The organism is Candidatus Centipeda massiliensis, from assembly GCF_900290285.1.
GTDB classification, from domain to species: Bacteria; Bacillota; Negativicutes; order Selenomonadales; family Selenomonadaceae; genus Centipeda; species Centipeda massiliensis.
Window position 1 is genome coordinate 1 of record NZ_LT985757.1, and the last position, 57,671, is coordinate 57,671.

Below are 57,671 nucleotides of genomic sequence, written 5' to 3' on the forward strand. Positions count from 1 at the left end.
TTGATTGCCTGCACCTTAAATTCGTCATCGTATTGCCTGTTTGCTGCCATTTTGACCTCTCCTTCTCCTCTTTGACCTTATCTAAAATCCTTGCGAAGAAGTTGTCAACTTTATTTATACAACATCAATATTACTGTTGAAGGAGCGGCTCCATGGGTGGCGTCCAAAAAGACAGGAGAGCATCTAAATGGATCACAACGTGTTATATTATCCAATGGTGCGGTGGCATTGAGTGGCACACCGTGGAAGACGACTGATGGTGGGAATATCGAATATGGGTTGAGTGCGAATGGAACAACAAGCGCAAGTCAGCTTTATTTTGATGTAAATCAGTTTAAGAATGCAAATATAACGTTAACCACAATACCGTCCGCAACGCAGGTCTATGCAGGAACATCAACACTCGGTAATGATGTAACGAAGAACAAGCTGAGTGTGACTGGAATCAACGTGACCGGCAAAACCCTTTATGGTGGGTATAATCAATCATCGACAGGCAATGCCACAAATAATGAGTTGGTGGTGAGTGGAGCACCTGCTACTTCAGGTTATAACTATCTATATGGTGGATATGCAGCTAATGGCAATGCTACAAATAATACTGTCACATTAAATGGATATACGGATCCCGGAGGATGGGGGTCATCTGTATATGGTGGCAGAAGTGCCAATGCCAGTGCAGACGTAAAGACAGGGAACACGTTGAAAGTAACGGCAAGTGGTAATTTTGTCAATTATGGAGTTTATAATTTTGAAAAGATGAAGTTTGTCCTGAGTTCGGCAATTAACTCAGGAGATGTAATGTTGAGCACATCATTTGGGGATGCTTATGACTGGGGCAATATTACTGTTGAAGGTCTAGATAAATGGGTGGAGAATCTAACAGCACATGGTGTCAACAAACCAACGCTTACGCTTTCATCAGGTTCGATAGCGCTCCAAAACTATGTCCCTAGTCTCATTGGTAATGTCGACGATTATGAATTCGGTAAATTCGCCAATACAACTGGAACGGGAACAGTTTCTGTATCTCAAATCTCCCTTGACGGCGACCGATTCCAAAACGCAACGGAAACACCGACGGTGAGCGGAACGGACATCCATGCGGGGTATTCCAAGTATGGCAACACAACAAATCACAACACGCTGAATATCGAGGAGACATCTGCGCATGTGCCCGTCAGCTACACGAACGCGCGCGCGGGCTACACCAAGGCACTCAATGGCGGTTCGGATTTCAACACGCTGAACCTCAACACAGGCGGTACGGTGACGAACGGCTATGCAGGCTACACGGAGGGCGTGCATCTGCTTGTGGATCCGACGAGCAAGACAAATCCTACGTTGGTCGACACCACCAAGAACGCCGATGCGAAGAAAAATACCGTCAACATCAAGGGCGGCACGCTGAATGCGGGCGGCAAGCTCTACGGCGGGTACATCGCACCGAACGCGTCCCTTACGCCGCCGAACAACGTTTCGGCGGGCAATGCCTCGGACAACACGATCAACATTGAGGAAGGCACATTTGGCGGCGGTACCGAAATCTACGGCGGCTATACGAACGGCTCGGGCAAGGTGACGGGGAACACCGTCAACCTCGGCAAGAGTGACGGTACGTTTAGTGCGCCCACACTCAGCAACACCTTTATCTACGGCGGTGCATCGAGCGGCTCTGCAACCGATGTCATGACGGACAACACACTGAACGTCAACACGCAGAACATCACGGCACGCGGCGTTCAGAACTTCGGCAAGACCGTATTTAACCTCAACAGCACGACCACCGTGAGCTATCCGACGGCGAACACCCTCCTCACCATCGGCGGCGGTGCGACCTCAGGTCTTGACTGGGCGGGTGTCGAGGTGAATCCCGGCAGCTTTACCTTTACGCCGAGCACGTACAACACACGCCTCTTTACGGCGATGCACAACGGATCGGGCATCACCTTCAGCAACTATACGCCGCATGGAGCCAAGGAAAAGATCGTCGGCGATCTGGAATACATGATCGACACGGATAGCCACACGGGCAGTGCCGCACAGGATGTCTACATCGACGGGCATCAGTTCCGCAATCACACGGCGACGTACAACGAAACACCTTCCCACACAGAGGCATGGGCGGGACGTACGGCAAGCGGGCAGGCGGTCACGGACAACAAGCTCACCGTCTCGGGCGGCATGCTCACGACAGCAGCATACGGCGGACTGGTCGAGAACAAGAAGCACAACAGCGACGGCACGTTCCAGACCACGGCGGGCAAAGCGGAGCGTAACGCGCTCGAAGTCTCAAACGGCAATATTGTCAATGCCTACGGCGTAAAAGTAAATGCTGCGGGCGGCAGTGCGGACGCAAACAGCGTCAAGATCACGGGCGGCAATATCAGCGGCTCTGCTTATGGTGCGGATCTTTCGGATGCGGCGAGCACGGGCACAGGAGCAAAGAACAAAGCCGAAATGACGAACGGCATCGTCAACGGCTCTCTTTATGGTGCGCATACAGCGGGCAGCGGCACGCTCACGGAAAGTGAAGTCAGCGTCTCGGGCGGAAATATCGGCGGCTCCGTGTACGGCAGTGACGTTGCGACGGGTGCGGGGGATGCGACCGGGAGCAAAATCACCATATCGGGCGGCTCTGTCACCGGCTCCGTCTACGGCGGCAAAACCGCAGGAACAGGGGCGGCGACCGGACACACCATCACACTGAGCGGTGGGGCGACCGTCGGCGCCAACCTATATGGCGGGTATAGCACGGGTGGTGCGACCACGGGCAACACTGTGAACCTTGGCGATGGAACAGTAGCGGGTGTCCTCACGGCGACAACCACTGTTACGGGTACCATCTACGGCGGCAATCATGCGACGACGAACAACATTCTCAATGTCAACAGCAAGGTGACGGCGGGCAACGTCTCCAATTTTGGCATGGTGAACTTCAACTTCAACAATACGATTCACGCCGGTGACACTATGCTCACACTGAATAATGGCATGGCGACGGCTTTCGATTGGACGAAATTCACGGCAAGTAGCGGCGCACCAGATGGGGAAACAACACTCATCAGCAATGCGGCGGGCATTACACTGAGCAACTACGACCGCACGAAGGAAGTTTCGTCGACAGGCAACCGCGAGTACACCATCTACACAAACACAGGGACGGATACAGGCGTCACAAGTATTCTCTACGGCGGCTATACATTCAAGGACGCGAACAGAACCCCGAGTACGAGCGACCTGACAAAGGACATCTGGGCGGGACGTTCCACAATCGGCAACACCACGACGAACAACAAACTCACCTTGAACGGCACGGACCACCGTGATGCCTACGGCGGCTGGACGGTTGGCACGGGCACGAGCGCTACGGCACAGAACGACAGCACGGGCAATACCGTGAACCTCCAAGCGGGCAACGTGCGCACAATCTACGGCGGCTTTACCTCCGTGCAAAGTGGCAACGCAACAGACAACAAAGTGAATATCTCGGGCGGAGAAGTCGGCAATAGCGTACACTATGGCCCAGGCTATGGCAACGTCTACGGCGGCTATCTTTCCCATGCCGCGGCAGCAGGAAATGCCACGGGTAATACCGTTACCGTCACGGGCGGCAGGATGAAAGACATCTACGGCGGCTGGACGGCGGGAACGGGTGCAACCACGGGCAACACCGTCAATCTTGGCACAGAGGCAAACGGCGTAGCAGTCGGCACCACCATCGGAAAGATCTACGGCGGCAGCAAGGCAGACGCGGCAAACAATACGCTCAACGTTTACGACACTGTGTCGGCGGGCAACATTGCGAACTTCGACACCGTTCACTTCAAGGTAGTCAACCCGTCTCGCGTTGCGGTCGGCGGCAGCTTCCTGACGCTGAATGACAGCAACGCCACAAATCTTGACTGGAACAAGCTTTCCGTCGACGGACTCGACAGCGTCACAGCGAGCGCGACAAGCGACCACATCTTCACGCTTTTGCACAACGCAAATAACATCAACCTCAGCAACTACACGACGACAGGAACGCGCGGACGCATCCAGTCCGACGACTACGAGGCGGACATCACGACCGACGGCAACAATGCCACGAGTCAGAACGTCTACCTCAAGGGCTACCGCTTCCAGAACAACACAGGGGCGAACTATGCGGGCGGCACAGCCACGGACGCATGGGGCGGACGCTCCATCATCGGCAAGACCGTCACGAACAACAAGCTGACGCTTACGGGCGGCAGTGCGACACTTACGGCGCGCGGCGGCATGGTCGAAAACACGGAGCGGGATTCGGGCGGCAACTACAAGACCAATGGAGATGCGACGAAGAACACGCTCGTTCTGAACACGGGGGCACAGACCGGAAATGCCTACGGTGCCGAGGTCAAGACCAAGGCGGGCAGTGCCACGGAAAATACCGCTGAGATCACGGGCGGCACGACTGCCAATCTCTACGGCGCATCACTGACTGCTGCGGGTGCAACGGGGAGTGCCACGGAGAACAAGGTTAACATCAAGGGCGGCTCCGTCACGGGGAGCGTCTACGGTGGTCACATTGTCGATGGTGCTGCAATAGGCGACGCAAAGAAGAATACCATCACTGTCACGGGAGGCTCTGTCGCGGGTGATGTCTACGGCGGCTTTACGAACGGCTCAGGCGCAACGACGGGTAATACCGTAAACCTCGGTGACGGAGATCATAGCCTTCCCACGGGTACAAACATTGCAGGCACCATCTACGGCGGCAACAAGGCGGATGTTACGGACAACACACTGAACGTCAACACGAATGCCACGGCGGGGAACATCGGGAACTTCGACAAGCTGAAATTCACGTTGAAGGACAACACCCTGAATCCCGCAAACTCCGTCCTGCGCCTAACAACAGGAGCAACGAACAATCTCGACTGGACGAAGCTCGAAGTTGACGCAACAGGTCTTACCGTTACACCAAAGAGCTACGAAGCGTACCGCGTCAACCTTATGGACAATGCAAATGGCGTCAGCTTTACGAAGGGCGCGACGAACACGTATGCCTCCTCCGGTGCAAAACAACGAACGCATGGCGATCTCGAATACGTCATTGACACAGACAACCATACGGCGAATGCGGCGCAGTACGTGTATTTTGAAGCGCTCCAATTCCAAAACAAGCAGAACGCGGCGTTTGCTGCGGCGGACGGCACGAAGAATGAAGCGTGGGGCGGACGCACAAAGGTCGGCAACGAGGTAAAGAACAACACGCTGACCGTCACGGGCGGCATGCTCACACAGGCGGCATACGGTGGACTTGCGGAGAACTTTACGCGTGACTCTGCAGGGAACCTCAATCCTGCGGGCAACGCCACAGAGAACAAGCTCGTCCTGAACGCGGGTGCAAATACGCTGAACGCCTACGGTGCGCAGGTGCGTACAAAGGGCGGCAGTGCTGCGGAGAACACGGCACTGCTCTCAGGCGGCACCGTAAACGGCAGCCTCTACGGCGGTGCACTTACGGCGGTAGGTGCAGGGGGCAGCGCGACAAAGAACAAGATTGAACTTACGAGCGGCTCTGTCACGGGGAGCGTCTACGGTGGTCACATTGCCGATGGTGCTGCAATAGGCGACGCAAAGAAGAATACCATTACCGTCACGGGTGGCTCTGTCACGGGTGATGTCTACGGTGGCTTTACGAACGGCTCTGGTGCAACGACGGACAACACCGTCAATCTTGGCGACGGCGATCATAACCTTCCCATGGGTACAAACATTGCAGGCACCATCTACGGCGGCAACAAGGCGGATGTTACGGGCAACACGCTGAACGTCAACACGAATGCTATGGCGGGGAACATCCAGAACTTTGGGAAACTGCAGTTCAACCTCAACAGCAATGCACTCACACAGAGTGCGCCCATGCTGCAGCTCAGTGCCGTCGGCGGAACGAACAACCTCGACTGGCGCACACTGGACGTCAACGCCGAGAAATTCAACGCCCCGATCAAAACCTATGAGGCGTACAACCTCGTTCTCATGGAGAATACAAACGGCATCAGCTTCCAGCAGGGAGCGACGAACACCTATACGGCGGACGGTGGTGTCAAGAGTACGACGAGCGGGGACTTTGAGTTCACCATCGACACGGCAAACAGCAGCGTGTCCTCAACACAGGTCACAGCGGCGGGCTACAAATTCAAGAACCACAACGCGACGTACAGCGAGGCGACACCGCACACAGAAGCATGGGCAGGGCGCACAAACATCGGCAATACGGTGAAAGATAACACGCTCACCGTCACGGGCGGCAACATCACAACGGCGGCATACGGCGGACTTGTCATCAACAACAAGCCGGGTGCTACCACGGGTGACGCCGAAAAGAATACGATCTCCATCTCCAGTGGCACAGTTGCCAATGCCTACGGCGCCGACGTGCGCACCAAGGACGGCAATACCACGGAGAATACCGCTGAGATCACGGGAGGCACCGTCACGAATGTCTACGGTGCAGCCCTTACCGCTGCGGGAGCAACGGGCAAAATTGAAAAGAGCAAGGTCAATATCTCGGGTGGCAATATCAGCGGCTCTATTTACGGCGGTCAAATTACAGACAACGGCGCAACGGGAAGCATCACCGAAAGTACACTTACGCTCACGGGCGGCAATGTTACAGGTTTCGTCTACGGCGGCGACAATGCCGGTACGGGCGCGGCGAAAGATAACATCCTCAACCTCTACGGCGGCTCTGTCACAGGCAACGTCTACGGTGGACGTACGGCATCGGGCGCGGCGACGGGCAACACCGTGAACCTTGGCGACGGCACGACAAATGCCGTTACCTCGGTTACGGGTGTGATCTACGGCGGCAACCAGAATACCGTAACGGGTAACGTTCTGAACGTTAAGACCAACGCAACGGCGGGGAACATTGCGCACTTTGACAAAGTCAAGTTCGACCTCAACAGTACCATCAATCCTGCGAACTCGTTGCTGACGCTCAATAACGGCGCGCAGACCACAGATCTTAACTGGAACAAGCTCGAAGTAGATACATCGAGTCTTACGGGTGCGGGCATCAAGACCTACGAGCCGTACAAGCTGAACCTGATCGACAACGCGGCGGGCATTGCGACAACGGGCTATACGGGTGCAAAGGACAGCGTAACGGACAAATTCGAGTATGTCATCGACACCGACAGTCATGGGGCGAATGCGACGCAGTACATCACGCTCGAAGGCTACCAGTTTAAGGACAATAATGCGGCGACCTATACCGCAGCCGACGGCACGAAGACCGAGGCATGGGCGGGACGCACCAAGGTCGGCAACAAGGTCGAGAACAATAAGCTGACCGTCACGGGCGGCACGATTGGCACGGCCGCGTACGCCGGAGTTGTCGAGAACCAGAAAATCCCCGGCACAACTGGCGATGCGACAAACAATAAACTCCTTCTGGAAGGCGGAAGCATCCAAAACGGCTTCGGTGCAGATGTACGCGCACAGGCAGGGAATGTCTCGGGCAACGTCATTGACCTCAAGGGTGCGACCATTAGTGGCAGCCTCTACGGCGGCGCACTCACGAATACTGCTGCAAGTGGAAACGCCACGGGCAACACCGTCAACATTCTGAGCGGTTCTGTGGGTGATGTCTACGGCGGCTTTGCAAACGGCAATGGCACGACCACGGGCAACACCGTCAACCTTGGCACGGAGACGGATGCCGTTGCTGCGGGCACGACGGTCGGCACCATCTGGGGCGGCAACAAGAATGTCACAGGCAACACGCTGAACGTCAACAGCCGTAATGCAGGTGCTACGGATGTTAAGAACTTCGAGAACGTCAACTTCGATGTGGCGCACAACGTCAGCCACGGGGATACCATGCTGACGCTCACAAACGGAGCAAATACCAGCATTGACTGGTCGAAGATGAAGCTGAAGAACCTGGATACCATCACGGCAAGCCCGACGAGCGACCATATCCTGACACTCCTTGACAGCGCAAACGANCAATGTTGGCGGCACGATCTACGGCAACCATGCGAATGCGGGCAACGCCACGGATGCAACCATTAACATCACGGGCGGCACGATGGGCGATGTCTACGGCGGCTTTGCAAACGGCTCGGGCAAGACCACGGGCAACACTGTCAACCTCGGCACGGAGACCACGGCATTCACAGCGACTTCCGTCGGCACCATTTACGGTGGAAACAAGGCAGAGGCAACAGATAATACCCTGAACGTCAACAGCCGTAATGCAGGTGCTACGGATGTTAAGAACTTCGAGAACGTCAACTTCGATGTGGCGCACAACGTCAGCCACGGGGATACCATGCTGACGCTCACAAACGGAGCAAATACCAGCATTGACTGGTCGAAGATGAAGCTGAAGAACCTGGATACCATCACGGCAAGCCCGACGAGCGACCATATCCTGACACTCCTTGACAGCGCAAACGATATTACCTTTACGAACTACGATGCGGCGCGTGCGCGTGAGACGAAGAAGGACGGTGACTACGAATACGTCCTCAACACCGACAGTGAAACAGCGACCGCGAAGAAAGTCGACGTCACGGGCTACCGCTTTGCCAACAACCATACAGCCATCGCAGCCAATGCGAACGAAGCGTGGGGCGGACGCTCTAAGGTCGGTAATACGGTCACAAAGAACTCGCTCGACGTTACGGGCGGCACGATCACCAAGGCAGCCGGCGGTATCGCACAGAATCTTGAGGCGGGCGACGGTGTCGGCGGCTACAAGAAAACGGGCGACGCGGCAGAGAACACGCTGACCCTGAACAGCGGCGCAATCATTACCGACGGCTATGGTGCCGATGTCCGCACCGAGGCAGGAAATGCCACGGGCAATATCATCGACCTTAAAGGCGCAAATGTCACAGGAAACCTCTACGGAGGCGCACTTACACACGCCTCAGCCAGCGGCAGTGCCACGGGCAACACCGTCAACCTCTACAGCGGAAGTGTCACGGGTGATGTCTATGGCGGCTTTGCAAACGGCAATGGCACGACCACGGGCAACAAGATCACCATCGGTGACGGCACGAATGATGCTAACGTCACCGTCACGGGCAAACTCAGCGGCGGCAACAAATCTGCCGAGGGCAACGTCCTCAACCTCAAGAGCAAGGGCGCTCAGGTCGGCAGCCTCGAAAACTTCGGCAAGATCACATGGAGCCTTGGCTCGAATCTTGCCGATGGGGATACCGTCCTCACGCTGAACGATGACACCGCTCTTACCTACAGCACCATCGAAAAGCCGGCGGGCGCAGACGTTTCCAACTGGCTTGGCAGCGTCATGGAAAAGAACGTCCACCTCTTCCAGATGGCAGCGGGCAAGAAACTCACCCTCAGCGGTTACAGCAGTACGGGCAGTGAGCGCACAGGCGATGTCGAGTACAGCCTTGTCACGGACAACAACCAAGATGTTACCACGGCAGGCGGCAGCCTCAATCTCTCTGCCTATAAGTGGCAGAATGCAAACGTCGACGTTAACAGCAACGCACGCAGCGACGTATTCGGCGGCAAGACCGTTTACGGCACGGATGGCGCGACCAAGAACAACAAGCTCACCCTCAAGACAGGTGCAGCCGTCACCAACGCCATTGCGGGTGACACACAGACCGCAAACGGTGCGGCAGAGGAGAATATCCTCACCGTCGAAGACGGCACGGCAACGAATGCCTACGGCGCAAAGACCGTGGGTGGCAAAGCACTGAAGAACAATGCCATCCTCACGGGCGGCAGCGTCACAGACAAACTCGTCGGAGCACAGAGCCAGAGCGGCACAGCCGAAGAGAACACCACAGAAATTAAGGGCGGCAGTGTCACCACCGCCATCGGTGCAGAAACCCTGACCGCAGGAGACGCAGCAAATAACAAAGCGATCATCTCCTCCGGCACAGTCACGGGCAGCCTCAAGGGTGCACAGAGCGCCGGCAAGGCGACAAAGAACACAGCAGAGATCAAAGGCGGCACTATCAGCGGCGCAAGCGTTATGGGCGCAGAGGCGAAGAACGACGCCGAAGAGAATACTGTAACGATCTCCGCAGCACCGACCTCGAACACGTCGACCACGATCACCGGCGGACACTCCACACACGGCAGTGCCGTTAAGAACGTGGTCAACGTCAACGCAGCCGTCACCGGCAACATCGTCGGCGGCTCCACGGACAGCACGAATGGCTTGGATGCCATTGAAAACACCGTCAACGTGCACGCAAATGTCACAGGGAATATCTACGGCGGACACGCACATAACGCATCTCTGCGCAACACCGTGAACATCGCGGACGGCATCACCGTCACGGGCAGCGTCTTTGGCGGCAGCTGCATCACCGCCGAGGGGAACATTGTGAACATCGGCAAGGGATCCACCGTCACCGGCGATGTCGCTGCGGGCAACGCCACCGGCAGCAACCGCGACAACATCATCAACCTCACGGGATCGCGCGTTAATGGCACCATCAAGGGCGGCAACGGCGGCGCAAACGACAGCAACAACACCCTTGCCGTTCACCATGACCTGACGCAGCAGTCCTACGCCGGCGACTTCACGGGCATCAAGAACCTCCAGTTCTACCTGAATGAAGGCATCACCAACGAGAACCCGACCATCCTGAACCTCGGTACCACGAACAAAGACATCCGCGGCATCGACGTCGGTGTCGGTGTCAACGGGACGGCACGCAATGTTAACCTTCGTGTCAATGACGTGATCAGCTTGATGAAGGTAAACGGCGGCACATTGACCACCGATGTGGACAGCATCGCGCCGCCCGCACCGCAGACCCTCGTCAACCACGTAGAGACCATGCAGGGCGTCTCCCTCCTCTACGGCTTTGACATCATGAAGCGGAGCAGCAACGAGCTGATCGCAACCGTCACCAAGGCGGCGATCAACGAGCAGGCAAAATCCTTCGTCGAAACCCGCGCGGCAGCGACCAGCTTCATCAACGGCGGCGCAGACCTTCTTGCAGGTGCAGGCATGACCTCTGCCAAGAAAGAGGGAAGCGGCGACAAAGACAAGGATGCACGCGGCTACCATCTCTGGGCAGCGATGGAGCAGAGCGGCATGACAGCAAAGACCGGCTCCTATGCAGATACGCAGGGCTACGGACTTGCCGTTGGCTGGACGCGGGAACTCGGGCAGACGGGCAGCACCCTCCTCTTTAGCCCCTTCGTCGAATACGGCAAGGGCAAATACGACTCCTATCTGGATGACGGCACGCACGGCAGCGGCAACATCAGCTACCTTGGTCTTGGCATCATGGGACGTGTAGAGAATGCACAGGGACTTTGGGCAGAGGTGGCACTGCACGGCGGCAAGACGCGCAGCGACTACAGCGGTTCGATCTATGCAGATACGAACTCGCGCTATGACAGCTCGAATGCGTACTATGCGGCGCATCTGGGCATTGGCAAGGAGATGAAGACGAGCGAGAAGGATAAAGTAAACACCTACCTGCGCTACTTCTGGTCGTATCAGTCGGGTATGCAGGCGAAAATCTCCACAAGCGGACGGAGTGCAAGCGTTGATGAATATAGCTTCGGCGCAGTAAACTCGAACCGCGTGCGTCTGGGTTTCCGCTATACGCATAAGGACAGCGAAAAGAGTGAGATCTTCGCAGGACTTGCGTGGGAGTATGAGCTGAGCGGGAAGGCGACGGCAAGCTACATGGGGTATGAGACCCCGAGTCCGTCGCTGCGCGGCGGGAGCGGAATGCTCGAAGTGGGCTATCGGTTTGCACCGAAGGACAGCCGCTTCTCGTATGACCTGCGGTTTGCGGGCTGGCAGGGCAAGCGTCAGGGCTACTCCGGCGGCGCTCATGTAAACTGGGCGTTCTAAAAAAATAGAACATGGAAAAAGGCGCTTCTTAATGAAGCGTCTTTTCTTTTTTCTCGTTTTGTGGTAATATCAACCATGTAATTTGCTCATGATAATCTATGTCTGCGGAGGGATTCATGAAACGAGGCGCAATCTTTGATATGGATGGCCTTCTCTTTGATACAGAAACGTTGTATCAGAGGGGCTGGACGATCATTGCCGATGAATTTGGCGTCGCACGGAAGCCGGAGCTGGGAAAAGCTTGCTGCGGAACGTGTGGGGATCTGACCGTGCAGATCGTGCATCAGTTCCATCCGACTGTGGATGCAAAAGCCTATATTCGCCGCGTGATCGAATACGTCCACGATGAGGCAGAGAAGAACCTGCCTCTGATGGCGGGTGTGCGTGAAATCCTCACGTATTTTCATGAGCAGGGGATACGTATTGCGACGGCAAGCAGCTCAAGTGTCGCACAGATTGAAAAGAATCTTACCCAAAGTGGTCTGCGCAATTATTTTGACGCTATTGTCGGCGGAGATCTTGTGACACATGGCAAGCCCGCGCCGGATATCTTTCTGATGGCGGCAGCGCGCATTGGCATTCCCGCAGAGGAATGTTATGTCTTTGAGGATGGTTATAATGGTCTGCGCGGTGCCGCAGCAGCGGGCTGCGCGCCCATCATGATCCCTGACACGATGCCGCCGACGGATGAGATGCGCGAACTCTGCGCAGGCATCTATCCCTCCCTTTTGGCTGCGATGGATGCCATACAGAAGGACAAATAGGTATGTCCTCAGTGAGGTGAATCAAATGGATGAACAGAAAACAATGATGTTCTCCTTTGGCGAAGACAAGCCGAAGGCGGATGTCGTCATACGGGCGGTCGCTGCGGCTATGCGTGAGAAGGGCTATAACCCGATCAATCAGCTGGTTGGCTACCTGCTCTCCGGTGATCCGGCGTATGTGACGAGTCATCAGGATGCGCGGAGCAAGATCCGCAGTCTTGAGCGCGATGAGCTGCTCGATGAACTCGTGCGCTTCTATTTGGAGCATGAGAAATGAAGCGCTATATGGCGCTTGATATCGGTGATGCGACGATCGGAATCGCGGTCAGTGATCTCCTAGGTCTTACGGCGCAGGGCGTTGAGACGATCCGACGGACGGAGTTGTCTGCCGATCTCGACCGTCTTGCTGTCCTGGTGCAGGAGTATGATGCAGCGGCGCTCGTAGCGGGGCTGCCGAAGCACATGAACGGCGATGAGGGGACGCGCTGCACGATTGTCCGTTCCTTTATGGCAGAGGCGGCAGAGCGTTTTCCGACGATGGAGATATACTACTGGGATGAGCGCCTTTCGACGGTTGCCGCTTCACGTGCACTGCTTGAGGGAGATGTTTCACGCAAAAAACGCCGCAAGGTCATTGACAAGATGGCAGCGGTCTACATATTACAGGGGTTTTTGGATCGGCAGCAGCATTTGAAATAACTGCAAAGGAGTACGAAAATGGCTGAACACGAAGAACTTCACGATGATGATGTCATCGTTGTTATGACGAATGAGGACGGGGACGAGTGCTACTATCGTGAGGAGATGATTATTCCCATCGGGGAGGAGCGTTTCGCTGTTCTGATCGCCCTTACTGCTTCTTCGGAAGAGGAGCTTGAAAGTGCGGAGGAGGGCGATGAGGCGACGATTGCGAAGATCGTGACAGAGGATGGTGAAGACATCTATACAGACCCGACGGATGAAGAGTTTGATGCGGTGCGCCGCGCTTATGAACTGTTGGCGGAAGAGGAAGAGTGAGCTTGAGAGGTTGTCATCCTAGGGAGATGACAGCTTTTTCGTAGGGAGTAGCAAGAGAGGAAGGATTCGTTTGAAGGAGTCATTAAAGGGAATGTTGGACTTCTTGAATAACGACGGATTGCGGCAGGCGTTTGACGCTGTCTATCGCGGAAAGGGAACGCCACTCCAGAAAAAAATTGTGTTTGGGATTCCAGCACTGGCTGTTCTGCTGGTGCTTATTGTTGTGCTTGTTATCGCTCCACGGTCGGACGCTCCTTCCCATACAGAGGCGCCAGGGACACAAATTTATTTTACGGTTCGCCCGGGCATGAGCGTGAGTGAGATCGGGAAGGAACTGCATGAGCGCGGCATTATCGACAGTGAGATGAAATTCTGGTGGACAGCGAAGCTGAACGGCTTTGAGAACAAGGTTAAGAGCGGTACGTTTGCCTTGCAGGTGGGCATGAGTCCGCGCGATGCACTTGAGACGCTGGTCTATGGCAATACCGTCACAATTCGTTTTACGATTCCCGAGGGCTTTAGTGTTCGCGACATTGCGGAACGCCTGGATAAGGAAGGGCTGGTCAAGGCAGATGACTTTCTGAAAATGGCAAAGACCTATCGCCCTTATCCTTATGTCGAGGAGCACGAGAATGTACGCTATGCGGCGGAGGGGTTTCTTTTTCCGGATACCTATGAGATCAACGGAGCATTCGACACTGCACAGATAATGGAGATGATGGCGGCGAATTTTGATCGTCGTCTAACGAAGGACATGCGTGCGCGTGCGAAGGAGATGGATCTTTCCATTTACGAATTGGTGACCATTGCGTCCCTTGTAGAGAAGGAAGCGTATCACGAGAAGGATCGTCCAATCATTGCGCAGATTTTCCTGAAGCGTCTGCGGCTTGGTATGCCACTGCAGGCAGATCCTACGGTGCAGTATCTGCTGGATGCACCGAAGGAGGATCTTCTCTATCGTGATACGGAGATTGAGTCACCGTACAATACCTATCAGAATGTCGGGCTTCCGCCGGGTCCCATTGCAAGCCCCGGAACGGCATCGCTGATGGCGGTTCTGCACCCGGCAGATACAAACTATCTGTATTTCGTCGCAGACCGAAACGGGAATAACTACTATGCAACGAATTATGCGGATCATCTCGATCTCGTGGAGCGGGTTCGCTGAGATGTGTGGAGGCAGTTGAATGTGCAAAAAACCTGAACTGCTGGCACCTGCGGGTACGATGGAGAAGCTGCAGATGGCACTTGCTTATGGTGCAGATGCGGCGTATCTTGGCGGTGAGCAGTTTGGGCTGCGGGCATTTGGCGGTAATTTTACGAACGATGAGATACGGGCGGCAGTGCAGCTGGCGCATGGTATGGGGAAAAAGATCTATGTGACGGTCAATGTCTTTCCTCACAATGATGATCTTGTATCTCTGCCGGACTATCTGCACTTTCTTGCGGATGCGGAAGCGGATGCCGTCCTCGTAGCTGATCTCGGTGTCTTTATGCTGGCGCGTGAAGCGGCACCGCATCTGTCTGTGCACATCAGTACACAGGCAAACAATGTGAACTGGCGTACGGTGCGTGCGTGGCAGGAACTTGGCGCAGAGCGCGTCGTGCTTGCGCGTGAGCTGTCACGTGAGGAGATCCGAGAGATTCGCCGTCGTACGTCGGTGGAACTCGAACTTTTTGTGCATGGTGCTATGTGTATTTCCTACTCGGGGCGATGTCTCCTCAGCAGTTATTTCACGGGACGGGACGCGAATCGAGGCAGCTGTGCCCAGTCCTGCCGATGGAAATACGCACTCGTGGAGGCATCGCGTCCAGGCGAGTACTATCCTGTCGAGGAAGATGAGCGCGGCACTTACATCATGAACTCGAAGGATCTTTGCCTCCTGCCGCATTTGGATGAGGTCGTGGATTGCGGCATTGACAGTCTCAAGATTGAGGGGCGGATGAAGAGCGTCCACTACGTTGCGAGTGTGGTCAAGGCATACCGCATGGCATTGGATGCGTGTCTTATGAATGCAGATTATGAAGTGCGTGAGGAGTGGCTGACGGAGCTTGAAAAGGTCTCACATCGCGCCTATACGACGGGCTTCTTTTTTGGAAAGACGACGGGGGCAGATCAGATCTATGGTTCATCCTCTTATGAGCAGAGTTCGGATTTCATCGGTCTTGTGCGTGCATACGATCCCGTGACGCAGCTTGCTACGGTGGAACAACGCAACAATATGAGGTGCGGTCAGGAGATTGAGATTTTTCAGCCCTTGGGAAAAGCGTTTCGGCAGGAATTGGCGGAGATGTGGGATGCGGAGGGGCAGGAAATCACGGCGGCACCGCACCCGCAGCAGATTGTCCGGATACGAATGGTGCAGCCGGTCGAGCCAAACAGTATTCTGCGCCGTGATATCCAGATGAAGAAGGAGATGCGATGATGGAAGATGTGATTCGCCGCTATGCGTGCGCCGCAGGACGCGTGCAGGGCGTGGGATTTCGTATGTTCGTCCGTCAGCAGGCGGTGATGAACGACATCACGGGCTGGGTGATGAATATGTCCGATGGGACTGTGACGATGGAGCTGCAGGGGGCTGCATCTGCAGTCGAGGCGGCATTTGCCGCGATGCGTGCGGGTAACTACTTCATCCGTGTGGAGCGTTTGGATGTTGAGGAGCGCGATCCTGTATCCGGCGAGCGTGATTTTTCCATCAAATATTAGGAGCACTTATGGGCAAGATACTCGTACTGAACGGACCCAATCTCAACTTGCTCGGCACGCGGGAGCCTGAGATCTATGGTTCGCTGACGTTGGAGGACATCAATGAACGTCTGCGCCGCCGCGCCGAGGCGGCCGGTTTGGACATGGAATGCTTACAGTCGAATCACGAGGGTGTTCTTGTGGATGCGATTCAGGCAGCCCAGGGAACGATGGACTATATCATTCTAAATGCTGCAGCGTTTACACATTACAGCATTGCGATTCGAGATGCGATTGCGGCGATTGACGTGCCCGTTATTGAGGTGCACCTTTCAAACATTCATCGGCGTGAGGAATTCCGTCACAAATCGGTCATTGCTCCCGTCGTGCTTGGGCAGATCGCGGGACTCGGTGCGGAGAGCTATATGGCGGCACTTGAGGCAATTATTTGTCGTATGGGAGGAACGCAATGAATGTGAAAGGGCGTATTGAACGTCTGCGGGCTCTTCTTACGGAGAAAGTCGTGGATGCCGTTCTCGTCACAAAGGAGGAGAATGTCCACTATTTCAGTGGTTTTCGTGGGGACTCGACCGCGCTTCTTGTGACGCATGAACGGCTTTTACTGGTGACGGACAGTCGCTATACGGAGCAGGCAAGCACCGAGGCTTCTCTTTATGAAATCGTAGAGCAGAGAGACGGTCTGTATCGGAAAGTTGCGGAGCTTGCGGTGGAGGCAGGCGTCGTTGCGCTCGGATACGAGGGGGCTGCACTGGTCTGCGATCAGTATGAGAAGCTAAAGGAGATGCTCGGAGAGATTTCCTTTGATACTTCGCTCGCGCTCGATGCGCTCCGTCAGGTAAAAGATGCGGATGAGATTGCGCTCATCCGTCGTGCGTGCACCATTGCAGACGAAGGCTTTGCACACATCATTCGCTATATTCAGCCAGGTATGACGGAGTTGGAGGTCGCAGCGGAACTTGAGCATTATATGCGTACGCTTGGCTCGGAGCGCCCCGCGTTTCAGACGATCATTGCCTCAGGTGTGCGTGGAAGTCTCCCTCATGGCGTGGCGAGCGATAAGGTGATCGCGCGTGGGGAACTCGTGACGATGGACTTCGGTGCGGTCTGTGCGGGGTATCATTCGGATATCACGCGTACAATCTGCGTAGGACGCGCTGATGCGCGCCAACGTGAAATTTACGATGCTGTTCTTTCGGCACAAATGCGTGCGCTTGCGGCACTGCGTCCCGGCGTTACGGGCATCGAAGTCGACCGCATTGCACGGGATTCGCTTGCGGAGAAAAATTTCGAGCAGTATTTTGGACACGGACTCGGGCATAGCCTGGGGCTTGAGATCCACGAGGAGCCGCGTCTCTCGAAGGCAGGCAAACATATCATGCAGCCGAATATGCTCATCACGGATGAGCCGGGGGTCTACATTCCTGGATGGGGCGGCATCCGCATCGAGGATACGGTGCTCATCACGGCGGATGGCTCGGAGCCACTGACGTGTGCGCCAAAAGAATTTATTGAAATCTGCACATAAAACCGCTATAATATGAAGAGAATATGTATTGTATGGAGGAACAAACACTATGATTAACAGCACCGATTTCCGTACCGGACTTACGATCGAATACGATGGGGGCGTCTGGCAGATTGTTGATTTCCAGCACGTGAAGCCGGGAAAAGGTGCTGCGTTCGTCCGTACGAAGATTAAGAATGTCGAGACCGGTGCCGTGGTTGAACGTACCTTCAACCCCAATGAGAAGATGCCGGCAGCGCATCTTGAGACGCATACGATGCAGTTCCTCTATGAGGCAGACGGCGTCTATACGTTCATGAACACGGAGACCTATGAGCAGTCCGAACTCTCGCGCGAGCAGTTGGGCGATGCACTGAACTACCTCATGGAGAACATGGAGGTGGCGATGCAGCAGTTCAAGGGGAAGATCATTGGCATCCAACTGCCGAACTCCGTCAGCCTCAAGGTTGTCGAGTGCGAGCCGAGTGTCAAGGGGAATACGGCGACGGGTGCAACTAAGATGGCAAAGGTCGAGACCGGCTACGAAGTTCGTGTGCCGCTTTTCATCAATGAGGGTGATGTGCTCCGCATCGACACACGCACGGGGAACTATATCGAGCGTGCTTAAAGGGAGCTGAGGTATTTCCTACGAATGGAGGATATGGACATGGACAACGAGAAGAACATAGTGAAGAAGGAAACCGGTCTTGGCACGATCCGCGTGGCGGACGAGGTCGTCAGTATCATTGCGGGACTTGCGACGACGGAGGTTGAGGGCGTCGCGGGCATGAGCGGCGGTATCGCCGGCGGCATTGCAGAGATCCTCGGACGTAAGAATTTTTCCAAGGGTGTCAAGGTCGAGGTGGGCGAGAAGGAAGCGGCGGTCGATCTCTATATTATCGTGAAATACGGCATCCGTATTCCGGAAGTTGCACTCGCGGCACAGGAAAATGTCAAGCGTGCGATTGAGACGATGACGGGACTCTCGGTAGTCGAAGTCAATGTTCATGTGCAGGGCGTCGGCTTCCCAGAGGAGGAACCGAAGCCTGAGGAAACCCGTGTACGCTGATTGTAGCTGAGGGGGCAAGCGATGGGGATTATAAATCGTCTGCTGCTCTTGCCATACGCTCTCTTTACGATGGCATTGACTGTTGCAGTCGTTGCTGCGGCACTGCGTATTGTGCCGGAGAGTATCTGGTTGAATGAACTGCGTTATGTGCTATCCCGACAAGAGCTCCTGGCAGTGTGTGGGATTCTCTTTCTGGTTAGCCTCAAGTTCTTTTTTGCGGTCTTTTCCAGAACGTCACGTTCTGCACGGACGCACGGAGAGTTCATGGTAGTCGATACGCCGGCGGGGGCTGTTCAAGTGGCACTCTCTGCTGTGCGTGGCATTGTGGAGCGTGCAGCATTCTCGATGCAGGGGGTGCGCACGGTCACTTCTGTTATTTCCGTACATGATGCGCCAAAGGATTCTCCGGCAACACCGATGCAGGTGGAGCTGAAGATTACACTTGCAGATCATACGAGTCTGAATGCAGTGTCTGAGGAGCTGACGGCGAAGGTGTGTCAGGAACTTCACGATGTGCTTGGCATCCCGGATGTTCCTGTGACGCTTTGTGTGACAGAGATCTCGAATGCCAGTGGCACATCAAAGCGCTCTGTGACGTAGTGGGGAAGCAGCATGAAAGAAAATATATGGCTTTTCCTCCAAGACCAATGGCAGGAGCATCGTGGTCGAACGGCAGGACTTTTCATCGGCTTCTTTTTCGGGGTTACCGTTCTGCTCTTCGGTTTTTGGCATGTTGTCTTTGTCCTTCTTTGTGCGGGTCTTGGTATGTATCTCGGTCTGCGGGCAGAGCGAGCCGGCGGCTGGTCGGAGCTGATTGATACGAGTGCTTTGAATCGTCTGTTTCGGAGGATGTCATGAGCCGCAGGCATGCGCGGGAAGCCGCGCTGCTGACGCTGTTTCAGTCGGAGTTTGCTGCAGATGATGCCTCGACGGAACGTGCAAGTGAGCTTGCCATCAACGAGGTTGAGGGAATCACAGAGGATGATCTTCCCTATGCACATAACCTTGTGCAGGGAACATGCGCACATCTGACAGACATTGATGCGGAAATTTCCCGCCTTGCGAAGGAGTGGAAGCTTCAGCGCATGGCTGCGGTGGATCGTAATCTCATTCGCATGGCGTATTATGAAATGCGCTATCAAGAGGAACGCATTGATCCTCCCGTTGCGATCAATGAGGCGGTTGAGCTGGCAAAAAAATATGGCTCGGATGATGCGAGCCGTTATGTAAACGGGATTCTTGCTGCAATGCAAAAATCTGTTTGAGCAACCAATGATAGAGGAAGAATCCGTTGTGCGAGACTTTCGTGCAATGGTTCTTTTTTTATCAAAGTGGAAAGGTGTGTTATGACCGTTCATTCTGTCAGTGATGTTACGCGATACATCAAGGGAATGTTCGAGGGAGAGGCAATCCTCTCGGATATCCTGATTCGTGGGGAAGTCTCCAACTTTAAGCGCTATCCATCCGGTCATTGTTATTTCACCTTGAAGGATGCCGCAGCGAGTATGAAATGTGTGATGTTCAACAGCTGTGCACGCAATCTGCGCTTTACTCCGGAAAACGGAATGCAGGTCATTGCGGGCGGCGGTGTATCCGTCTATGAGCGCGATGGTGTTTATCAGCTCTACGTGAATGCGTTGACACCGGAGGGGGCGGGGGCACTCGCTCTTGCCTTTGAGCAGCTCAAGGAAAAGCTGTACGCCGAGGGGATTTTCGACGAGTCGCATAAGCAGCCTTTGCCGCGCTTCCCGCGTCGGATCGGAATAGTTACATCGTCCGCCGGTGCCGTTCTGCGTGATATTCATAAGGTCGCAAAGCGGCGTTGGCCGGGGATACAGCTTATTCTCCATCCGGTTCTCGTGCAGGGATCGGAGGCGGCGGAGCAGATTGCGAGGGCGATTCGATTCTTCAACGAGAAGTATTCTGTGGATGTACTTATCGTTGGACGTGGCGGCGGTTCTGCAGAGGATCTCTGGGCGTTCAACGAAGAGCCGGTTGTACGTGCGATCTATGCGTCACGGATTCCCGTTATCTCGGCAGTTGGACATGAAACGGATACGACGCTCGCAGACTTCGTGAGTGACCGCCGCGCGGCAACGCCGTCACAGGCGGCAGAGTTCGCAGTGCCCGATGCTGCAGAGCTGTACCAGTATACGGCGGGACTCCTCATGCGTCTGCATGTGGGACGTAGGCGTCATATTGAGCAGTGCAGGGAACACCTCATGGCTCTGGTGGATCGGCCGTGGTATCGAAATCCGAAGCTTTTGCTTGCCTCTGCTATGCAGCGCACAGATCGCGTGACGGAGCGTCTGCACCGTACGGCAAGGGAGGAGCGTACCCGTGCGCGTCACCGTTTGGAACTCGTGCTGAAGCGTCTGGAACTCCTGAACCCCGTACATATTCTGTATCGTGGATTCAGTGTTGTCGAGAAAGATGGGAAAACGGTGACGCGATCAAAGGCTCTTGCCGTTGGTGATCGTTTGAATATTACATTTGCGGACGGAAAAATATCTGCTGTGGTTGAGGCAAAGGAGAAGCAGCATGGCGCGTAAAAAAGAGTTGGCGTTCGAGGAGGCACTTGGCGCATTGGAGCAAATTGTTTCTGAGATCGAGACAGGGGAACTATCGCTTGCCGATCTCATGGCAAAGTACTCGGAAGGGATTAAGCTGTCCGATGTCTGTATGACATCTCTCAAACGCGCCGAGGAGACAATGGATCTTCTTGTGAAGGAAACGGCAAATGGCGTTTCGGAAGAGAAACTGCAGATCGGAGGCTGATGATGAAGGAACTCTGGAAGAAACGTCAGGCACTTGTGGAGCGTGCCCTGAAGGAAGAACTGGATCGAACTCCTGTGCTTGACGATACGCTGCGTGCGTCGATGGCATATAGTCTGATGGCGGGCGGAAAGCGTCTGCGGCCGGTGCTCCTGATGGCGGCTGCCGATGCCGTGGGCGCAGATGGGACGAAGTTTTTGCCTGTTGCATGCGCACTAGAGATGATCCATACGTATTCATTGATTCACGATGATCTTCCTGCGATGGATAACGATGACCTGCGGCGTGGTAAACCCACGAATCATGTGGTGTATGGTGAGGGGATTGCGATTCTCGCTGGAGATGCACTTCTTACGCTCGCGTTCACTGTGATTCTACGCCAGAAGGCTGTACCCGCTGAGGCACTTCTGCGTGTGGTGGATGAAATCAGTCGTGCCGCCGGTGCCGAAGGCATGGTCGGTGGACAGGTACTCGATCTTGAGGCGGAGAATCGGCAGATCTCGATGGAGGAACTGCGTCGAGTCCATACGGGGAAGACTGGGGCGCTCTTTCGTGCGGCATTGCGTAGTGGTGCAATCCTTGCAGGAGCTTCGGAAGAGCAGCTGTCCGCACTGACCGCGTACGCCGATCATTTTGGGCTGGCATTCCAGATCACGGATGATATTCTCGATGTCATTGGCAATGCTGAGGAGATTGGAAAGCCGGTTGGCAGCGATGAAAAAAATCACAAGTCAACCTATGTGACACTGACCTCTTTAGAGATGGCGCAAGAGTTGGCACGCCGCACCGTCGAGGAGGCGGAGGCGGCTCTTTCGGCCTTTGGTCAAGAGGCTGCTTTTCTGCGCGAACTCGTGGCATATCTTGTGAATCGGAAGCAGTAGGGGATATTTTTGAAGAAAGAGCGGTTGGATATTCTTCTCGTAGAGCAGGGGCTTGCGTCAAGTCGGGAGCGTGCAAAGCGGCTCATTATGGCAGGACAGGTACTTGTGGATGAGCAGCGTATTGACAAGGCGGGGACAACGGTGCCCGTCGATGCAAAGCTGCGCGTCGTGGGTGAGGATCTGCCTTACGTCAGCCGTGGTGGGCTGAAGCTGGAAAAGGGAATGGCGGTCTTTGGCACCGTTCTCGCCGGAAAGACGGCGGCGGATATTGGTGCTTCGACGGGCGGTTTTACAGACTGCATGCTCCAAAACGATGCTGCAAAGGTGTTTGCCATCGACGTTGGCTATGGTCAGCTTGACTGGAAGCTGCGGACAGATGCACGTGTCGTCAATATGGAGCGTACGAATATCCGCAATGTAACACCGGAGCTGTTAGGGCAGCAACTGGACTTTGTTTCGATTGATGTGGCGTTTATCTCTCTGGATAAGGTGCTGCCCGTGGTACGGACACTTTTGTCAAACGATGGGGAAGTGATCGCACTCATAAAGCCGCAATTCGAGGCAGGCAAGGAGCGTGTGGGAAAGAACGGTGTTGTCCGTGACCCGCGTGTTCATGAAGATGTCATTCAAAGTGTCCTTACTGTAGCAGAGGAGCAGGGATTCTATGCTGCGGGGCTGACATTTTCGCCGGTCAAGGGGCCGAAGGGGAATATCGAATACCTTCTGTATCTCAAGATGCAGGAGGCTGGGGAGCGGGAGACGGATGGATTCTCTGTGTGTGATATTGTGGCAGAGGCGCATCGTACGCTGGATGGATGAGGTACTGATATTTCTATGAGGACGGTTGCGGTTTTTCCAAATCTGATCAAATCGGAGACGCGAGAAATTCTCGCACGAATTCGTGCGTTCTTCTCCGTGCGTAAGGCGCGTATTATCCTTCCGCGCGTACGTGCTGCTGAGTTTGGGATGGAGGACTGCGGTGTAGATGATATTGAGCGTCAGCCGGCGGATTTCGCACTCAGTCTTGGCGGGGATGGGACGCTCCTCGGTATATGCCGCCGCTATGCGGAGAATCCAGTGCCCGTCTGCGGCATCAATATGGGAACGCTCGGGTTCATGGCGGATATTGAACAGAACGAACTGGAAGTGCGATTGGAACAGCTTTGTGCGGGGGATTATCACATTGAATGGCGTCGCTTCCTTGCAGGATATATCACGAAGCCTGACCGCGCGGAGCATTTCCTTGGGCATGCTATTAATGATATCGTTGTGATGAAGGGAGATCCGGCGCGTATCATATCGCTCGGGTTGACGGTCAATGAGACGCCCCTGGTTGAGTGCAAGGCAGATGGTTTCATCGTTGCGACGCCAACCGGGTCTACGGCTTATGCGCTCTCGGCAGGCGGTCCCATCATGAATCCGATGGTGAAGGGACTCGTCCTCACGCCCATCTGTCCGCATACCCTGAATATCCGTCCGTTGGTCATTCGTGAGGAGGATGTCGTGCACATCCATCTCGTTGATACGCGGCAGAGCATTATTGTCACGCTCGATGGACAGGAGACGACAAAGATTCATCCGGATGATGTTATCACGGTCAAATGCTCGGATGTCCGTGCGGGAATCATTAAATTTGAGGATAAGGATTACTATCGTATTCTGCGTACGAAGCTTTGGAAAAACTGTTAGGAGAGAGTGGAATGAAAAGTCGTCGCCACGAACTCATCAAGAAGATCATCAGCGAGGAGATCATCGAGACGCAGGAGGCGCTTGCCGAGGCGCTGCGTTCCCATCATACCCGTGTCACACAGGCCACAATCTCGCGGGACATCAAGGAGCTTTTTCTGATCAAGGTACCGGCGGGCGGGGGGCGCTATCGCTATGCCGTATCCCCTCATGAGAGTGTCCACTTTTCTGAGGGGCGCATGAAACGTCTTTTTAAAGACAATGTGATTCTCTGCGATTTCAGTGAAAATATCGTTCTCGTCAAGACGATCCCGGGAGCTGCTGCAACTGTTGCCTCTGCCCTTGATGCTGCAGATTGGCAGGAGGTTATTGGTACGGTTGCGGGCGACGACAGCATCTTTGTTCTCGTCAAACCGAAGGATGCGGCAGAGGAGATTGTTGCGCGTATTCAGGAACTCATTCGCTGAAGGGAGAGGGAGATCTTATGCTGCAGAGTCTTCGCGTATGGAATTTTGCCCTGCTTGAGGAGGTTTTCGTCGAGTTTGGTGCGGGACTCAACATCCTCACGGGGGAGACCGGTGCGGGTAAATCCATCCTGATCGATGCACTCGGAGCAATTCTCGGGCAGCGCGTCTCGAGCGATGCCATTCGCAGCGGTGCGGATGCCCTGCGCGTTGAGGCGGTATTTTCACTCGATAAGAGCGATGCGGAACTGTGCGCCCTGCTCGCAGAGCAGGAAATCGAATGCGAGGATGAACTCATCATCTTGCGCAAGATTGCACGGACGGGCAAGGGCTCGATCCTCGCCAACGGCAGTCATGTCACACTTACCTTTCTCAAAAAAATTGCTCCGTATCTCGTGGATATCCACGGGCAGAACGAGAACCTTGCCCTCTTGCGTGAGGACGCACAGCGCAATCTGCTTGAGGGCGGGGACAGTGATCTGCGTACGCGTCTTGCGGCATATACGAAGGTCTATGCGGACTGGAAGGAAAAGACGCGCCTCAGAGAGGAGCGTGCGGAGGAGATTGAGGGCATCGGTGAGCGTCTGGACTTACTGCGCTGGCAGGAAAAGGAGATCGCCGAGGCAGAGCTGACGGTGGGCGAGGACGAAGAACTCGAGACGGAGATCCGCCGTCTCTCCCATGCGGAGCGTCTGGTCGAAAACGCTGCCGAGGCGGCGAGTTTGCTCAGCGAGGATGGGGAGGAGGGGATCGCCGTCCTGTCCGCGCTCGCCCGTGTCACACATGCACTTGATGAGGTTGCGCGCTATGATGACGCACTCGCGAACGCGCAGAATATGATCGAGGAGGCATACATCTCCCTACAGGAGGCATCCTATGAGGTGCGCGACTACCTCGATGGCATCGATGCCGATCCCGCCCGGCTCGACCGCATCCAGACACGCATGGATGTGATCGACCGTCTCAAAAAGAAATACGGCGGGACGATTCCCGCCGTACTCGAACGCCTTTCTTCCGTTCGCGGTGAATTGGAAAGCCTCGACAACTACGATGTGGACATGGCGCAGCTGGACAAGGAAATCGGGACACTCCGCAAACAACTAAAAAACCTTGCGGCGGAGCTCACCGCACGCAGACAGGAGGTTGGTGCGGCACTTTCCGTCGACATTGCGCGTGAACTCCAGGGACTCGGCATGGCAAAGGCGCGTTTCCGCATTGTCGTGACCCCTGCAGAGAAATACACAAGCCGCGGTGCAGACAGCCTCGCCATGCTCTTTTCAGCAAATGTGGGCGAGGAGGAGAAGCCCCTTGAAAAGATCGCCTCGGGCGGCGAGCTCTCGCGCATTGCTCTTGCTATCAAATCCATCGTCGCCGCACGCGATACAGGCGGGACGAGCATGGTGTTCGATGAGATCGACACGGGGATCGGCGGGCGTACCGCCCAGATGGTCGCCGAGCGCATCGCCTTCGTCGCACACTACAAGCAGGTTCTCTGCATCACACATCTGCCGCAGATTGCGTGTATGGCGGACAACCATCTCTACATCGCAAAGTGTGTCAAGGGCGACGCAACTGTGACACAGGTGACTGCGCTCTCTGATGAAGAGCGCGTGCGCGAGATCGCGCGCATGGCATCCGGCGATGATGTCACCGAGGCGGCACTTGCAAACGCACGCGAAATGCTTGCAGGTGCGGAGAAGAAGAAGGCAGGATTTCAGAAGAAGTCGAAGACAAAGAATTGAGAGGTATACCGTGAAGAGATGCGGAATGAAGCGTATCTTGATTGCAGGACTCGCGGCATCATCGCTCTGTATGGGCAGTGTCCACGCAGAGCCAATGGAACAGCAAATGCCGTCACCGCTCGCTGCATATACGAGCGTGCGTGACGCGTGGGCGGTCGCAGGGCTTCCTGTCTATACGCCGACCCTCCTGCCCGTCGGCTATGTGCAGAAGGATATCATCGTCATCGATAAGAGCCTCGCCGAGATCTTCTACCGCAATGAGGCGGGCAAAGAAATTTTGTTTCGCATGGCGAAGGGCAATGCGGACATCAGCGGCGACAATACAGTCTATGAGGTCAATCAGATTGTGCAGATCGGTCGCCAGTACATTCGCGTCAAGGGGACGGAAAAGCTCGTCAACCTCGCTCTCTGGTCGCGCGGCGGCTATACCTTCTCCCTGTCGTTCGAGGAGCCAATTCCTATCGAAGCCGTACAGGCCATCGTCAGTACGATTTCGTGGAACTGACTGATTATGGTGTAACAGGAACAAAAAAATACTGCATGATTTTTCTTCATGCAGTACCGTTGTGTAGTGAAATAATTATGACTCGGGGAATGCAACAACAAGCATCATTTTGAACGGTGTGTCATCTGCCGCATAGACCGAGTGCGGGTGATTGGCCGGCATGACAATGCTCTCACACGCTTTGAGTGTATAGGTCTCATCGTCGATCTTGATGATGCCCTCGCCGTCGAGAGCCGTGACGAGTGCATCGCCCTTTGACTCGTGCGTGCTGATGCCCTCGCCCTTTGCAAAGGCAAAGAGGGTGACGCCAAGCCCCTTGTTCTGGACGAGCGTCTTGCTGACGACCTGTCCCTCTGCGTATGCGATTTGATCTTTGAGCAGAAGTGCCTGCTGGTGCTGGATATTGTTCAGGATTGCCATATTGTTTCCTCCTTATGTGTTTTGGAATTTATGTGCATAGTATACATGGAATGCACACAAAAGAATGTGACCGAAGCCACAATTCCGAGAGAAATACTCGGAATTTGAGAAAATCAAAAATTTTTTCAGTTGTCAAACGTGAACCTTTGTCCTATAATAGTGAACAGGTTATTTTAGGGATTCGAGTATCGGACAAAGGAGGATGGCGTTGGATCGCAGTGCAGTGATAGATACGGTGCAGAAGCTTGTCGATGCGCCGTCGGTCTACGAAGGACTGAAGGCGAAAGCAGAGGTGTTCCTGAGAGCGGTGGACACGCCGCAGGAAAAATCTGCGTTTCAGGGACTCATTGATGAAATAAAGAGCGATGTGCTGACAATTGATCAGCTCATCAGCTTCACAGAGTCACCGGATGGTGTCGCGCTGTTCGGCGCGCAGAGAGCAGGAGAGTATAATGCTGCGGCAAAGCAGGCGAAGGAGCAGGGGGAAGATACCTGCATCTGCCCTGCGTGTCAGGCCGGCAAGGAGATCCTTGCAAATCAGGCGGCAATCGCCTAACAGATAATGTATGGAAAGGAGCTGTTGCACGAATGCTTTCGTGTAACAGCTTTTTTGTGAGAAGTGAATATATGACCGTTGCGGATGTCTATATCAACATTCCGATCAAGAGCATACAGCAGGAGTTCACCTATGTTTTGCCGGAGAGGTTGGCACAGGTTGGTGTAGGATGGCGGGTCTTCGTTCCCTTCGGAAATGTGCGCAAGGAGGGGTTCGTCACTCGTGTGCGCCCTTACGATCCTGTGCGGGACGGGGACCATGCACTGAAGGAGATCATTGAGGCGGTGGATGAGGAGGCGTGGTTTTCGCCCGAACTCCTTGTCGCTGCACAGGAACTTGCAGATTTTTACCTCTGCTCGGCAGCGGAGATCATGCGCCTCTTCATGCCGGGTAAGAGTGGGTTGCGTATTTTCTCTGTCTATTCGGCGGCGGAGAATGCGGATGCATCACATTCCGTCCTATCTGATGTGAATGCGTGTGCTGTTTACAAGTATTTATGCGAGAAGGGCAGTAAGCGTATGGCGGAACTGCGCCGTGCCCTGCCGGAGACGGCAGTGGAGGAGGGCGTGGAAAAACTCCTGCGCTGCCATCTTGTGCGCAAGGAGCATCACGCTGATAAACGCGATCGCGCGCGCTATGAGAAATACTATACGGCGGGAGCGATCACAGATGAACTGCTCGCTGGCCTTGCTCGCAAGCCCGCACAGGTACGGGCACTTGTTCTCTTCCGGGAGAAGCCTGAGTATGCACGCGCAGAGCTTGATGAAAAGGGCGTCTCCTTGGCAACGATCAAGCATCTTGTTGCAGCAGGGTATCTGACGGAGCACTTGCGGCGCAAACTTCGTTCCAGTTATGGAGCAGGGACGGAGACCATGCGTGCGGAGGAGTTGACTGCGGCGCAGCAGACGGCTGCTGATGCGCTGCGCGCAGGAATTGCAGCGGGCGGCTTTCGGGGCTTTCTGCTGCACGGTGTGACGGGCAGCGGCAAGACACGCGTCTACATTGAGACGGCGCGCGCTGTGCGCGCGGTAGGACGACAGGTTATCGTGCTTGTGCCTGAGATCGCGCTCACAGGTCAGCTCATCACGGCATTTCAGGAGGTATTCACGGACGACATCGTCGTCCTGCACAGTCAGCTTTCGCACGCGGAGCGCAATGATTCGATCTTTCGCGTGCGGCGCGGGGAGGCGGGCATCATCATCGGTGCACGCTCCGCCCTCTTCACACCCGCGCATGATGTCGGTGCGATCATCCTCGACGAGGAACAGGATATGTCCTACAAACAGGATGAGTCGCCGCGCTATCATGCGCGGGTGGTCGCGGAGATCCTTGCGCGGCGGCATGGGGCGATCCTCGTGCTCGGCAGTGCGACGCCGTCGCTCGAGTCATATACGCGTGCCCAGACGGGGGAGTTGACGCTCCTTACGATGCCTGAACGCATCGGCAGTCAGCCGCTGCCGCAGGTGCGTGCCGTTGATATGCGCGAGGAGCTGCGGCGGGGACGGCGTACGATTATCTCGCTTGCTCTGCGCGAACTCCTGACGGAGACCCTTGCACGTCATGAGCAGGCAATCATCATGCTGAACCGGCGCGGTTATTCCACCTTCATCATGTGTCGCTCCTGCGGCGCAGTGATTACGTGCAAGGAGTGCTCACTGCCGCTCGTCTATCATGCCAACGGCGCACTCCTTTGCCATCACTGTGATCTGCGTGCTCCTGTTCCGGAGGTCTGCCCCAAATGTGGGAGCCGTTACATCAAATACTTCGGTTCGGGTACGGAAAAACTCGAGGAGGAACTGTCCCAGCTCCTCCCTGAGGCGCGTCTTGTGCGCATGGATCGCGATACGACGGGGCGCAAACTTGCGCATACGGAGATTTTGACGCAGTTCCGCAGACGTGATTTCGACATTCTCCTCGGCACGCAGATGGTGGCGAAGGGGCATGACCTGCCAGGTGTGCAGTCCGTCGGCATCATCAGTGCAGACGCGAGCCTGAACCTGCCGGATTTTCGTGCGGCGGAGCGCTGCTTTATGCTGATCACACAGACGGCGGGACGCGCGGGACGGCATGGGGCACGCGGCGAGGTCATCGTGCAGACGTACAATCCGGAGCACTATGCCGTTCGTACCGCCATGCGGCAGGACTACAAGGCGTTCTATGCGCAGGAGATTGAACTGCGCCGCGAGCTGTTCTATCCGCCGTTCAGCCGTCTCGTAAAGCTTCTCTTCCACGACACGAGCCGCGAGCGCGCATGGAACAATGCACAATCCTTTGTCACTGCTGCACAAAAGGAATGTGCAGGTCAGGCGGGATGCTCCGTGATCGGTCCCTCGCCTGCATTGATTGCGAGAGAACGAAACGAATATCGTTTCATTGTGCTCATCAAGACAGATGCACTTGCAGACATACAAATGTATTTGCGTCGACAAGGGATTCATCTGCGCGATGATGTTGCCATTGATATCGATCCTATCGTAATTTTTTAAAAAGTAATATAAAAAACTATTGAATATAATTGTAAATCCTGTTAATCTGGAAATAGAAGGAAAGACTGATGAAATGCGAAGCGGCACGAATCATTTTTCTTCAGAGCAATGGAGGAATGACTTCCTATGGTGACGATTCTCGGACGGGCGAAGATCAATTTGACGCTCGATATTCTGGGGCTTCGGGACGATGGGTATCACGAGATCGCGACAGTGATGCAGTCACTTGCACTCGCAGATACGCTCACGCTTACACGGCAGGAGGAGGGGATCACACTGACCGTGGATTTGCCGGGACTGGAGGCAGATGAGCGTAATCTAGCCCATCGCGCGGCGGCACTCATTATGAATGAGTGTGGGGTCCGCAACGGTGTCCACATTGCAATCACGAAGCGCATTCCTGTTGCAGCGGGGCTTGCGGGAGGCAGTGCCGACGCGGCGGCAGCGCTGCGTGGAATGAATGAACTCTATGAACTGGGGCTTTCAGATGAATGTCTCTGTGACCTCGGTGCAAAGCTTGGGTCTGACATTCCCTTTTCTCTCATGGGGGGCACAGTGCTTGCGACGGGGCGCGGTGAGGCTCTGCAAAGTCTCACGGATTTTCCGCAGACATTTGTTGTACTTGCAAAGCCTCCGGTCGCCGTATCGACGCCATGGGCGTATCGTAGCTACGACGCTCATCCGCCGGAATATCATCCGGACAATGCGGCGTTCATCGAGGCGCTTGCGCGTGGCGATAGAGAATCCTGTGCGCAGCTCATCTCGAATGTACTGGAGCCTGTAACGGAGGCGGCGCATCCTGTGATCGGGGACTATCGTGTGCGTATGTTGACGCATGGAGCTATCTGCGCCATGATGTCGGGCAGCGGTCCGACGGTGTTTGGTCTCTTTGCGGATGAACGGACAGCGGCAGACGCAGCAGAGGCTTTTCGCAGGGAGACGGACGCTGCGGTATATCTGACACGCACCGCAGGCAGATATGGTCAGCAGTAGAACCAGAGGGATAATATGCAAGGAAAACTATCACCAGTAGTTGTGAACAGCTACCAGCCGCTTCGTGAAATTGTCTGTGAAGTTCTGCGTGATGCCATTCGCAGTGGCATCCTAAAGCCCGGTGAATGGCTGAAGGAAAACGATCTCGCGGACGAACTGCTCGTTAGCCGTACACCCGTACGAGAGGCGATTCGAAAGCTCGAACAGGAGGGGTATGTCGTTACTGTGCCGCGGCGTGGGGCTTATGTTGCGAGCGTATCCATCCGCGATATCAATGAGATCTTTGAGATTCGTGCAGCACTTGAGGCGCTCGCCTGTGAACTTGCGGCGGAACGAATCACTGATGAGGAACAGGAGCGCTTGGAACGGCTGCTTGTCGCCATAGGTCGTGCGATTGAGGAGCACGATATGGAGCGTATTGTGCGAACGGACATTGAGTTTCACGAACTCCTCTATCAGGCAGCACGCAATGAGCGTCTGCTTGCGATCATTGGCAATTTGCGTGAACAACTGACACGGTTTCGCACGATTTCCATGTCTTATCCGGGGCGTCTCAAGGCGACTCTCGAAGAGCATCGTGCGATTGTCGATGCGATCGGCACAGGTGATGCCCGCCATGCACGCAAGGTTGGTGCCAAGCACATGGAGAACTCGGAACAGACCTTGCTTTACGCTATTGAGGAACAGGAAAAAAAGACAGGTACAACCATAGTGAAGCGCAAGAGCAAAAAGAGTAAGGACGCTGAGGAATAGGTGCTTTCAGAGAACGGGAGGAGCATAATGTTGGATTTTATTACAGTCATACTGGCAGCAGGAAAAGGCACACGTATGAAATCCAAGCTGCCGAAGGTACTGCATCGTGCTGCAGGAAAGGCAATGCTGCAGCACGTCATTGATGCAGCGGATGCAGCCGGTGCACGACGTAATATTGTTGTCACGGGATTTGGCGGCGAGACGGTGCGTGAGGCCATTGGGGACAGTGTCGAGTATGTGGAGCAGCGTGAGCAGCTGGGTACGGGACACGCCGTTTTGCAGACGAAGGACCTGCTGGCGGGGGAGCGCGGGACGATCATGGTGCTCTGCGGTGATACGCCGCTCCTGACCGCGGAGCTTTTGGCGCGCTTCCACGAGGAGCATGTGCACGCGGGTGCGAAGGCAACCGTCCTCACGGCGATTATGCCGAACGCAAAGGGCTACGGCCGCATTGTTCGCCGTGAAAGCGGCGAAGTGCTGAAGATCGTCGAGCACAAGGATGCAACGCCGGAGGAGCGTGAGATTCACGAGGTCAACGCGGGCATCTACTGTTTTGATGCACAGGCGCTTTTCTCTGCGCTTACAAAGGTGACGAACGACAACGCACAGGGCGAATACTATCTCCCAGATGTGCTCAGCATTTTGCGTGACGAGGGAGAGAAGATTTGGGCGGTTGTCGCGGACAACTACGAAAGTACGCTTGGCATCAATTCGCGCAGCCAACTCGCCGTGGCAGAGCGGATTTTGCGCCGCCGTAAGGTCGAAGAACTCATGGCGGACGGTGTCACAATCATTGATCCGCATACAACATTCATTGATGCAGAGGTGCGCATCGGTATGGATACGGTCATCTACCCCTTTACCTTTTTGGAAGGGGTTACGGTCATCGGCGAGGACTGCGTGATTGGACCGCATGTGCGCTTTCAGGACATGGTCATTGGAGATAATGTCAAGGCGCATTACGTCTACGCGCATGATTCGGAGGTCGGGAGCGATGTAGATCTTGGGCAGTTCAACCACATTCGCCCGGACAGTCTCATTGGCGCAGGTGTGAAGATGGGGAATTTCGTTGAGGTCAAGAACTCTGGCATTGGGGCAGGATCGAAATTGCCGCATCTTTCCTACATCGGTGATTGCGATATGGGTACGGGGGTCAATATGGGCTGCGGTACAATTACTGTCAACTATGACGGAAAGAATAAATATCGTACCGTCATCGGCGATAATGCTTTTGTCGGGTGCAACTCCAACCTCGTCGCCCCTGTTACGGTGGGAGAGAATTCATACATTGCGGCAGGGTCTACCATTACGCGCGATGTTCCCACGGGAACGCTTTCGGTGGCACGTGCACGTCAGAAGGAAATTGAGGGCTGGCACGACAAACGAAAATGAGATTTGCACATGATCTTTGTGTATGGCGTCGCACACGTTGAAAAAGACCGGGAACGCCCTTCCAAAAATAAACAGCGCGTGTTATACTATATATAAATTTGTGTATTCTGTTTATAGTGACGCATCTGCTTTTTAGGAGGAACAGAGAGATGAGCTTTCCGACCGACAACGTGTGCATTCTGACAGGGAATGCGAATCCGAAGTTGGCAAAGGATATTGCGGATCGCATCGGTATACCGCTTTGCGAGGCTTTCGTCGGACAATTCAACAATGGTGAAATCCAGGTCATGATCGAAGAGAGTATTCGCGGAAAGGATATCTTCATCATCCAGTCGACGAGTTTTCCTGTGAATGACAATCTCATGGAACTGCTGATTCTCACAGATGCGTGCAAACGTGCATCCGCTCACAGTATTACTGCGGTTGTTCCATATTATGCTTATGCACGCCAGGATCGCAAAACGCGTGGACGTGAACCGATCTCTGCGAAACTGGTTGCCAATCTCATGACAACGGCGGGGGTGACCCGTGTGGTCACGGTCGATCTTCATGCAGGACAGATTCAGGGGTTTTTCGATATTCCCGTGGATCATCTTGCCGCAGCTCCGGTTCTTGCCAGTTATTTCCGTGACCAGGAGATTGAGGATCTCGTTGTCGTTTCTCCTGATCTCGGCGGTGTTACACGTGCGCGCATCATGGCGGATTTCCTCCATGCACCGATTGCCATTATCGAGAAGCGTCGTCCGCGTCCTGGCTGCGCAGAGGTTATGAACCTCATCGGTGAGGTTGAGGGCAAGACTGCGCTCCTCATCGATGATATTGTTGATACGGCAGGTTCTCTCTGTGAGGGGGCAAAGGCTTTGAAGGAACGTGGGGCAAAGCGTGTGCTCGCAGCGTGTTCGCATGCAATCCTAAGCGATCCTGCAATCGAGCGTCTCAATGCTTCCGTGATTGATCAGCTTGCGATCACCGATTCCATTCCGATTCAGCCGGAGAAGCAGTCCAATAAACTCGTCACACTCTCTCTCGCACAATCCCTTGCGGATGTTATTGTGCGGATTCAAAGCCATCGTTCGGTGAGTCTGCTTTTCAACCATCATTAAGCAGCCCCGCAGACAGAGAAAAAGAGGCGTCTAAGGGGCGTCTCTTTTTTATGGAAGTACTGATAAATTCAGCTGTGCCAATTTGACGGACTTCATTTTATCAGCGATTTCTATATTTTTTGCAGGAGTACATTATGCACGTCGTCATCATTGGTTCGGGGCCTGCCGGTATCTCCGCCGCACTCTATGCGCGGCGCAGCGGTGCCGATGTGACAGTCGTCACGAAGGGGGGAGGCGCACTTGGTAGCGCAGCGTTGATTGAAAACTTTTACGGCTTTCCCGAGCCAATTACGGGGACGGAACTCGAACGACGTGGCATTGAGGGAGCAACAAGAATCGGTGTTCGCTTCGAGAAGGACGAAGCAATGGCAATTCACATGACAGACGGAGAGCGTGGATTTTGTATTGAGGGTGTGCGACAATGTTATGAAGGGGATGCGGTCATTCTTGCGGCAGGTTCTCAGCGTAAAATAATTTCCGTGCCCGGGATTCGTGCGTTCGAGGGGCGTGGTGTTAGTTTTTGTGCAATCTGTGACGCATTTTTTTACCGTGGAAAAATGGTTGCTGTCATTGGTGCGGGAGACTATGCCCTGCATGAGGCTCAGATTCTACAACCGCACGTATCGAAAATCTCCATACTGACGAATGGAGCGGAACCGTCCTTTGATACTACGGAGGGTATTTCCGTGGAGAAACGATCCATATCGTGTATTGAGGGGGATCGCCGCGTTCGTCAGATTGTCTTTGACGATGGTTCACAGATGCCAGTGGATGGCATCTTTATGGCGATTGGTACGGCAGGAAGTGTGGAGCTTGCACGCAAGCTGGGCGTAATGCTGCATGAAGGAGCAATTCTTGTGGGAAAAGAAATGGAGACCAATGTCCCGGGTATCTATGCTGCAGGAGACTGCACGGGCGGTCTCCTGCAAATTGCCAAGGCCGTCTATGAAGGAGCCACGGCTGGACTTGCGGCTGTGCGTTATCTGCGAAAATAATAAAATGTAGGAAAGAGAAAAAGGGGGGGTGAACATGCCGGAGGATGTTGCGGAACGCTGTCATTTTAGAGATTATATCAAGCAATTTGAGCTGTGGAACGCATTGACCGATGCGCAGAGAGAAAATCTGATCTCTCATACGCGGTTCAGTTGTTGTGCAAAAGGAGGCTTTGTTTATCGAGGTTCGCTTGCGCAGGCGGGGACGCTTCATATCATTTCCGGATCTTTGCGTGTTTACATTCTCTCGGAGGAGGGGCGGGAATTTACGCTTTATTTCCTGCGCGATGGAGATGTTGGACTCCTTGCGAGCACCTCATCTCTCGGTTCGACTTCCTGTGATATTTCGATTGAGGCGGCTCAAAATACTGTATTGTTTATTTCGGATACGGCGGTTGTACGCGGCATTCTGGAGGAAAATATTCTCGTGCGTGCGCGTGCTTATGAGCATGCAGTCATTCGTCTCTCTGAGATGTTGTGGAAATTTCGGCAGATGATCTTCACTTCGGCAGATCGACGGCTTGCTAAGTTTCTGCTTGCAGAATCTGCACGCACTGCAGGTGATGAGATTCGCTTGACACATGAGGAAACGGCACAGTATCTTGGCACGGCACGCGAGGTGATCAGTCGGCTCATCCGTGAATTCAGTCAGGAGGGGTTGGTAAAGACCTCCAGAGGGCGTATTCACATCCTGAATCGTGTCGCGCTGCAGGAGCGCGCAGGCGTCTGATCCCTACTTTCATCGGAGGATTTTATGCTGCTCTATGTTCTTGTCTTTCTTGTCATCTTATTGCTTGTCATTTTATTCCGTTATTTACCGCGGCGTATTTTTTTCATCTTTATTGCTCTACTTACTGTGCTTGGTGGTATCGTTTTTCAGATGCAGACGGCAGAGCGTGTGCCGGAACAGTTATCAATGGAGCAGCGTTCCGTCATCGCTCGTGATCAGGAACTCTTTACGCCGTGGTGGGGTACATATCAGAAGCAAATTGCAGAACTAGACCGCAACTGGATGCGCTATCATCAAATTCTCACCGATGCGAAGGAAGGTGAGAGTAAGCTTGCGGTTACTTATGCGCGCCTTGTAGAACTTGAGCAGGATATGCAGGAACTACGTGTTCGTATGGAACAGAATGTACCGCCGACGGAACTCTCAAATCATATCTATGATCCGATTGTACTTATCATGAGCAAGACGAATGACTATGCAGCTGCCGAACAAAAGGCAATCACGCTGACACGCGCGGCAGCAGACCCTACGGCCATGCGGGAGCAGAATCCCGCCATGCAGGCTCGCCTTTTGGAACTTGTTATGCTGCGCGAGTCCCCTGTGGCACTTTTCATCAGTGATGAGGTCGGTATTATTCGACGCTATTTTGCGCCTGTTTCACCAACACATGAGGATACGGTCGGTGTGGAGGCAGAAAGTGATGAAAAAGCTCTCGACAAATAATATATTTTAAGCTATAATGCACAATGTGTTTTGACGCGCGCTCGTAGTCCAGTGGATAGGACGTTAGCCTCCGGAGCTGAAAGCGTGGGTTCGACTCCCGCCGAGCGCACCATATTGATCGAATGTCCTGTGGATTTTTACACAGGGCTTTTTGTTTGCAAAAAAATGAAAAAGGATTTTGATAGAAGGCGCAGAATATCTACTTAAGGAAATTATTGCTTTTTCGTTAGGAGATGAATGAATGACGCGAAAAGAGATGCAGGCAGGCATACGTCCGGTACTGATGCGCAGCCTGCATTTGAAAAAGAACGCATTTCGGCAATTCTTTTATGAGAGTTCGCTTCACTTCGGTCAGCAAATTGGCAAAGATATTGCGGAACTCAAGGATGAAACCGCATCGATTGTCAACAAGAAGTATATGTTCTCACTTGCAACGGAGAAGAGCGGTGCACAGACTTTTCTGAAATGGATTGCTGACGAGTTTAACGCAGAGGATGTTTCTCATGAACAGGAGGAGCGGCTGCGCCGTCTGGTTGCAGAGTATCCGAAGATCCGATCCTATATCCGTATCGAGGAAGACCAGCTTCTTTTTGACCATGATCGATTTGCGGAAGATGTGGTAGCCGGGCGATTCAAAGAGACGATCTTCGGTATGACCTTCGATATTCAGAGCGTCATAGAGACGGCGATCAATACGGGATCAGTAGCACTTGATTTTTCGATTGAGCCGTTTAAGAAGCAGCTTCTCTATGCGGATCATGTTCGTGCGAACATTCAGCCGTATGCAGATCGTCTATTGACGGATATGAGCCTCGGGCATTGGGATCTCTACGAGGAGTTGTCCGATGAGGGACGAGAGGACAGTGTATGTCTGCGTCTGCCGCCGACGGATTTTCTTGTTGCACGTCCACCTCAGTTGGATGTTATCATGAATGGAACCTGCGCCATTGATTTTGGCACGCGCAGCACCGTTGTGGTCTGTCGGGATCGGGAGCCGCGTCTTCTGCGCATTGGCAAAGGAAACTATGAGAATGAGCCGACCATTCAGGACTATGAGAACCCGACGGCGATCGAGCTGATTGATATTGAGAAGTTCAAGCAGCTCTATCGTGCACGTGAAGGTCGCCCTTATACAGAATGGGCGCAGGTCACGGCATCCCATCAGGCAGCAGACGCGATTTTCGAACGTCAGTCCACGGAGGGCATTGCTGTCTACTACTCTGTGTTCAGTGAACTCAAGCGTTGGACACGTGACACGGCGAACTCACCGATCCTGAAAGACCGGCGCGGATATATTCAGGAAGTGAAACCGTACGCAGAAACACAGCCTCTCGATGCGGGCGGTTTTGATCCCATTGAGATCTATGCGTATTATCTTGGACTCTACATCAATAATATGCACAGGAACATCTACCTCGACTATATTTTGTCCTTTCCCGTAGGCTATGAGAAGAGTGTGCGGGAACATATTCGTATGAGTTTTGAACGAGGTCTGCGCAAGACGCTTCCCAAGGCGTTGCTCGATGACGCGGAAATGATGCGGCGATTCCGGGTATACGATGGTGCAAATGAACCAGCGGCGTACGCAATCAGCGCACTTGAGGCGTATGGTCTTGAGCCGAAGCGTGTCGGTGAGGAGGTTGCTTACGGCGTATTCGATTTTGGCGGCGGTACGACGGATTTCGACTTTGGTGTGGAGTATGTACCAGAAAATGGACGACGCAAATTCGTTATAGAACAATTCGGCTTTGGCAGCGATATGTATCTTGGTGGGGAGAACATTCTCGAACTCCTCGCATACGAGGTCTTTAAAGACAATCTTGCGGAGATGCGTCTGCACAAAATTACGTTTGCTCTGCCGCCTGAGAGTGAAACCTTTGCGGGAGCAGAGGCACTCGTGCGTGAAACACGTGATGCAGCATCACATCTAAACAATAAAATTCTTGCCGAGCGACTGCGTCCTTTCTGGGAACGGCGTGAGGGCTATGAGGAATTTGCTGCAGGAGATCATTTTGATACGAATATCACGCTGTTTTCCTCAGAAAAGACGGGAAATGCGGGGAATCGTGCAGAAATCCGCCTTCACATCGATGTGAAGAAGCTCGAGCGTACGCTGGAGACACGCATTCGACGCGGTGTTGAAAACTTTTTCCAAGCAATGGCAGCAGCTTTTAAAGGTCGTGATGTACGTCAGATACATATCTTTCTTGCCGGAAATTCCTGCAAAGCGCCGATGGTGCGTAAGCTTTTTGATGAATACATAGAGCGCCAGATCAAAGCACAGCATACGGTGCAGTCCGCGACACAGGGCAAGATTGATACTGCAGAGAAAAAGTCGGATGCTGCTGCTGTAAAGACCGCGATGCAGCGTAAGGACGCACCGTTTCTCCTCTACCTCCCACTTGGTATGGAGGATGCAGAAAAGGAATCGAAGGTTCTTCACGACGGCTTTGATCGTCTGCGTACGGGAAAGACTGGGGTTGCCTTTGGGCTTCTCCGCTGTCGCAAGGGCGGAAAGGATGTCAAGATCATCAACAAGAATGTGGATGAGCATGACGAACTCCTTTTCCCATACTTTCTTGGCAGCCTGAACGAACGTGGTTGTTTCAATGTGGACATCGATGCGCGTGTTGACTACGGTGAGTGGACGTATTTCACTTATGCGGACGAGGATGAGTTTGAACTCTACTATACGCAGGAACCTCGTGCGTTGAAAGGCCACATGAAAGCGGCGGAGGTACGGATGGTACGCTGCATGATTGATGCGGATGATGTGAGTGATGACGATATGGTCGGTATCTATATTCGAAAGCGCTCACCAAATACAATCGAATATACAGTTGCCTCGGAAAAGGGGCTTGCGGCAAAGAGCTATAAGGGAACGGTATATACGGTTCGTCTGGGCTGATCTGCATCAGATCGGAAAGGAGCGATACGATGTCACACTTGCCTTTTAAGAACTACATGGAGGATGCTGTCGCGCAAATGCTGGACAGGATAGCGCCACAGTATCCGGACATCTGTATGTGTGACCGTTGTCGTACAGATATGATGATGATTGCTCTGAACAATTTGCCGCCCCGTTATGTCTCTACGCATAAGGGGAGTGTTCTTCAGCGTGTTCAGGGCATGGAGCTCCAATATGAGGTAGAAGTTTTAACTGAGGTCATGCGTGCGGTACAGATTGTCGGCGGTCAGCCGCATCATGGGCGCAATGAGGAGGGGATATAAAGGAATCGCTGATAAAACGAAGTCCATCAGATTGGCGTAGACTTTTCGTCGCCTCCTAAAATCCTGTATTGTCCACCGGGGTACTGTTGTGCAAAGTTTTCCAGCTTTGGGCAACAGTACCTTTTTATTATTATGTGATATTCGTCTCAACTGACCAATAATTTTATGAGAACTTTAAGAACTAATGCGAAAAGTAATTGATTTTTCTGAATGGGAATGTTATAATGATTTCATAGTTAAGAACTATTGGTATATCCCGTTCCGAATCGTGTCACTTATTGCTAGGGATGGGTGACAGGAGAGTTTTTAAGGAGGAAGTACTTATGAAGGTAACTGTTGTTGGTGCAGGTAACGTAGGCGCAACCGTGGCAAATGTCGTCGCACTCAAGAAATTTGCACAGGAAGTCGTCCTCATTGACATCAAAGAGGGGGTTTCCGAAGGCAAAGCGATGGACATGATGCAGTGCTCGCACGCACTCAACTTTGACACGACGGTCAAGGGGGTTACGAACGACTATGCTGCTACGGCAAACTCCGATGTTGTCGTCGTTACTTCCGGTCTGCCGCGCAAGCCTGGCATGACGCGCGAGGAGCTTGTCGGCGTCAATGCCAAGATCGTCAAGAGCGTGGTAGAGCAGGCGCTCAAGCATTCCCCGAACGCGATCTTCATTATCATCTCCAACCCGATGGATGCAATGACCTATCTGGCACTGAAGTCCACGGGACTGCCGCGCAACCGCGTCATCGGCATGGGCGGTATGCTCGACAGTAGCCGCTTCCGCTATTATCTCTCCGAGGCTCTCAATGCGGCAGGGCATCCCGCAACGCCATCCGATGTCGACGGCATGGTCATCGGCGGTCACAACGACAAGACGATGGTTCCTCTCGTCAGTATTGCAACGCTTCGCGGAATCCCCGTCACGCAGCTCCTCTCGAAGGAAGTACTTGCGGATGTTGTTCAGAAGACGAAGGTCGGCGGTGCAACGCTGACGGGACTTCTCGGCACGTCAGCTTGGTATGCGCCGGGCGCATCCGCAGCAACGCTGGTTGAGGCCATTGCTCTCGATGCAAAGAAGGTCATCCCGTGCTGTGTTTACCTTGAGGGTGAGTATGGCGAGAAGGAACTCTGCGTCGGCGTTCCCATCGTGCTCGGCAAGGGCGGCTTCGAAAAGGTCGTCGATGTGAAGCTCGAGGGCGAGGAGAAGGCGAAGTTTGAAGAGAGCGTAGAGGCAGCACGCGCGGTCAATGCACAGCTTGGCGACGCACTGAAGTAATCTCTTTCATTAGTAGCTTAAAAGGTCTTTGCAGCAGGTCTGTAAAGACCTTTTTTATTGATCTGACGATATTTCTGTATGAAAGGTACATTGCCACTTGACATACCAGCCATATTTCCTCTATAATAGCAATGCACTTAGGAAGTGTGTATGACTCACTAGCTCAACTGGCAGAGCAACTGACTCTTAATCAGTAGGTTCACGGTTCGATTCCGTGGTGGGTCACCATGTGTATTTTATCCGCTTGGCGGTTTTGTCGAAAGCAGGTTGGAACACCAACCTGCTTTTTGTATATAGAGACTTGGAGGCTCATGCGTGAATATCCTGATATTAAATGATGACGGCATTGCGGCAGAGGGACTGAGATTACTGGCAAGCCATCTTGCACAGCGCCACAGCGTGACTGTTGCAGCACCCATGCACCAACAGAGCGGAACCTCACATGCGCTGACAATCGGGCGTGCAATCGAGGTGTGTGCCGACGAATATTTCGACGCGTATGCGGCGATTCGGGCATGGGCGATCGACGGAACACCGACGGACTGCGGTAAGCTCTATCTCGATGCAATCGCAGAGGAAATGCCGGATGTTGTGCTCTCGGGGATCAATCATGGTTCGAACCTTGGTACGGACGTAATTTACTCTGGTACGATTGGTGCCGCATTCGAGGGTTTCTTTCACGGCATTCCGTCCTTTGCACTCTCACTGATCGAAGGAAGTAATATTACCTATGTAGAAGCGGCGGCATATTTTGAGCCGTTTATGGAAAAGATTATGACGGAGACGAAAAAGCCGTTTCTGCTCAACATCAATTTCCCGAAGGAACTTGCAGGAGGCACGCCGCAGTTTGTCTTTGCACGGCAGGGGGGACGCGACTACATCAATGCCTTTGAGCGAATCGAGGAGAACGGGCGCGTGCACTACAAGGTGGCGGGTGAGGTGTCGGATACCGACAAGGGGGCAGGTACGGATATCTATGCGGTGGAGCACGGGCTGATCTCAGTGACGCCGGTCGGCATGGATATGACAGATTATCCGCTGCTGGAGGAATGCGGCAGATTGTTTATGAAAGATGAAGGGAGATACTGATAAGATGGCGGTACTGAATTTATCGGTGCTTTCCTAATATACACATTGATAATCACTATAAAGAGAGGGGATTCCGTCTTCTCCTCTTTTTTTTTACGACTATTTGCGGTATAATAGCGAACGTGAATAGGATTCATATTTTTCTTTGGGGGAATCATCGTGCTGTATCCGATGAATGTTGATCTGGCCGGGCGTCTTGTCATCATCATCGGCGGCGGTGTGGTCGCGGAGCGTAAGGTGCGCGGCATTCTTGCGCTGGATGCGGAGGTTGCAGTGCGTGTCATCGCTCCTGCGATGACGGATGTTCTGCGTGAACTCGCCGACTGCGAACAGATTGAATGGCGCGAAGAATACTATGCAGGCGGTATGTTGGAAGGAGCATTTCTGGTCTATGCGGCGACCGATTCGCCGTCGGTCAATGCGGAAATCGCTGCTGAGGCAAAGAGGCTCGGACTGCTTGTCAATGTGATTGATGATCCGAACGCCTCATCCTTTCAACTGCCCGCAACGCTGCGGCGTGGAGACTTTCTGCTGACTGTTTCGACGGGCGGCGGCAGCCCTGCACTTTCACGGGCAATATGGATGGAGATGGAGCAACTCTATCCGCCTACGTTTGGGCTGTGGTTGGAGCGCGTTGCACTTCTGCGCTCAGAACTGCAGGAGGCACTTCCGTCGAGCAGGGAGCGTACGTGTTTTTGGCGTATGGCACTGCGTCCCCATCTTTTGGATATGATCCGCAACGGAGAGTTAGAGAAAGCAGAGGTTGAGTTACGCAATGCAGCTCTTGACATTGGGGCTAAATCATCGAACGGCTCCAGTTGATGTGCGTGAGCGCGTTTCATTTTCCCGTGAGGAACTGCGTTCAGGGCTGATGAATTTGGGAGAATACGACGGCCTGAGTGGATTGGTCATCCTGTCCACCTGCAACCGAACGGAACTCTATGCATCGGTGGATGAGTCTGCGGCAGGGGCACAGGCGCTGCGTCAGTTTCTGAATGATCTGGCACAGGGCGGGGATGATCTGGACGAATATCTATATACGTACACGGATGACGAAGCGATCCGACATCTCTTCCGTGTTTCCTCCAGCCTTGATTCCCTGGTGCTCGGCGAGGGGCAGATTCTCTCGCAGGTCAAGGAAGCGTATGCGATTGCACGTGAGGCAGGGGCGACGAGTACGGTGCTCAATCTGCTCTTTCATCGTGCGATTGCAACGGGAAAACGCGTGCGGACGGAGACGCGCATCGCGTACCGTTCGGTATCCGTGAGTTATGCAGCAGTGGAGCTTGCCGCTGCATCCCTTGGTGGACTGGGCGGTTGCAGCGGGCTGATCTTTGGTGCGGGCAAGATGGCGGAACTGACGGCGGAACATCTGCGGTCGCATGGCATCGAAACGATCTACGTGGCGAATCGTCACATTGAGCGTGCGCAGCGCCTTGCCGAGCGAATCGGGGGGGAAGCGATCCCCTTTGATCGTGCAATGGACTATATGACCTGCGTCGATGTTGTGGTTACATCTACGGGAGCCCCGCACTATGTTATCAAGTCGTGGGAAGCGCGCCGCGTGATGGCACGGCGGCAGGGGCGAAAACTCTTCCTCATCGATATCGCTGTTCCGCGCGATGTCGATCCTGAGGTTGCGGGCATCAAGGGCATCGAACTCTACAACATCGATGCGCTTGAGGCGGTGGTGGACGAGCATCTCAGTGAGCGTCAGGCAGAGGCGGTCAAGGCAGAGAACATCGTGGATGAGGAGGTAGCAGCTCTTCTTGAGCGCTTCAAATATCTGTCCTTTCAGCCACTCATGGCACTCCTCTCGGGGCGCTGTGAGCGCATTCGGGAACGCGAGATAAAGCGCGTAAGTGCAAAGCTTCCGGATCTCTCGGAGGAAGAAGGACGGCAAGTGGAGCACATGAGCCGCATGATCGTGCGAAAGATCCTGCGGATCCCGATGATGAAGCTGCGCGCCTCCGCAGGCACGACGGATGAGGCGTTCTACATCGAGGCAATGCGTGCGCTCTTTAAGTTGGATGCGATAGGAGAGACAGGTACAAGTGAACAGCGACACAATCACTATCGGTACGCGGGCAAGTAAGCTGGCTCTGTGGCAGGCAGAATACATCGCGGCGGAGATTGAAAAACAGTACCCTACTGTGCGTGTGGAGCTCCGAAGGATGACGACGAAGGGCGACCGTATTCTCGATGCACCGCTCGCGAAGATAGGGGGCAAGGGGCTCTTCACAAAGGAACTCGAACAGGCAATGCTCGCGGGTGAGATTGATCTCGCTGCGCACAGTCTGAAGGATATGCCGACGGAGGTTCCTGATGGGCTGGTCATCGGTGCAGTCACGGAGCGGCTGGATGCGGGCGATGCATTTGTCAGTGTGCGCTATCAGTCGATGGAGGAGCTGCCTCAAGGGGCAAAGGTCGGTACGTCAAGCCTCAGGCGGCGCGCCCAGCTGCTTGCTGTGCGTCCGGATCTCAAGATCCACGATCTGCGCGGCAATGTCAATACGCGTCTGGCAAAGCTCGATGCGGGAGAGTTCGATGCGATTGTCCTCGCAGCAGCAGGGCTGAAACGCCTTGGGCTTGGCGAGCGAATCCGTATGATTTTGCCGCGTTCTATGATCCTTCCCGCCGTCGGGCAGGGGGCACTCGCGATCGAATGTCGTGCGGACGATATGCGGATTCTGGAGTTGATTGACTTCCTGCGTGACCCACAGATGACGGCAGCAGCGACCGCAGAGCGTGCCTTCCTGCGGCGTGTTGAGGGCGGTTGTCAGATCCCTGTCGGTGTCTATGCCGAGGTCGGTGCGGGCAATGTGCTCCACGTCGAGGCGATGATTTCCTCCGTCGACGGGATGCGCGTCTGCCGATCGCGCTCCAGAGGAACGCCGGAGACAGCGGAGAAGATCGGCATTGCTCTGGCAGAGGAGCTGCTCGATGTCGGTGGCCGAGAGATTTTGAAAGAGATAGGAATTACGGTATGAGCGGAAAAGTATTTCTTGTCGGCGCGGGTCCGGGTGATCCGCGCCTTTTGACGGTTGGCGCAATGAACTGCCTGAAGAATGCGGATGTCGTCGTCTACGATCATCTTGCGGATGAGAGCATTCTCTCCTATGTGCCCGCTGAGGCAGAGTGCATCTATGTCGGAAAGCAGTCCCGCAAACATACGATGCGGCAGGAAGACATCAACGTGCTCCTCGCGGACAAGGCGGATGAGGGGAAGACGGTTGTTCGTCTCAAGGGCGGCGATCCATTTGTCTTTGGGCGCGGCGGCGAGGAGGCGCTCGTACTCCTTGCACGCGGCATCCCCTTCGAGGTGCTGCCAGGCGTGACCTCGGCGATCAGCGTTCCTGCCTATGCGGGCATCCCTGTGACGCATCGCGGCGTTGCCGTCTCCTTCGCGGTCATCACAGGACATGAAGATCCGACGAAGTCGGAATCTCACATCCGTTGGACGCATCTCGCAACAGGGGTTGACACGCTGATCTTTCTGATGGGGGTAGCCAATCTTCCCGTTATCACGAAGAATCTCATCGACAACGGTCGCCCTGCCGACACCCCTGCGGCAATCATCCGCTGGGGGACGCGTTCTGACCAGGAGACATACGTCACGACCATCGGCGAAGCAGCTGCGATGGCAGAGCGAGACGGGATTCGTCCGCCTGCAATATTTATCGTCGGTGAGGTTGTAAAGCTGCGTGAGCAGCTTCGTTGGTTTGATCGCGCATATATTCGCCCACTGCACGGAAAGCGCATTCTTGTTACACGCGCTCGTGCACAGGCCTCTGCGCTGACGGAACAGCTGACGGCACTGGGGGCATCCTGTATCGAGACACCAGTGATCCGCATCGAACCGCCCGCAGATGGCTATGCGGCACTGGATCACGCCATCGACGAAATTCATATCTATCAATGGCTGATCTTTACGAGCACGAATGGTGTGGAGCATTTCTTTGCACGCCTGCATCATGCGGGGAAGGACACACGTGCGCTTGGCTATGCAAAAGTCGCCGCCATTGGCTCTGCGACGGAAAAGGCACTGCGTTCATTTGGTGTTCATGCGGATATCGTTCCGAGGGAATTCCGAGCCGAGGCGCTTGTCGAGGCTCTTTCTCCCATCCTTCCGCCGCGCGCGCGTATTCTGCTGGCACGTGCCCAGGAGGCGCGCGATGTACTGCCTGAGTCGCTGCGCACCCATGGAGCGACCGTTGACGTTGCGCCGGCATACGCAACAATTCCGGAACGTGAGGGCGGGGAGGCGCTTGCCGCACGTCTGATGCGCGGGGAGATTGACTTTGTAACCTTTACCAGTTCGTCTACCGTAAAAAATCTTGTGCAGAAGCTCAGCAACATCACACCGCTGCAGCACACTAAGATCGCCTGCATCGGCCCTGTCACGGCAGAAACCGCACAGAGTTTTGCACTTGAACCCGACATTGTGGCAGAGCATTATACGATTGATGGCTTGGTTCATGCGATAAGGGAGTATGTGCAATGAATATGATTCAGCGTCCGCGCCGCCTACGTATCTCAGCGGGAATGCGCGATCTCGTGCGTGAGACCGAACTCTCGCCGCGCGACTTTGTCTATCCGATCTTCGTCGTGCCGGGAGAACATATCAAGGAAGAGATTCCAAGTATGCCAGGCTGCTATCACTACTCTGTGGATCAGGTCGCTGCACTTGCGCGTGAAATTGCAGCGCTTTGGATTCCTGCGGTCGAGGTGTTCGGTCTACCGGAGTACAAGGATGAGATCGGATCGAGTGCGTGGGATATGACAAGCCCTGTGCAGCGTGCGATTGCGGCGATCAAGGAGGCCGTTCCGCAGCTGCTCGTTGTCGGCGATGTCTGCCTCTGCCAGTATACGACACACGGTCACTGCGGTGAGCTGCACGATCATTATGTAGACAATGACGCTACCCTGCCACACCTCGTTCAGACAGCCATCAGTCAGGCGCGTGCGGGGGCGGACATCATTGCACCGTCCGACATGATGGATGGACGCATTGCCGCTATCCGTGCGGGGCTTGATTCCGAGGGCTTTATCAATACGAGCATCATGAGCTACGCGGTCAAATACGCCTCGGGCTACTACGGCCCCTTCCGTGATGCGGCGGACAGTGCGCCCGCCTTTGGCGATCGCCGGCAGTATCAAATGGATCCCGCAAATGTACGCGAGGCTCTAAAGGAAACTGCACTCGACGTGGAGGAGGGCGCGGACATCATCATGGTGAAGCCGGCGCTCGCCTACCTCGATGTCGTGCATCAGGTCTACAACAGCACGGATCGCCCGATTGCGGTCTACAATGTCAGCGGCGAGTATGCGATGGTCAAGGCCGCCGCTGCAAACGGCTGGATTGATGAGCAGCGCATTGTTCTGGAGACGCTGACAAGCATGAAGCGCGCGGGGGCAAAGATCATCATTTCCTACCATGCAATGGATGCCGCAACATGGCTCAATGCCTGAGGAGGTTCGTTATGCGAAATACACAGCAATCAAAAGCCGCATTTGACGAGGCAAAGCAGTATATGCCGGGAGGAGTGAACAGCCCCGTTCGCTCTTTTGCAAATGTGGGCGGAAATCCGCCCTTTATTGCGCGTGCTGAAGGTTCCAAGATCTACGATATCGATGGTAACGAGTACATCGACTATGTGGGCTCATGGGGACCAATGATCGTCGGCCATGCACATCCACAGGTCGTGAAGGCGCTGCAGGAAGCTGTGACACGCGGGACAAGCTACGGGGCACCGACACTTTGGGAAACGGATCTCGCAAAGCTGGTACAGAGCGTATATCCCTCCATTGAGGTCATCCGCATGGTGAGCTCCGGGACGGAGGCGACAATGAGTGCACTTCGTCTGGCACGCGGCTATACGGGGCGTGATAAAATTGTAAAATTCATCGGCTGCTATCATGGACACAGCGACAGCTTGCTCGTTAATGCCGGCTCTGGGTTGGCGACGTTCGGCGTGCCCAGCTCTCCCGGTGTGACGAAGGGGACGGCAGCAGATACAATCACCGTTCCATACAATGATGCGGATGCCATTCGATCTGTCATGGAGCGTGAAGGGGACGCGATTGCAGCGGTCATTGTGGAACCTGTGGCGGGCAATATGGGGCTCGTCCTGCCTCGTCAGGGCTATCTCTCTCTACTGCGTGACCTCACAGAGCAGCACAGTACGCTGCTCATCTTCGATGAGGTCATGTGCGGATTCCGTGCTTCGCTTGGCGGGGCACAGGCGGCCTACGGCATCCGCCCTGATCTCACCTGCCTCGGCAAGATCATCGGCGGAGGATTGCCCGTCGCAGCGTACGGTGGGCGCCGTGAGATCATGGAGCGCGTTTCACCCTCCGGTTCTGTCTATCAGGCGGGCACGCTCTCGGGCAATCCACTCGCGATGACGGCGGGCATTGAGACGCTGAAGATTCTCACGGCAGAGCCCGAGGAGGGCAGGGCAGACTACAGCCGCGAGCTGACCATCCAAACGAAGAATCTGCTGCTTGGTTGGCAGCGTGCTGCGAAGGATGCAGGTGTGCCGATCTGTGCACATCAAGCGGGTTCGATGTTCAGCATCTTCTTCATCGACCACGAGGTCTATGACTACAGGGATGCAGAGGCGGCCGATCAGGAAGCATTTCGCGTGTGGTTCGAGACGATGCTGGACGAAGGCATCTATCTCGCACCGTCGCAGTTTGAGACGCTCTTCCTCTCGGGTGCGCACACAGATGACGATATTGCGCGAACAATCACCGCAGCCGAGAAGGGGTTTGCAGCCGTAAAAAAAACACGCGGATAAATTCATAAACAGACCTCCTGTGAGCATTCTCTGCTTGCAGGAGGTCTGTTTTGAGAAAAGTCCGATTGCTAGGATGAGGGGGATATGTTATAATTCTACGTAGCAAATATATGTTCAAAATATCGTATTGAGGCGGTGTTTCTCATTAGTGAGATAGATGTGGCTGCGGGGAAAAGCAGCAAGGGAGAATCCTTCCTCAAGGGAACCTTCGTCCTGACGATCGCAGGTTTTGTCGTCAAGGTCATTGGTTCGCTGAACTGGATTTTTGTTTCCCGCATCCTTGGTGGTGAGGGAATCGGTCTCTATCAGATGGCTTTTCCCATTTATTTTTTTGCCATGACGGTTTCGCAGGCGGGCGTACCCGTTGCTATTTCGATCATCACGGCAGAACGCGTGGCTCTGAACGATATATATGGTGCGAAGCGTGTCTTCCGTATCTCAATGATGTTAATGCTCCTTACGGGGCTGCTCTTTTCGATTCTAACATATCTCGCGGCGGACTGGCTGATTGATTGGCATCTGATTCGTGACGCACGTGCATACAAGGCTGTGGTGGTGCTTGCACCGACGGTCTTTTTCGTGACGCTGCTTGCCAGTTCGCGCGGCTATTTACAAGGATGGCAGCGCATGACGCCGACGGCGGTGTCTCAAATAGTGGAGCAGATTTTTCGCGTGGTAACGATGATCGTCCTCGCAAGCCTTCTCATGCCATGGGGCCTTGACTATGCGGCAGCGGGTGCCTCGCTTGGGGCTTTTGCGGGAGCGGTGACGGGGCTTATCGTTCTCGTCTACTTCCACATCAAGTTGGAACGCGATATTGTACGCGACTACGGCACGGATCTGAAACCTCTGCCGGGGGAAGCATACGAGTCGCGGCGCTCCATTATCAAACGCATCTTCAAGCTTGCGCTGCCCGTATCGGCGGCGAGTATCATGCTGCCCGTCGTGTCGAATCTTGACCTCATGATTGTTCCACAGCGCCTTGAGGCAGCGGGCTACAGCATCAGTGAGGCGACAGAGCTCTTCGGCTATCTGAATGGTATGGCGGTGCCGCTTGTCAATCTTGCCACTATTCTTACCGCGTCGATGGCAATGAGCATCGTGCCTGCAATCTCAGAGTCACGGGTACTCGGTGACCGTGCGCGTGTCTACGATCAGACGGCGGCATCGGTGCGCATCTCGAATTTTGTCTGCTTTCCTGCATTTGTTATCGTATTTATGTTGGCGACACCGATTTCTGCGTTGATCTACAATGCGCCGGGTGCGGGTCCGGCTGTGATGATCTCGGCGGTCAGTATTATCCTGCTCGGTCTGCATCAGGTATCGACGGGAATTTTGCAGGGACTCGGTCATCCGACAATCCCGATGGTGAATATGCTGCTTGCAGCAGCGGCAAAGGTTTTTCTGAACTGGCACCTGACCGCAATTCCGTGGCTTGGCATCATGGGAGCAGCATGGGCAACGGCAGCAGATATGGGGGTTGCTGCACTCATAAACCTGTATTTCATCTATCGATTTATTGGTTATCGGATCGAACTGCTGCAACTCATTAAAACAATCTGTGCAGCTTTGATTATGGCGGGTGCGGTCTATCTTTTCTATGAATGGACATTCGAATTGTGGGGGATTCCTGCGATCTCTACGTTCGGGGCAGTATTTTTTGGCTGCGCGATCTATGTCGCGGCAATGATTCTTCTGCGCGCACTCATTGAGGAGGATCTGCGCCGTCTGCCGATGATCGGAAGCGTTGGGATCCGATTCCTGCAGAGGATTGGAGTTTTTAAAGCATGAAAAAACTAGGGCTGATCTATAATCCCATTTCGGGTCATGCGCTTTTCAAGGGGAAACTCGACCCCCTTGTTGATATGTTTCAGCGACACGGGATCGTACTCTGTCCCTACCGTACGCGCGGAGGAGGGCGGGACAATCTCGGACACTTTCTCCGTGAGATGTGTCCGGACGGCTTGCTGGCCGCTGGTGGGGACGGAACGGTACACGCCGTGGTGAATGCCATGATGGAATCCGATACGGATGTTCCGCTTGGTATTCTTGGCAGCGGTACGTCCAATGACTTTGCGACGCATCTGGGCATTCAGGGGGACTGGGAATCCTATATCGAGCGTATTGCAGCGGATGAATCGCGGAGGGTCGATCTTGGATATATTGAGGGAACAGGGCAGTACTTTGTCAATGTTGTCAGTGCGGGGGTGCTCACTGGGATTGCGCATGAGGTAAAACCCTCCTATAAGAACGCACTTGGAAAACTTGCTTATTATCTCAAGGGCATTGGTGAGATTCCGCGTCTGCGCTCCTTTTCTGTTCGCGTTACGGCAGATGATGTGCAGTATGACGCGGATATATTTTTGTTTGTTATTGCAAACAGCCCCGTTGTGGCAGGGATGAAGCAGATTGGTCGGAACATTGTCATCGACGATGGCATGCTCAATCTTTTGGCCGTCAAAAAAACAGGCCTACCGCAGTTTATGTCTGTTGCGGCAGACCTGTTTGCTGGGAAACCGGTTGCGGAACGAGAGAATATCTTGCACATTCAAGCAAAGTCCTTCGAGATTCATGCGGAAGAAGAACTCTACAGCGATATTGACGGCGAATGTGGTCCCTTGCTCCCTCTTCGTGTACGGACGCTGCCTCTCGCGCTTTCTGTCTACTGTTGACTCCTCAGTGAATCCCGAGGTAATGAGCAACAAATTGCTGTGCTGTGCGTCCGCTGCGACCACTATGAGTCATTTCCCAGCGTAGACCTGCGATACGAAGTTCCTCGGGAGAGAGATGGATCCCCTTCTGAGAGAGCATATAGTTAATAATCGCGAGATACTCTTCTTGATCGGGGGTATGATAGTGGATAACGAGCCCAAAACGATCTGAAAGCGAAACAGTCTCGTTGATTGTGTCATCGCGATAGAGTTCATCTTGCTCACGTTCCCGCCATGTTTCACGCACCAGATGACGGCGGTTGGAGGTCGCGTAGAGGCGTACATTTGGTGGGCAGGAAGAAACACCACCCTCAATCGCAGATTTGACCGTCTTGAACTCGGCATCTGAATCCTCGAACGAAATATCATCGAGAAACAGAATAAATTTCCGCCCTGCATAGTGCCGCAGGGTATTCATAATCTCGGGCAGCTTACGCAGCTGCTCTTTTGTAACCTGCACAAGACGCAGACCACTTTCCTCGTATTCATTCACAAGTGCCTTGACTGCAGAGGACTTTCCTGTACCGCGTGCACCGACGAGGAGAACATGGTTTGCCGGTTTGCCCTGAACGAATGCTCGTGTGTTCTGGATCAACTGATCTTTTTGTCGCTGGTAGCCGATGAGATTTCGCATGTATGTGCGCTCAAAATACTCGACCCCACGGATCTTATTCTTTTCGTCATCCCAGCGGAAGACAACGTAAGCCGCGAGATCCCCATAGCCATAGCGTGCATAGAAGGTCAGCAGTGCCTCAGCATAGTCGCGTGGCGTTTTTGCTGCTTCGATCCATGGGAGCAGAAAATCCTCCGTCTTGTCATAGATATTCTGTGTGGGTTCATAGTTGTCCAAAAGCTGTACACCAAGAAAATTACTGGTTGGTAACGTGAGTAGGGAATAGAGCTGTTCAATATCTTGATAGAATGCCTGGCGCAGGCTATTTCCAGGCGGCAGTCCTGTTCGTTCCATGGTTTCTGAAACAAGGTTGGCGCTATGCGTGAATACGTGGAGAAGGTACTGCGGGAGCAAATTTCCGCTGAGTCCCAATGTTTCTGCAGCGCGGACGAGATGTGAGGCAGCCTGCGCCTGAGATTCTGTATCAGCTGTATCCCACTCAAGGAAGCTGAGGATTGGGTCACTCTCCAGTCCGTTTAGGACAAGGAGTGTTGAAAGATTTACGTTCTGACTCATAATACGTTCCTTTCTCTATCGAAGAAATACGGGAGACATAATAAAATCTGTACGTTGATTTTGTGCGCGACGCGCAGGAATCGTGAGGCTGCGCAGCTCTGTCGCACGGGTGTCAAATGCAAGCATACGCTGAAGACATGAAAGCTGTGCTGCACCTTTGGTGCGTTCTGCACTCGTGAGGAATGCTGCCGTACGCGTGATGATAGGAAGGGAAGATGTGTGTTTGATTAAGTGCAGTAGCTCTCTTCCACGTGCATTGAATGCGAGTGGTCGGATATATGCTGCGCTGTGTAGATCAAACGCTGCTGTCTCCGTCTTCTTTAGGTGCAGAAGCAGATAGATGATGAGGCGGGCGATTCGGCTTTGTGGATATCGTTTGGTAGATACCTCTGCGAGAAAATTTCTATAGCTTTGTGCCTTACTGCAGATGAGGCGATGCTCGATGCCCTCTGCGATGCCATAGATTTCTTTGAGTGCAGGAGAATCCGTGATAAGCAGCTGATAACGCAGGAGATTCAGAAGCCTGTCCTCCTGTGGAAGCCCCTGTGTACGTCCTTCTTTGAGATCGGTCAGAACATGCGCCTGAACGCTGGTTTCCAGTTGCTTCCACGGAGGCGGTACGTTGCTGAGTGCGTGGCGGATTGATGAGGCACTACTAATGCCTCTGCGCAGCTTGGAATCACTGTGCTGTGCTGCCGCCCTTTGAATACCGATGGGGGTGATCTGTGGTGCAAACTGTCGCAGTGCACGCAGATACTCGATGGCAAGGATATTGTTTGGTGCTCGCAGCATATCCTTGGATATGCCTTTTTCCTTCGTCAGTGCGCGTGTCAGTGCTTCTGCGTAAGAACAACCTGTGTCAAGATGGCTGCCCAGCTCTCGTTGCAGATCCTCACTGTCAATGCACGCAGCAATTCCTGCGAGCGGCGCAAGCTGTTCTGCCTCCATGCCAAAGACTAGATGGCTGACGATGCCAAGGCGTGCAAGGAGTATAATCCCACCGCGTGCAAAGTCCTGTGCACTGCGGCAGGCAAAGACGAAGGGCAGTTCAAGGACGAGATCCGCGCCGCCTTCGACGGCATGCCCTGCGCGCACCCATTTATCCAGAATACATGGCTCGCCCCGTTGCGTAATACTACCACTCATGACGGCGATGATATGTGCGGCAGGATATTGCCGCCGCACAGTCGTAATCTGAAAGCCGTGCCCATAGTGAAATGGGTTGTATTCAGCAATGACGCCAATGATCGGCATGGAAATCCTCCCCGTATCTGTCTGCATTCGTATTTTAACAAAAAAAACAGTGTTTGTGTAGATCTGTGCAGTAAATACAATTTCTTGTGTTTTCAAGGCGTGAATGCTATACTAAGCGTAATATTAAGGAATCGCTGTATCAGTAGTTCCATGAAGAAATAGGGAGAAAATATATCAGTGGAACAAAAGAGAAAACAGGAGCGTGTTCTTGTTGCGATGAGCGGCGGTGTGGACAGTTCATTGGCAGCAGCGTTGCTCTTGGAGCAGGGGTACAACGTTGTGGGGGTGACCATGCGCCTTTCAGATGAAAGTCGTGATGCGTCTCCCGATGACCGCAGCTGTTGCTCACTGAGCAGTGTGAGTGATGCGCGCCGAGTGGCGGACGTGCTTGGAATCCCACATTACGTGATGGACTTTACAGAGTCTTTCGAACATGCGGTGATGGATTATTTTTTTGATGAATATCTGCGTGGGCGCACACCAAATCCGTGCATCGCCTGCAACCGCTATATTAAGTTTGAAGGATTGCTGCATAAGGCGCGTGAACTAGGTGCCTCTCATATTGCAACGGGGCATTATGCGCGCATTGACCGTGACGAAGATGGAATTTATCGGCTGCGCAAGGGGGTGGATCTCGAAAAAGATCAATCCTATGTACTTTATCATCTGAATAGAAAGACACTGCCATACATTTTATTTCCCCTTGGAGGTTTCACTAAGAATGAGACACGACGCATGGCAGAGGCATATCAATTACCCGTTGCGTATAAGGCGGAGAGTCAGGAGATCTGCTTTGTTCCTCACGATGATTATAAGACCTATTTTAGGAAAAGGCGACCGGAGTGTGCACGTTCAGGAGATATTGTTGATCGGATGGGGGATGTGCGTGGCAGGCATGACGGAATTGCGTTCTATACCGTTGGACAGCGCAGAGGACTCGGCATAGCGGCACCACGACCACTCTATGTAACGGCACTGAATGCCAAAGAGAATCAGGTCATCGTAGGGGAGGCGCATGAGGTCTATGCGCAGGAACTCGTAGCATCGGATCTGAGCTGGACAATGTGGGATTCACTGACTGCAGAACGTACGGCTATGGCAAAAATCCGCTATGGAAAACGGGAAGCTTCTGCAGTCATTTTCCCATACAATCATGGACGTATACGGGTACGATTTGCGGATTTGCAGCGCGCTGTGACACCTGGACAATCCGTTGTCTTTTATGAGAACGACATCGTGCTTGGCGGCGGAGTCATTGATGATGTAGTGATGGCTTGATTGGTTCCTCAAGAAACCACTGATAAAACAGTTACAGATTTGCATAGATTTTTCGCATGATTGAGGAGAAAAACCGAACGCAGAGTGATGCTCTGTGGAGAATCATGGATAAAAAGTAGGCAAAGAAAGATATGTCAAAATGGCGGTACTGAAATTATCAGTGCTTCCTTAATGGGGAGGAGATTACGATGATGAGCCGTGCCATGAAAGTGAGGATTACCATTGCGGCAATTCTCGCGGTACTCCTGTTGCTTACGGGACTTTTTTGGTATTTTCACGTTTATACAAAGACACCGGACTATGCGCTGCATTCCATTGAAGACGCACTTGATCGGAATGATAAGGAACTTTTTCTGCGCTATGTCAATCTGGACGCTGTACTGGACACAGGGTATGATGATTTTATGCGCGGAACGATGGATGCTGAGTTTGGGCACTCGCGTGAGACGTCTGCGGCAATTGAGGATTTCTCCAAAATGCTCAAACCCGCATTCATTGCGATGCTCAAGGATGCAGTGGACACACGTTTGTCGAGCGGTGCGTGGCCTGATGCGGATCCTGCAAAGGAGGGAGTCGATGCTGATAATATCCTCACTCGTATTGGTGTACGCGATCTGACATTCCAAGAGATTTCCAAACTGACGCAAAACGATGCAGAGCAGACGGCAGAGGCGGAGATTGTTGTCCATCAAGAGGAGGCAGATGCAGATTTCACATTTAAAATCATGCTTGCCCCATCCGACGCAGGGGATTGGCAGGTTGTTTCCATTCAGAACTTACACGAATATGCCGTTCTACTTGAACAGGCACGCCGTCTGCGCATTGAGTCCTATTTAGAGGAAACGGATGCGATCACAGCGCGACACGATCAGACGGCAGGAGCAGCGCAGTTGCGCCTTTACTCTGTATTGGGCGCAGGGGCACTTGGTAGTCAGGCGACGCGCGATATGGCACGTCAGATCATGGAACAAGATATTCTTACCGACTGGCAGGAACGCAAAGATGAGCTTGCAGCCGTTTCCGTCCCCCGCAGTATGCAGAGTCTTCATCAGCTACGCCTTAAGATTTGTGATCTTCACATTGCCTATGCACAGGGATATGCTTCATGGATGACGGACAAGAATGCCGCCACAATTCGTTCTGCTGAGAGCAGTCTGCGTCAGGCTGAGGTGCTAGAGGTGGAGGCGTCGTTCCTCGTGCAGCGCGCAAAGCGCTCCTTCGATAAAAAGGTGGAGTAGTAAGGAGTGAAATGATGCTCGACTCGAGCAATGATACGGTAGCGATTCTCTATGACATCGAGAACGCACCCATTGAAATGCTTCAGTATACGATTGAAAAGGCACAGCGTTACCAGCCTTGCCGTATGATTGTAGTATCGGACTGGGAGGCACATCCCGAGCAGAAACGATGGGATCGCCTCATGGAATATCCAGATTTTACCTTTCGACAGATTAGTCGTACGTTCTATGGAAAAAATTCATTGGATTCCGCACTCTATGATTCGGCGCAGATCCTATATCAGGAAGGTGTGCGGAAGTACTTTGTTATCACGACGGATTCGGATTTCGTACGGATCGCCGAATCTCTAAACGCTGACGATCCGTCGTATATTATCGGGGTCGGGACGAAGCAGGCGAGCGAAGATTTACGCAACGCCTACAACGAGTTCTTCGTCTATCCGCCGGAATCAAAGCCGATACAAAGTACGAAGAAAAACCAAAAGGAAAGCAAA

The 57,671-nt window shown here is 53.8% G+C and carries 49 protein-coding genes and 2 tRNA genes (1 of these 51 running past the window's edge); 48 read left to right on the forward strand and 3 right to left on the reverse strand.

The features are described 5' to 3' along the window. The first annotated feature begins 11,964 nt into the window (after positions 1-11,964). The 22 genes from C8273_RS10620 (at position 11,965) to C8273_RS10725 (ending at position 26,962) form a co-directional block, all read left to right on the forward strand. On the forward strand, positions 11,965-12,612 hold the full coding sequence (locus tag C8273_RS10620; RefSeq protein ID WP_106627685.1) for an HAD family hydrolase: 648 nt from the start codon (positions 11,965-11,967) through the stop codon (positions 12,610-12,612). Positions 12,613-12,637: 25 nt separating this feature from the next. Then, on the forward strand, positions 12,638-12,889 hold the full coding sequence (locus C8273_RS10625; protein WP_106627686.1) for an IreB family regulatory phosphoprotein: 252 nt from the start codon (positions 12,638-12,640) through the stop codon (positions 12,887-12,889). Continuing rightward, complete coding sequence (ruvX, locus tag C8273_RS10630) at positions 12,886-13,311, forward strand: Holliday junction resolvase RuvX (protein WP_234344042.1); 426 nt, start codon at positions 12,886-12,888, stop codon at positions 13,309-13,311. Before C8273_RS10625 ends, ruvX begins: the two co-directional genes overlap by 4 nt. A gap of 18 nt (positions 13,312-13,329) precedes the next feature. Continuing rightward, positions 13,330-13,629 carry a DUF1292 domain-containing protein gene (locus C8273_RS10635; RefSeq protein WP_106627687.1) on the forward strand — a complete coding sequence of 100 codons (300 nt, stop codon included), beginning with the start codon at positions 13,330-13,332 and terminating at the stop codon, positions 13,627-13,629. A gap of 70 nt (positions 13,630-13,699) precedes the next feature. Continuing rightward, positions 13,700-14,797 (forward strand): endolytic transglycosylase MltG, encoded by a 1,098-nt coding sequence (mltG, locus tag C8273_RS10640; protein WP_106627688.1) that lies wholly within the window; start codon positions 13,700-13,702, stop codon positions 14,795-14,797. Positions 14,798-14,816: 19 nt separating this feature from the next. After that, complete coding sequence (locus C8273_RS10645) at positions 14,817-16,055, forward strand: peptidase U32 family protein (RefSeq protein ID WP_106627689.1); 1,239 nt, start codon at positions 14,817-14,819, stop codon at positions 16,053-16,055. Then, entirely contained in the window at positions 16,055-16,336 is a 282-nt protein-coding gene (locus tag C8273_RS10650) for an acylphosphatase (protein WP_106627690.1), read from the forward strand. Before C8273_RS10645 ends, C8273_RS10650 begins: the two co-directional genes overlap by 1 nt. 8 nt (positions 16,337-16,344) lie before the next feature. Continuing rightward, positions 16,345-16,788, forward strand: a complete 444-nt coding sequence (gene aroQ / locus C8273_RS10655) for a type II 3-dehydroquinate dehydratase (RefSeq protein ID WP_106627691.1) — start codon at positions 16,345-16,347, stop codon at positions 16,786-16,788. Next, a complete protein-coding gene (locus C8273_RS10660; protein ID WP_106627692.1) occupies positions 16,785-17,861 on the forward strand; it encodes a M24 family metallopeptidase in 1,077 nt (358 codons plus the stop codon). Before aroQ ends, C8273_RS10660 begins: the two co-directional genes overlap by 4 nt. A 49-nt stretch (positions 17,862-17,910) precedes the next feature. Next, on the forward strand, positions 17,911-18,468 hold the full coding sequence (gene efp, locus C8273_RS10665; RefSeq protein WP_106627693.1) for an elongation factor P: 558 nt from the start codon (positions 17,911-17,913) through the stop codon (positions 18,466-18,468). 24 nt (positions 18,469-18,492) lie between these two features. After that, positions 18,493-18,909: an Asp23/Gls24 family envelope stress response protein gene (locus C8273_RS10670; RefSeq protein WP_106627694.1), complete on the forward strand. Its 417-nt coding sequence runs from the start codon at positions 18,493-18,495 to the stop codon at positions 18,907-18,909. Positions 18,910-18,930: 21 nt separating this feature from the next. Continuing rightward, positions 18,931-19,509: an alkaline shock response membrane anchor protein AmaP gene (amaP, locus tag C8273_RS10675; RefSeq protein WP_106627695.1), complete on the forward strand. Its 579-nt coding sequence runs from the start codon at positions 18,931-18,933 to the stop codon at positions 19,507-19,509. A gap of 12 nt (positions 19,510-19,521) precedes the next feature. Next, positions 19,522-19,767 (forward strand): DUF2273 domain-containing protein, encoded by a 246-nt coding sequence (locus tag C8273_RS10680; protein WP_106627696.1) that lies wholly within the window; start codon positions 19,522-19,524, stop codon positions 19,765-19,767. Next, entirely contained in the window at positions 19,764-20,174 is a 411-nt protein-coding gene (gene nusB / locus C8273_RS10685) for a transcription antitermination factor NusB (RefSeq protein ID WP_106627697.1), read from the forward strand. The genes C8273_RS10680 and nusB overlap by 4 nt, the downstream gene beginning before the upstream one ends. An 81-nt stretch (positions 20,175-20,255) precedes the next feature. Continuing rightward, positions 20,256-21,461, forward strand: coding sequence for an exodeoxyribonuclease VII large subunit (gene xseA / locus C8273_RS10690; protein ID WP_106627698.1), 1,206 nt, complete (start codon positions 20,256-20,258; stop codon positions 21,459-21,461). Next, a complete protein-coding gene (gene xseB / locus C8273_RS10695; RefSeq protein ID WP_021684004.1) occupies positions 21,451-21,687 on the forward strand; it encodes an exodeoxyribonuclease VII small subunit in 237 nt (78 codons plus the stop codon). The genes xseA and xseB overlap by 11 nt, the downstream gene beginning before the upstream one ends. 2 nt (positions 21,688-21,689) lie before the next feature. Then, the gene (locus tag C8273_RS10700; RefSeq protein ID WP_106627699.1) at positions 21,690-22,565 is read left to right on the forward strand and encodes a polyprenyl synthetase family protein; all 876 of its coding nucleotides are present in this window, start codon (positions 21,690-21,692) and stop codon (positions 22,563-22,565) included. A 9-nt stretch (positions 22,566-22,574) separates the two neighbouring features. Beyond that, positions 22,575-23,384, forward strand: a complete 810-nt coding sequence (locus tag C8273_RS10705; protein WP_106627700.1) for a TlyA family RNA methyltransferase — start codon at positions 22,575-22,577, stop codon at positions 23,382-23,384. Positions 23,385-23,399: 15 nt separating this feature from the next. Then, positions 23,400-24,254 (forward strand): NAD(+)/NADH kinase, encoded by an 855-nt coding sequence (locus tag C8273_RS10710; RefSeq protein WP_106627701.1) that lies wholly within the window; start codon positions 23,400-23,402, stop codon positions 24,252-24,254. Between the two features lie 11 nt (positions 24,255-24,265). Beyond that, entirely contained in the window at positions 24,266-24,718 is a 453-nt protein-coding gene (gene argR, locus C8273_RS10715) for an arginine repressor (protein WP_106627702.1), read from the forward strand. A gap of 17 nt (positions 24,719-24,735) precedes the next feature. Next, positions 24,736-26,457: a DNA repair protein RecN gene (recN, locus tag C8273_RS10720; RefSeq protein WP_106627703.1), complete on the forward strand. Its 1,722-nt coding sequence runs from the start codon at positions 24,736-24,738 to the stop codon at positions 26,455-26,457. 25 nt (positions 26,458-26,482) lie between these two features. Beyond that, on the forward strand, positions 26,483-26,962 hold the full coding sequence (locus tag C8273_RS10725) for a DUF4367 domain-containing protein (protein ID WP_106627704.1): 480 nt from the start codon (positions 26,483-26,485) through the stop codon (positions 26,960-26,962). 75 nt (positions 26,963-27,037) lie between these two features. On the opposite strand, the gene C8273_RS10730 is transcribed toward C8273_RS10725, so the two are convergent. Next, a complete protein-coding gene (locus C8273_RS10730) occupies positions 27,038-27,382 on the reverse strand; it encodes a cupin domain-containing protein (RefSeq protein WP_106627705.1) in 345 nt (114 codons plus the stop codon). Between the two features lie 202 nt (positions 27,383-27,584). Between C8273_RS10730 and C8273_RS10735 the strand changes: the two genes are divergently transcribed. From C8273_RS10735 to C8273_RS10845, 23 genes are all read left to right on the forward strand, one after another. Next, positions 27,585-27,938 carry a hypothetical protein gene (locus tag C8273_RS10735; protein WP_106627706.1) on the forward strand — a complete coding sequence of 118 codons (354 nt, stop codon included), beginning with the start codon at positions 27,585-27,587 and terminating at the stop codon, positions 27,936-27,938. 71 nt (positions 27,939-28,009) lie between these two features. Further along, complete coding sequence (gene priA / locus C8273_RS10740) at positions 28,010-30,424, forward strand: replication restart helicase PriA (protein ID WP_106627819.1); 2,415 nt, start codon at positions 28,010-28,012, stop codon at positions 30,422-30,424. A 126-nt stretch (positions 30,425-30,550) separates the two neighbouring features. Further along, positions 30,551-31,417: a 4-(cytidine 5'-diphospho)-2-C-methyl-D-erythritol kinase gene (gene ispE, locus C8273_RS10745; protein WP_106627707.1), complete on the forward strand. Its 867-nt coding sequence runs from the start codon at positions 30,551-30,553 to the stop codon at positions 31,415-31,417. 15 nt (positions 31,418-31,432) lie between these two features. Beyond that, the gene (locus tag C8273_RS10750) at positions 31,433-32,170 is read left to right on the forward strand and encodes a GntR family transcriptional regulator (RefSeq protein WP_106627708.1); all 738 of its coding nucleotides are present in this window, start codon (positions 31,433-31,435) and stop codon (positions 32,168-32,170) included. A 27-nt stretch (positions 32,171-32,197) separates the two neighbouring features. Continuing rightward, on the forward strand, positions 32,198-33,562 hold the full coding sequence (glmU, locus tag C8273_RS10755; RefSeq protein WP_106627709.1) for a bifunctional UDP-N-acetylglucosamine diphosphorylase/glucosamine-1-phosphate N-acetyltransferase GlmU: 1,365 nt from the start codon (positions 32,198-32,200) through the stop codon (positions 33,560-33,562). A gap of 149 nt (positions 33,563-33,711) precedes the next feature. Then, a complete protein-coding gene (locus tag C8273_RS10760) occupies positions 33,712-34,665 on the forward strand; it encodes a ribose-phosphate diphosphokinase (protein ID WP_106627710.1) in 954 nt (317 codons plus the stop codon). Between the two features lie 134 nt (positions 34,666-34,799). Beyond that, positions 34,800-35,660: an NAD(P)/FAD-dependent oxidoreductase gene (locus C8273_RS10765; RefSeq protein ID WP_106627711.1), complete on the forward strand. Its 861-nt coding sequence runs from the start codon at positions 34,800-34,802 to the stop codon at positions 35,658-35,660. Between the two features lie 34 nt (positions 35,661-35,694). Further along, a complete protein-coding gene (locus C8273_RS10770; protein WP_106627712.1) occupies positions 35,695-36,387 on the forward strand; it encodes a Crp/Fnr family transcriptional regulator in 693 nt (230 codons plus the stop codon). Positions 36,388-36,411: 24 nt separating this feature from the next. Beyond that, on the forward strand, positions 36,412-37,110 hold the full coding sequence (locus C8273_RS10775) for a hypothetical protein (protein WP_106627713.1): 699 nt from the start codon (positions 36,412-36,414) through the stop codon (positions 37,108-37,110). Between the two features lie 37 nt (positions 37,111-37,147). Next, positions 37,148-37,222 (forward strand) — tRNA-Arg (locus C8273_RS10780). 129 nt (positions 37,223-37,351) lie between these two features. Continuing rightward, positions 37,352-40,018 carry an acetate and sugar kinases/Hsc70/actin family protein gene (locus C8273_RS10785; protein ID WP_106627714.1) on the forward strand — a complete coding sequence of 889 codons (2,667 nt, stop codon included), beginning with the start codon at positions 37,352-37,354 and terminating at the stop codon, positions 40,016-40,018. A 29-nt stretch (positions 40,019-40,047) separates the two neighbouring features. Then, positions 40,048-40,341, forward strand: coding sequence for a late competence development ComFB family protein (locus C8273_RS10790; protein WP_106627715.1), 294 nt, complete (start codon positions 40,048-40,050; stop codon positions 40,339-40,341). Between the two features lie 323 nt (positions 40,342-40,664). Further along, the gene (gene mdh / locus C8273_RS10795; protein WP_106627716.1) at positions 40,665-41,615 is read left to right on the forward strand and encodes a malate dehydrogenase; all 951 of its coding nucleotides are present in this window, start codon (positions 40,665-40,667) and stop codon (positions 41,613-41,615) included. 152 nt (positions 41,616-41,767) lie between these two features. Next, positions 41,768-41,843, forward strand: a tRNA-Lys gene (locus C8273_RS10800). A gap of 87 nt (positions 41,844-41,930) precedes the next feature. Next, a complete protein-coding gene (gene surE, locus C8273_RS10805; protein WP_106627717.1) occupies positions 41,931-42,704 on the forward strand; it encodes a 5'/3'-nucleotidase SurE in 774 nt (257 codons plus the stop codon). 159 nt (positions 42,705-42,863) lie between these two features. Then, positions 42,864-43,526, forward strand: coding sequence for a precorrin-2 dehydrogenase/sirohydrochlorin ferrochelatase family protein (locus tag C8273_RS10810; protein WP_106627718.1), 663 nt, complete (start codon positions 42,864-42,866; stop codon positions 43,524-43,526). After that, complete coding sequence (gene hemA / locus C8273_RS10815; RefSeq protein WP_106627719.1) at positions 43,480-44,799, forward strand: glutamyl-tRNA reductase; 1,320 nt, start codon at positions 43,480-43,482, stop codon at positions 44,797-44,799. The genes C8273_RS10810 and hemA overlap by 47 nt, the downstream gene beginning before the upstream one ends. Further along, positions 44,759-45,694 carry a hydroxymethylbilane synthase gene (gene hemC / locus C8273_RS10820; RefSeq protein WP_106627720.1) on the forward strand — a complete coding sequence of 312 codons (936 nt, stop codon included), beginning with the start codon at positions 44,759-44,761 and terminating at the stop codon, positions 45,692-45,694. Before hemA ends, hemC begins: the two co-directional genes overlap by 41 nt. Then, positions 45,691-47,208 carry a uroporphyrinogen-III C-methyltransferase gene (gene cobA / locus C8273_RS10825; RefSeq protein WP_106627721.1) on the forward strand — a complete coding sequence of 506 codons (1,518 nt, stop codon included), beginning with the start codon at positions 45,691-45,693 and terminating at the stop codon, positions 47,206-47,208. Before hemC ends, cobA begins: the two co-directional genes overlap by 4 nt. Beyond that, positions 47,205-48,176 carry a porphobilinogen synthase gene (hemB, locus tag C8273_RS10830; RefSeq protein WP_106627722.1) on the forward strand — a complete coding sequence of 324 codons (972 nt, stop codon included), beginning with the start codon at positions 47,205-47,207 and terminating at the stop codon, positions 48,174-48,176. Before cobA ends, hemB begins: the two co-directional genes overlap by 4 nt. Before the next feature lie 11 nt (positions 48,177-48,187). Further along, on the forward strand, positions 48,188-49,507 hold the full coding sequence (gene hemL / locus C8273_RS10835) for a glutamate-1-semialdehyde 2,1-aminomutase (RefSeq protein ID WP_106627723.1): 1,320 nt from the start codon (positions 48,188-48,190) through the stop codon (positions 49,505-49,507). Positions 49,508-49,642: 135 nt separating this feature from the next. Beyond that, complete coding sequence (locus tag C8273_RS10840) at positions 49,643-51,298, forward strand: putative polysaccharide biosynthesis protein (RefSeq protein WP_106627724.1); 1,656 nt, start codon at positions 49,643-49,645, stop codon at positions 51,296-51,298. After that, positions 51,295-52,179 carry a diacylglycerol/lipid kinase family protein gene (locus tag C8273_RS10845; RefSeq protein WP_106627725.1) on the forward strand — a complete coding sequence of 295 codons (885 nt, stop codon included), beginning with the start codon at positions 51,295-51,297 and terminating at the stop codon, positions 52,177-52,179. Before C8273_RS10840 ends, C8273_RS10845 begins: the two co-directional genes overlap by 4 nt. Positions 52,180-52,183: 4 nt before the next feature. Here the strand turns inward: C8273_RS10845 and C8273_RS10850 are convergent, their stop codons facing one another. Together C8273_RS10850 and C8273_RS10855 are read right to left on the reverse strand one after the other, a co-directional pair. Continuing rightward, positions 52,184-53,407, reverse strand: a complete 1,224-nt coding sequence (locus C8273_RS10850) for an ATP-binding protein (RefSeq protein ID WP_106627726.1) — start codon at positions 53,405-53,407, stop codon at positions 52,184-52,186. 15 nt (positions 53,408-53,422) lie between these two features. Beyond that, positions 53,423-54,661 carry a tRNA(Met) cytidine acetate ligase gene (locus C8273_RS10855; RefSeq protein WP_106627727.1) on the reverse strand — a complete coding sequence of 413 codons (1,239 nt, stop codon included), beginning with the start codon at positions 54,659-54,661 and terminating at the stop codon, positions 53,423-53,425. Positions 54,662-54,877: 216 nt separating this feature from the next. Between C8273_RS10855 and mnmA the strand changes: the two genes are divergently transcribed. The 3 genes from mnmA to C8273_RS10870 form a co-directional block, all read left to right on the forward strand. Further along, positions 54,878-55,939, forward strand: coding sequence for a tRNA 2-thiouridine(34) synthase MnmA (gene mnmA, locus C8273_RS10860; protein ID WP_199821103.1), 1,062 nt, complete (start codon positions 54,878-54,880; stop codon positions 55,937-55,939). Between the two features lie 188 nt (positions 55,940-56,127). Then, the gene (locus tag C8273_RS10865; protein WP_106627729.1) at positions 56,128-57,177 is read left to right on the forward strand and encodes a hypothetical protein; all 1,050 of its coding nucleotides are present in this window, start codon (positions 56,128-56,130) and stop codon (positions 57,175-57,177) included. 11 nt (positions 57,178-57,188) lie between these two features. Next, positions 57,189-57,671: the 5' portion of an NYN domain-containing protein gene (locus C8273_RS10870; RefSeq protein WP_106627730.1), read on the forward strand. The gene runs 375 nt beyond the window's last position; the window shows 483 of its 858 coding nt (coding positions 1-483); it begins with the start codon at positions 57,189-57,191; its stop codon lies beyond the right edge, outside the window.

Coding starts and splice junctions, on each gene's coding strand:
- C8273_RS10620 (WP_106627685.1), top strand. CDS start 11,965: ATGAAACGAGGCGCAATCTTTGATATGGATGGCCTTCTCTTTGATACA.
- C8273_RS10625 (WP_106627686.1), top strand. CDS start 12,638: ATGGATGAACAGAAAACAATGATGTTCTCCTTTGGCGAAGACAAGCCG.
- ruvX (WP_234344042.1), top strand. CDS start 12,886: ATGAAGCGCTATATGGCGCTTGATATCGGTGATGCGACGATCGGAATC.
- C8273_RS10635 (WP_106627687.1), top strand. CDS start 13,330: ATGGCTGAACACGAAGAACTTCACGATGATGATGTCATCGTTGTTATG.
- C8273_RS10645 (WP_106627689.1), top strand. CDS start 14,817: ATGTGCAAAAAACCTGAACTGCTGGCACCTGCGGGTACGATGGAGAAG.
- C8273_RS10650 (WP_106627690.1), top strand. CDS start 16,055: ATGGAAGATGTGATTCGCCGCTATGCGTGCGCCGCAGGACGCGTGCAG.
- aroQ (WP_106627691.1), top strand. CDS start 16,345: ATGGGCAAGATACTCGTACTGAACGGACCCAATCTCAACTTGCTCGGC.
- C8273_RS10660 (WP_106627692.1), top strand. CDS start 16,785: ATGAATGTGAAAGGGCGTATTGAACGTCTGCGGGCTCTTCTTACGGAG.
- efp (WP_106627693.1), top strand. CDS start 17,911: ATGATTAACAGCACCGATTTCCGTACCGGACTTACGATCGAATACGAT.
- C8273_RS10670 (WP_106627694.1), top strand. CDS start 18,493: ATGGAGGATATGGACATGGACAACGAGAAGAACATAGTGAAGAAGGAA.
- amaP (WP_106627695.1), top strand. CDS start 18,931: ATGGGGATTATAAATCGTCTGCTGCTCTTGCCATACGCTCTCTTTACG.
- C8273_RS10680 (WP_106627696.1), top strand. CDS start 19,522: ATGAAAGAAAATATATGGCTTTTCCTCCAAGACCAATGGCAGGAGCAT.
- nusB (WP_106627697.1), top strand. CDS start 19,764: ATGAGCCGCAGGCATGCGCGGGAAGCCGCGCTGCTGACGCTGTTTCAG.
- xseA (WP_106627698.1), top strand. CDS start 20,256: ATGACCGTTCATTCTGTCAGTGATGTTACGCGATACATCAAGGGAATG.
- xseB (WP_021684004.1), top strand. CDS start 21,451: ATGGCGCGTAAAAAAGAGTTGGCGTTCGAGGAGGCACTTGGCGCATTG.
- C8273_RS10700 (WP_106627699.1), top strand. CDS start 21,690: ATGAAGGAACTCTGGAAGAAACGTCAGGCACTTGTGGAGCGTGCCCTG.
- C8273_RS10710 (WP_106627701.1), top strand. CDS start 23,400: ATGAGGACGGTTGCGGTTTTTCCAAATCTGATCAAATCGGAGACGCGA.
- argR (WP_106627702.1), top strand. CDS start 24,266: ATGAAAAGTCGTCGCCACGAACTCATCAAGAAGATCATCAGCGAGGAG.
- recN (WP_106627703.1), top strand. CDS start 24,736: ATGCTGCAGAGTCTTCGCGTATGGAATTTTGCCCTGCTTGAGGAGGTT.
- C8273_RS10725 (WP_106627704.1), top strand. CDS start 26,483: ATGAAGCGTATCTTGATTGCAGGACTCGCGGCATCATCGCTCTGTATG.
- C8273_RS10730 (WP_106627705.1), bottom strand. CDS start 27,382: ATGGCAATCCTGAACAATATCCAGCACCAGCAGGCACTTCTGCTCAAA.
- C8273_RS10735 (WP_106627706.1), top strand. CDS start 27,585: ATGGCGTTGGATCGCAGTGCAGTGATAGATACGGTGCAGAAGCTTGTC.
- priA (WP_106627819.1), top strand. CDS start 28,010: ATGACCGTTGCGGATGTCTATATCAACATTCCGATCAAGAGCATACAG.
- ispE (WP_106627707.1), top strand. CDS start 30,551: ATGGTGACGATTCTCGGACGGGCGAAGATCAATTTGACGCTCGATATT.
- C8273_RS10750 (WP_106627708.1), top strand. CDS start 31,433: ATGCAAGGAAAACTATCACCAGTAGTTGTGAACAGCTACCAGCCGCTT.
- glmU (WP_106627709.1), top strand. CDS start 32,198: ATGTTGGATTTTATTACAGTCATACTGGCAGCAGGAAAAGGCACACGT.
- C8273_RS10760 (WP_106627710.1), top strand. CDS start 33,712: ATGAGCTTTCCGACCGACAACGTGTGCATTCTGACAGGGAATGCGAAT.
- C8273_RS10765 (WP_106627711.1), top strand. CDS start 34,800: ATGCACGTCGTCATCATTGGTTCGGGGCCTGCCGGTATCTCCGCCGCA.
- C8273_RS10770 (WP_106627712.1), top strand. CDS start 35,695: ATGCCGGAGGATGTTGCGGAACGCTGTCATTTTAGAGATTATATCAAG.
- C8273_RS10775 (WP_106627713.1), top strand. CDS start 36,412: ATGCTGCTCTATGTTCTTGTCTTTCTTGTCATCTTATTGCTTGTCATT.
- C8273_RS10785 (WP_106627714.1), top strand. CDS start 37,352: ATGACGCGAAAAGAGATGCAGGCAGGCATACGTCCGGTACTGATGCGC.
- C8273_RS10790 (WP_106627715.1), top strand. CDS start 40,048: ATGTCACACTTGCCTTTTAAGAACTACATGGAGGATGCTGTCGCGCAA.
- mdh (WP_106627716.1), top strand. CDS start 40,665: ATGAAGGTAACTGTTGTTGGTGCAGGTAACGTAGGCGCAACCGTGGCA.
- hemA (WP_106627719.1), top strand. CDS start 43,480: ATGCAGCTCTTGACATTGGGGCTAAATCATCGAACGGCTCCAGTTGAT.
- cobA (WP_106627721.1), top strand. CDS start 45,691: ATGAGCGGAAAAGTATTTCTTGTCGGCGCGGGTCCGGGTGATCCGCGC.
- hemB (WP_106627722.1), top strand. CDS start 47,205: ATGAATATGATTCAGCGTCCGCGCCGCCTACGTATCTCAGCGGGAATG.
- hemL (WP_106627723.1), top strand. CDS start 48,188: ATGCGAAATACACAGCAATCAAAAGCCGCATTTGACGAGGCAAAGCAG.
- C8273_RS10845 (WP_106627725.1), top strand. CDS start 51,295: ATGAAAAAACTAGGGCTGATCTATAATCCCATTTCGGGTCATGCGCTT.
- C8273_RS10850 (WP_106627726.1), bottom strand. CDS start 53,407: ATGAGTCAGAACGTAAATCTTTCAACACTCCTTGTCCTAAACGGACTG.
- C8273_RS10855 (WP_106627727.1), bottom strand. CDS start 54,661: ATGCCGATCATTGGCGTCATTGCTGAATACAACCCATTTCACTATGGG.
- mnmA (WP_199821103.1), top strand. CDS start 54,878: ATGAGCGGCGGTGTGGACAGTTCATTGGCAGCAGCGTTGCTCTTGGAG.
- C8273_RS10865 (WP_106627729.1), top strand. CDS start 56,128: ATGATGAGCCGTGCCATGAAAGTGAGGATTACCATTGCGGCAATTCTC.